General features: G+C 66.2%; 50 protein-coding genes and 1 pseudogene (1 of these 51 cut by a window edge). 44 read left to right on the forward strand and 7 right to left on the reverse strand.

All coding sequences use genetic code 11. The features are described from left to right. Together VV867_RS21785 and VV867_RS21790 are read left to right on the forward strand one after the other, a co-directional pair. On the forward strand, positions 1-141 hold a 141-nt coding region (locus VV867_RS21785), incomplete at its 5' end, for a carbohydrate porin (RefSeq protein WP_328567565.1). A 389-nt stretch (positions 142-530) separates the two neighbouring features. Continuing rightward, positions 531-1376 carry a D-hexose-6-phosphate mutarotase gene (locus VV867_RS21790; RefSeq protein WP_089393827.1) on the forward strand — a complete coding sequence of 282 codons (846 nt, stop codon included), beginning with the start codon at positions 531-533 and terminating at the stop codon, positions 1374-1376. A gap of 231 nt (positions 1377-1607) precedes the next feature. Here VV867_RS21790 and VV867_RS21795 read toward each other — a convergent pair whose 3' ends face one another. Beyond that, positions 1608-2465, reverse strand: coding sequence for a MurR/RpiR family transcriptional regulator (locus tag VV867_RS21795; protein ID WP_328567543.1), 858 nt, complete (start codon positions 2463-2465; stop codon positions 1608-1610). A 200-nt stretch (positions 2466-2665) separates the two neighbouring features. Between VV867_RS21795 and zwf the strand changes: the two genes are divergently transcribed. Genes zwf through VV867_RS21810 form a run of 3 tightly spaced genes read left to right on the forward strand, consistent with a single transcriptional unit; the run spans position 2666 to position 5508 of the window. Continuing rightward, the gene (gene zwf / locus VV867_RS21800; protein WP_109933310.1) at positions 2666-4135 is read left to right on the forward strand and encodes a glucose-6-phosphate dehydrogenase; all 1470 of its coding nucleotides are present in this window, start codon (positions 2666-2668) and stop codon (positions 4133-4135) included. Beyond that, a complete protein-coding gene (pgl, locus tag VV867_RS21805; protein ID WP_275627290.1) occupies positions 4122-4838 on the forward strand; it encodes a 6-phosphogluconolactonase in 717 nt (238 codons plus the stop codon). Before zwf ends, pgl begins: the two co-directional genes overlap by 14 nt. 19 nt (positions 4839-4857) lie before the next feature. Next, positions 4858-5508, forward strand: coding sequence for a bifunctional 4-hydroxy-2-oxoglutarate aldolase/2-dehydro-3-deoxy-phosphogluconate aldolase (locus VV867_RS21810; protein ID WP_328567544.1), 651 nt, complete (start codon positions 4858-4860; stop codon positions 5506-5508). A 309-nt stretch (positions 5509-5817) separates the two neighbouring features. On the opposite strand, the gene VV867_RS21815 is transcribed toward VV867_RS21810, so the two are convergent. After that, on the reverse strand, positions 5818-6291 hold the full coding sequence (locus tag VV867_RS21815; RefSeq protein WP_328567566.1) for an NUDIX hydrolase: 474 nt from the start codon (positions 6289-6291) through the stop codon (positions 5818-5820). A 138-nt stretch (positions 6292-6429) separates the two neighbouring features. On the opposite strand from VV867_RS21815, the pseudogene rluB reads away from it, so the two are divergent. Further along, positions 6430-7617, forward strand: a pseudogene (gene rluB / locus VV867_RS21820) (23S rRNA pseudouridine(2605) synthase RluB); the annotation flags it as partial. 441 nt (positions 7618-8058) lie between these two features. Here rluB and VV867_RS21825 read toward each other — a convergent pair. The 5 genes from VV867_RS21825 to VV867_RS21845 form a co-directional block, all read right to left on the reverse strand. Further along, positions 8059-8988 (reverse strand): GGDEF domain-containing protein, encoded by a 930-nt coding sequence (locus tag VV867_RS21825; RefSeq protein WP_275627289.1) that lies wholly within the window; start codon positions 8986-8988, stop codon positions 8059-8061. A gap of 246 nt (positions 8989-9234) precedes the next feature. Then, a complete protein-coding gene (locus VV867_RS21830) occupies positions 9235-9978 on the reverse strand; it encodes a YciK family oxidoreductase (RefSeq protein WP_074976243.1) in 744 nt (247 codons plus the stop codon). A gap of 97 nt (positions 9979-10075) precedes the next feature. Next, the gene (mupP, locus tag VV867_RS21835) at positions 10076-10756 is read right to left on the reverse strand and encodes an N-acetylmuramic acid 6-phosphate phosphatase MupP (protein ID WP_275627288.1); all 681 of its coding nucleotides are present in this window, start codon (positions 10754-10756) and stop codon (positions 10076-10078) included. After that, a complete protein-coding gene (gene ubiG / locus VV867_RS21840) occupies positions 10753-11451 on the reverse strand; it encodes a bifunctional 2-polyprenyl-6-hydroxyphenol methylase/3-demethylubiquinol 3-O-methyltransferase UbiG (protein ID WP_275627287.1) in 699 nt (232 codons plus the stop codon). Before ubiG ends, mupP begins: the two co-directional genes overlap by 4 nt. A gap of 116 nt (positions 11452-11567) precedes the next feature. Then, on the reverse strand, positions 11568-12893 hold the full coding sequence (locus VV867_RS21845; RefSeq protein WP_328567545.1) for a TRZ/ATZ family hydrolase: 1326 nt from the start codon (positions 12891-12893) through the stop codon (positions 11568-11570). Positions 12894-13050: 157 nt separating this feature from the next. On the opposite strand from VV867_RS21845, the gene mtnA reads away from it, so the two are divergent. From mtnA to VV867_RS22035, 38 genes are all read left to right on the forward strand, one after another. Further along, positions 13051-14127, forward strand: coding sequence for an S-methyl-5-thioribose-1-phosphate isomerase (gene mtnA, locus VV867_RS21850; RefSeq protein WP_109933301.1), 1077 nt, complete (start codon positions 13051-13053; stop codon positions 14125-14127). Between the two features lie 212 nt (positions 14128-14339). Next, the gene (gene gyrA, locus VV867_RS21855; RefSeq protein WP_328567546.1) at positions 14340-17099 is read left to right on the forward strand and encodes a DNA gyrase subunit A; all 2760 of its coding nucleotides are present in this window, start codon (positions 14340-14342) and stop codon (positions 17097-17099) included. Between the two features lie 15 nt (positions 17100-17114). Further along, positions 17115-18200 (forward strand): 3-phosphoserine/phosphohydroxythreonine transaminase, encoded by a 1086-nt coding sequence (gene serC / locus VV867_RS21860; RefSeq protein ID WP_275627285.1) that lies wholly within the window; start codon positions 17115-17117, stop codon positions 18198-18200. Continuing rightward, on the forward strand, positions 18200-19297 hold the full coding sequence (gene pheA / locus VV867_RS21865; RefSeq protein ID WP_109933299.1) for a prephenate dehydratase: 1098 nt from the start codon (positions 18200-18202) through the stop codon (positions 19295-19297). The genes serC and pheA overlap by 1 nt, the downstream gene beginning before the upstream one ends. Before the next feature lie 88 nt (positions 19298-19385). Next, a complete protein-coding gene (gene hisC / locus VV867_RS21870) occupies positions 19386-20498 on the forward strand; it encodes a histidinol-phosphate transaminase (RefSeq protein ID WP_328567547.1) in 1113 nt (370 codons plus the stop codon). 4 nt (positions 20499-20502) lie between these two features. Beyond that, a complete protein-coding gene (locus VV867_RS21875; protein ID WP_275630516.1) occupies positions 20503-22716 on the forward strand; it encodes a bifunctional prephenate dehydrogenase/3-phosphoshikimate 1-carboxyvinyltransferase in 2214 nt (737 codons plus the stop codon). Beyond that, complete coding sequence (gene cmk, locus VV867_RS21880; protein ID WP_109933297.1) at positions 22716-23420, forward strand: (d)CMP kinase; 705 nt, start codon at positions 22716-22718, stop codon at positions 23418-23420. The genes VV867_RS21875 and cmk overlap by 1 nt, the downstream gene beginning before the upstream one ends. A 183-nt stretch (positions 23421-23603) precedes the next feature. Then, positions 23604-24416: an ABC transporter permease gene (locus VV867_RS21885; protein WP_328567548.1), complete on the forward strand. Its 813-nt coding sequence runs from the start codon at positions 23604-23606 to the stop codon at positions 24414-24416. Then, complete coding sequence (locus VV867_RS21890; protein ID WP_328567549.1) at positions 24406-26142, forward strand: GspE/PulE family protein; 1737 nt, start codon at positions 24406-24408, stop codon at positions 26140-26142. The genes VV867_RS21885 and VV867_RS21890 overlap by 11 nt, the downstream gene beginning before the upstream one ends. Positions 26143-26146: 4 nt before the next feature. Continuing rightward, on the forward strand, positions 26147-27337 hold the full coding sequence (locus VV867_RS21895) for a type II secretion system F family protein (RefSeq protein WP_328567550.1): 1191 nt from the start codon (positions 26147-26149) through the stop codon (positions 27335-27337). Positions 27338-27409: 72 nt separating this feature from the next. Then, entirely contained in the window at positions 27410-27847 is a 438-nt protein-coding gene (gspG, locus tag VV867_RS21900) for a type II secretion system major pseudopilin GspG (RefSeq protein WP_328567567.1), read from the forward strand. Then, a complete protein-coding gene (locus VV867_RS21905; protein WP_275627279.1) occupies positions 27816-28229 on the forward strand; it encodes a prepilin-type N-terminal cleavage/methylation domain-containing protein in 414 nt (137 codons plus the stop codon). The genes gspG and VV867_RS21905 overlap by 32 nt, the downstream gene beginning before the upstream one ends. Beyond that, positions 28205-28663, forward strand: a complete 459-nt coding sequence (locus tag VV867_RS21910) for a PulJ/GspJ family protein (RefSeq protein ID WP_275627278.1) — start codon at positions 28205-28207, stop codon at positions 28661-28663. Before VV867_RS21905 ends, VV867_RS21910 begins: the two co-directional genes overlap by 25 nt. Then, the gene (locus VV867_RS21915) at positions 28660-29262 is read left to right on the forward strand and encodes a prepilin-type N-terminal cleavage/methylation domain-containing protein (RefSeq protein ID WP_328567551.1); all 603 of its coding nucleotides are present in this window, start codon (positions 28660-28662) and stop codon (positions 29260-29262) included. Before VV867_RS21910 ends, VV867_RS21915 begins: the two co-directional genes overlap by 4 nt. Next, positions 29252-30271, forward strand: a complete 1020-nt coding sequence (locus VV867_RS21920) for a hypothetical protein (protein WP_109933289.1) — start codon at positions 29252-29254, stop codon at positions 30269-30271. The genes VV867_RS21915 and VV867_RS21920 overlap by 11 nt, the downstream gene beginning before the upstream one ends. A 19-nt stretch (positions 30272-30290) precedes the next feature. Further along, positions 30291-31289 carry a hypothetical protein gene (locus tag VV867_RS21925; RefSeq protein ID WP_177412033.1) on the forward strand — a complete coding sequence of 333 codons (999 nt, stop codon included), beginning with the start codon at positions 30291-30293 and terminating at the stop codon, positions 31287-31289. A 12-nt stretch (positions 31290-31301) separates the two neighbouring features. Then, positions 31302-31883, forward strand: coding sequence for a hypothetical protein (locus tag VV867_RS21930; RefSeq protein ID WP_328567552.1), 582 nt, complete (start codon positions 31302-31304; stop codon positions 31881-31883). A 175-nt stretch (positions 31884-32058) separates the two neighbouring features. Beyond that, entirely contained in the window at positions 32059-32544 is a 486-nt protein-coding gene (locus VV867_RS21935) for a hypothetical protein (RefSeq protein ID WP_328567553.1), read from the forward strand. Then, complete coding sequence (locus VV867_RS21940) at positions 32528-34840, forward strand: type II secretion system protein GspD (protein WP_328567554.1); 2313 nt, start codon at positions 32528-32530, stop codon at positions 34838-34840. The genes VV867_RS21935 and VV867_RS21940 overlap by 17 nt, the downstream gene beginning before the upstream one ends. 690 nt (positions 34841-35530) lie before the next feature. Next, on the forward strand, positions 35531-37339 hold the full coding sequence (locus VV867_RS21945) for a hypothetical protein (protein ID WP_109933286.1): 1809 nt from the start codon (positions 35531-35533) through the stop codon (positions 37337-37339). Positions 37340-37427: 88 nt separating this feature from the next. Next, positions 37428-38435 carry a UDP-glucose 4-epimerase GalE gene (gene galE / locus VV867_RS21950; protein WP_109933946.1) on the forward strand — a complete coding sequence of 336 codons (1008 nt, stop codon included), beginning with the start codon at positions 37428-37430 and terminating at the stop codon, positions 38433-38435. Further along, positions 38432-39589 (forward strand): glycosyltransferase family 4 protein, encoded by a 1158-nt coding sequence (locus VV867_RS21955; protein ID WP_109933285.1) that lies wholly within the window; start codon positions 38432-38434, stop codon positions 39587-39589. The genes galE and VV867_RS21955 overlap by 4 nt, the downstream gene beginning before the upstream one ends. A gap of 42 nt (positions 39590-39631) precedes the next feature. Next, positions 39632-40855 (forward strand): ABC transporter ATP-binding protein, encoded by a 1224-nt coding sequence (locus VV867_RS21960; protein ID WP_109933284.1) that lies wholly within the window; start codon positions 39632-39634, stop codon positions 40853-40855. Continuing rightward, on the forward strand, positions 40852-42570 hold the full coding sequence (locus VV867_RS21965; RefSeq protein WP_109933283.1) for a sulfotransferase family protein: 1719 nt from the start codon (positions 40852-40854) through the stop codon (positions 42568-42570). Before VV867_RS21960 ends, VV867_RS21965 begins: the two co-directional genes overlap by 4 nt. Beyond that, positions 42560-43351 (forward strand): glycosyltransferase family 2 protein, encoded by a 792-nt coding sequence (locus VV867_RS21970; protein ID WP_109933945.1) that lies wholly within the window; start codon positions 42560-42562, stop codon positions 43349-43351. Before VV867_RS21965 ends, VV867_RS21970 begins: the two co-directional genes overlap by 11 nt. 25 nt (positions 43352-43376) lie before the next feature. Next, positions 43377-44084: a glycosyltransferase family A protein gene (locus VV867_RS21975; protein WP_158546405.1), complete on the forward strand. Its 708-nt coding sequence runs from the start codon at positions 43377-43379 to the stop codon at positions 44082-44084. 9 nt (positions 44085-44093) lie between these two features. Then, complete coding sequence (locus tag VV867_RS21980) at positions 44094-45545, forward strand: glycosyltransferase family 4 protein (RefSeq protein WP_109933281.1); 1452 nt, start codon at positions 44094-44096, stop codon at positions 45543-45545. 9 nt (positions 45546-45554) lie between these two features. Then, positions 45555-46868 (forward strand): glycosyltransferase family A protein, encoded by a 1314-nt coding sequence (locus tag VV867_RS21985; protein ID WP_109933280.1) that lies wholly within the window; start codon positions 45555-45557, stop codon positions 46866-46868. After that, positions 46825-48111 (forward strand): sulfotransferase family protein, encoded by a 1287-nt coding sequence (locus tag VV867_RS21990; protein ID WP_328567556.1) that lies wholly within the window; start codon positions 46825-46827, stop codon positions 48109-48111. Before VV867_RS21985 ends, VV867_RS21990 begins: the two co-directional genes overlap by 44 nt. A gap of 229 nt (positions 48112-48340) precedes the next feature. After that, positions 48341-50023 carry a 30S ribosomal protein S1 gene (gene rpsA, locus VV867_RS21995; protein ID WP_109933278.1) on the forward strand — a complete coding sequence of 561 codons (1683 nt, stop codon included), beginning with the start codon at positions 48341-48343 and terminating at the stop codon, positions 50021-50023. A 135-nt stretch (positions 50024-50158) separates the two neighbouring features. Beyond that, positions 50159-50443, forward strand: a complete 285-nt coding sequence (gene ihfB / locus VV867_RS22000; protein WP_009621012.1) for an integration host factor subunit beta — start codon at positions 50159-50161, stop codon at positions 50441-50443. Between the two features lie 28 nt (positions 50444-50471). Further along, positions 50472-50774 carry a LapA family protein gene (locus VV867_RS22005; protein ID WP_089393788.1) on the forward strand — a complete coding sequence of 101 codons (303 nt, stop codon included), beginning with the start codon at positions 50472-50474 and terminating at the stop codon, positions 50772-50774. Positions 50775-50798: 24 nt separating this feature from the next. After that, positions 50799-51935 (forward strand): tetratricopeptide repeat protein, encoded by a 1137-nt coding sequence (locus tag VV867_RS22010; protein ID WP_328567557.1) that lies wholly within the window; start codon positions 50799-50801, stop codon positions 51933-51935. Positions 51936-51992: 57 nt separating this feature from the next. Then, positions 51993-52952, forward strand: a complete 960-nt coding sequence (locus tag VV867_RS22015; RefSeq protein WP_275627261.1) for a UDP-glucose 4-epimerase family protein — start codon at positions 51993-51995, stop codon at positions 52950-52952. After that, positions 52949-53971 (forward strand): MraY family glycosyltransferase, encoded by a 1023-nt coding sequence (locus VV867_RS22020; RefSeq protein WP_328567558.1) that lies wholly within the window; start codon positions 52949-52951, stop codon positions 53969-53971. The genes VV867_RS22015 and VV867_RS22020 overlap by 4 nt, the downstream gene beginning before the upstream one ends. A 61-nt stretch (positions 53972-54032) precedes the next feature. After that, positions 54033-56027 carry a polysaccharide biosynthesis protein gene (locus VV867_RS22025; RefSeq protein WP_328567559.1) on the forward strand — a complete coding sequence of 665 codons (1995 nt, stop codon included), beginning with the start codon at positions 54033-54035 and terminating at the stop codon, positions 56025-56027. A gap of 189 nt (positions 56028-56216) precedes the next feature. Further along, positions 56217-56540, forward strand: coding sequence for a ComEA family DNA-binding protein (locus VV867_RS22030; RefSeq protein WP_275627259.1), 324 nt, complete (start codon positions 56217-56219; stop codon positions 56538-56540). Between the two features lie 316 nt (positions 56541-56856). Continuing rightward, a protein-coding gene (locus VV867_RS22035; RefSeq protein ID WP_328567560.1) for a type II toxin-antitoxin system HigB family toxin crosses the window boundary here: on the forward strand, positions 56857-56920 show its 5' end (the start). The gene runs 245 nt beyond the window's last position; the window shows 64 of its 309 coding nt (coding positions 1-64); its start codon is at positions 56857-56859; its stop codon lies beyond the right edge, outside the window.

The following is a 56920-nucleotide window of genomic DNA, read 5'->3' on the forward strand; positions in this document are numbered from 1 at the left end:
GACGCCGAGCTGTACTACGGGGTGCACGTCACCAACTGGCTGACCGTGCGGCCGAACCTGCAGTACATCAAGCATCCTGGCGGCGTCTACGAGGTGGACAACGCCCTGGTCGCCGGGCTGAAGATCCAGTCCAGCTTCTGACGCGCGCATCGACTCGCTCCTGAGGTGCTGCCTGTACTTGGCCCGCCCGCCATCATCGGGGCGGGCTTTTTGTTCGTAGGGGGATAACCGTTCGCGGTTATCCGCCGATACGCCGGCGTCACAGCCAACGCCCAGGTCAACCTCGGAGCCACCGGGCACCGAGGCTAAACGGCGGATAACGCCTGGGGCGTTATGCGCCCTACGTGGCTGGCGCCCTCATTGCCTCTACAGGGGCTATTGCGCCCCGGGATGAAAAAATCCGGACATGTGACTGGGGTTCTATGCTTTTCAGGTAGAATCTGCGCTTTTTTCACCAACGTGTAGTAAAACTACACAGATGTCATGCCCCGGGAGCGTCCGGGAAGGGATTGATTCAGGACCTCCGGACAATGCTCGAGCATCCGCTGCAGCGCTTCTTCCATTCCATGCGTGCCAAGCGCCCCTTCGACTGGGTGCGCTTCCAGCGCCGCGACCTGCTGCTGATCGATCACCCCCTGTGCCAGGCGGTCTTCAGCCGCCAGGGCGCGCAACTGCTGCACTTCCGCCCCCAGGGCGAGCGCTCCATGCTGTGGTGCGCCAGCCAGTGGCCGGCCCTGAGCACGGCGCCCATCCGCGGCGGCATCCCGGTGTGCTGGCCGTGGTTCGGCAGCCATCCCAGCGAGCCCGACTGGCCGCCCCACGGTTGGGCCCGACAGCGCGAATGGCGCCTGCTCGACGCCCATGCCGACGAGAGCCTGGTGCAGGTGAGCTGGCAACTGGACATCGAGGACTGGCACGTGCGCCTGGACGCGCGCCTGGGCCGCGAGCTGGAGATGGAGCTGTCCAGCTACCACGAGGACGACAGCGACTGCCTGTTCAGCTTTGCCCTGCAGCCCTACTGGCGCATCGGCTCGCTGCGCCGCAGCGTGGTCCACGGCATGGAGCTGGAGGGCGGCCAGCGCCCGGCGGCGCCGCTGCCCAATACCTGGACGCCACGGGGCGCGGTCAAGCAGGTGCTGTACAACACCGGTTCGCTGGTGCTGGAGGATGCCGGCTGGCAGCGCCGCCTGCGCATCGACAAGAACGCCGCCGCCGGCAGCGTCATCTGGCACCCCGGCAGCCGCGCGGTGGAGCAGGTGGAGCCGGGCGAGGCCGACCGTTTCCTGTGCATCGGCGCCGCCGGCTACCGCCCCGGCGGGCTGATCCTGGCCCAGGGCGAGCGCATGCGCCTGCGGCTGAAGGCCGGGTTGGTCTGACGGTTTCCGCTGCACGGGGTTCGAGCAATCGCGGACGGAGTCCGCTCCTACGATCGTGCCTCCCTGGAGCTGTAGGAGCGGGCCCTGCCCGCGATTCGCGCGCAGGGCGCGCTCCTACATCGAAATGGTGCGGATGATGCGGCGTAGGAGCGGACTCCGTCCGCGATCGGCCGATCCCAGGCGCCGAAATCGCGGATAAATCCGCCTCTGCGAAACAACCACGCCCGGGCGTCAGTCTTCCTCGTCCAGCTGGTACCGCGTCGGCACCAGGCTCTCCTTGATCTTGCGCAGGTGCGGCTGGAAGTCCACGCCGCGGCGCAGGGTCACGCCGGTGGCCAGCACGTCGAGCACCGTCAGCTGGATGATCCGCGAGGTCATCGGCATGTAGATGTCGGTGTCTTCCGGCAGCGGGATGTCCAGGGTGAGGGTGCAGACCTTGGCCAGCGGCGAGTCGGCCGCGGTCAGGCCGAGCACCGAGGCGCCGTTGTCCCGCGCCAGGCGCGCCACGTCCACCAGCTCGCGGGTGCGGCCGGTGTAGGAGATCACCACGAACAGGTCGCCGGTGTGCGCCACCGAGGCGATCATCCGCTGCATCAGCACGTCGCTCTGCGCCGACACCGCCAGGTTGAAGCGGAAGAACTTGTGCTGCGCATCCAGCGCCACCGAGCTGGAGGCGCCGAGGCCGAAGAAGTGGATCTGCCGTGCCTGGATCAGCAGGTCCACGGCGCGGTCCACGGCGCGCGGGTCGATCAGCTTGTAGGCGGCGTCCAGCGAGGCGATGGTGCTGCCGAAGATCTTCCGCGTGTACGCCTCGGGGCCGTCGTCCGCGGCCACCGCCTGGGTGACGAAGGCCGCGCCGCTGGCCAGGCTCTGCGCCAGCTGGATCTTCAGCTCCGGGTAGCCGCTCATGCCGAAGGAGCGGCAGAAGCGGTTCACCGTCGGTTCGCTGACGCTCGCGGCCTGGGCCAGCGCGGCGATGCTGAAGCGGGTGGCCTGCTGCGGGTTCTGCAGGATCACCTCGGCGACCTTGCGTTCGGCCTTGTTCAAGTCTTCCAGGCGCGTCTGGATCTGCTCCAGCAGGTTCTTCATCCGTTCTCCTTGGTGGCCCCTGTGGGGCAATCGACGGCCGGGGACGTGCCCGCGGCCAGCGGCGCTATCCTAACGTCAGGTCGGCAGACGACCAACCGGACCGTGCCTTGGGAAAAATATGTTGTTTAATTACTACATTTTTGCCTTAATGGCGCGGTGTATTCGGCAAATGTTCCTCAAAATCTGTTTGGTAACAACAAATGCCTGATGTCCGCGTTCTGCCTTGCACCCTGGCGCTGTTCGGCGCGCTGGGCGACCTCGCCCTGCGCAAGCTGATCCCCGCCCTCTACCAGCTCGACCGCGAAGGCCTGCTGCACGGCGACACCCGCATCCTCGCCCTGGCCCGCGAGGACGGCGACCCCGCCGCCCACCTGGCCACCCTCGAGAAGCGCCTGCGTCTGGCCGTGCCGGCGCGCGAATGGGACGACGCCGTGTGGGTGCGCTTCCAGCAGCGCCTCAGCTACCTGAGCATGGACTTCCTCGACGCCGCTTCCTACCCGGCGTTGCGCGACGCGGTACCGGCCGGCCTGCCGCTGGTGGCCTACTTCGCCACCCCGGCGGCGGTCTACGGCGGTATCTGCGAGAACCTCGCCGCCCTCGGCCTGGCCGAACGCACCCGGGTGGTGCTGGAGAAACCCATCGGCCACGACCTGGCGTCCTCCCGCGCGGTCAACGAGGCGGTGGCGAAATTCTTCCCGGAGAACCGCATCTACCGGATCGACCACTACCTGGGCAAGGAAACCGTACAGAACCTCATCGCCCTGCGCTTCGCCAACAGCCTGTTCGAGACGCAGTGGAACCAGAACCACATCTCCCACGTGGAGATCACCGTGGCCGAGAAGGTCGGTATCGAGGGCCGCTGGGGCTACTTCGATCAGGCCGGCCAGCTGCGCGACATGGTGCAGAACCACCTGCTGCAGCTGCTCTGCCTGATCGCCATGGACCCGCCCAGCGACCTCTCCGCCGACAGCATCCGCGACGAGAAGGTCAAGGTGCTGCGCGCCCTGGAGCCGATCCCGCCGGAACAACTGGCCAGCCGCGTGGTGCGCGGCCAGTACACCGCCGGCTTCATCGACGGCAAGGCGGTGCCCGGCTACCTGGAAGAGGAACACGCCAACCGCATGAGCGGCGCCGAGACCTTCGTCGCCCTGCGCGTGGACATCCGCAACTGGCGCTGGTCCGGCGTGCCCTTCTACCTGCGCACCGGCAAGCGCATGCCGCAGAAGCTGTCGCAGATCGTCATCCACTTCAAGAACCCGCCGCACTACATCTTCGCCCCGGAGCAGCGCTCGCTGATCAGCAACCGCCTGATCATCCGCCTGCAGCCGGACGAGGGCATCTCCCTGCAGGTGATGACCAAGGACCAGGGCCTGGGCAAGGGCATGCAGCTGCGCACCGGGCCGCTGCAGCTGAGCTTCTCCGAGGCGTACCAGGCTGCGCGCGTGCCGGACGCCTACGAGCGGCTGCTGCTGGAGGTGATGCAGGGCAACCAGTACCTGTTCGTGCGCAAGGACGAGGTGGAGTTCGCCTGGAAGTGGTGTGACCACCTGATCGCCGGCTGGGAACGCCTGGGCGATGCCCCCAAACCCTATGCCGCGGGCACCTGGGGACCCCAGGCGGCCGTGGCGCTGATCGCGAGAGACGGGAAGGACTGGTATGGCGACCATTGATCCGAATCTGCCGGCCGGCGTGCGCTGGACGGCCTGGGAAAGCCCGATGGCGCAGGCCCGCGGCCTGGCCGCCAGCGTGGCCGAGCAACTGCGCGGGGCCATCGCCGAGCGCGGCCGCGCGCTGCTGGCGGTGTCCGGCGGGCGCAGCCCGGTGGCCTTTCTCGAAGCCTTGAGCTGCGAAGTCCTCGACTGGGGCAAGGTGACCGTGACCCTCGCCGACGAGCGCTGGGTGCCGGAGGTCCATCCGGACAGCAACGCCGGCCTGGTGCGCCGCCACCTGCTCAAGGGCGCGGCGGCCAGGGCGCTGTTCTGCGGCCTGTACCACTCGGCGCCGAGCCTGGAAGAGGCGGCAGCCATCGCCGACCGCCAGGTCGCCGAGCTGGCCCTACCCATCGACGTGCTGGTGCTGGGCATGGGCGACGACGGCCACACCGCCTCGTTGTTCCCGGCCAGCCCGGGCCTGGCCGAGGCCCTCGACCCTGCCGGCGCGCGCCATTGCCTGCCGGCCTGGGCGCCGAGCGTGCCGCACCAGCGCCTGACCCTCAGCCGCGCGCTGCTGGCCGCCGCGCGGGTGCAACTGCTGGCGATCCAGGGCGAGGCCAAGCTGGCCACCCTGAAGGCCGCGCTGGCCGTCGAAGACGAAGCAAGCATGCCGGTGAGCGCCTTCCTCCGCGCTCCCCTGTCGATCCACTGGTGCCCCTGAGGCACGGAGTTACCGCAACATGAGCCTTGATTCCCACATCCAGCGCATCGACGCCCTCGCCGAGCGCGCCCGCATCCTGCCGGTGATCACCATCGAGCGCGAGCAGGACATCCTGCCCATGGCCGACGCCCTGGCCGCCGGCGGCATCACGGTGCTGGAAGTGACCCTGCGCACCCCGTTGGGCCTGACCGCCATCCGCACCCTGGCCGCGCAGCGCCCGCAACTGTGCGTGGGCGCCGGCACCGTGCTGGACCCGCAAACCTTCCGCCAGGCGGAAGAGGCCGGCGCGCAGTTCATCGTCACCCCCGGCTGTACCGAGGAACTGCTGCAGCACGCGGTGAGCCGCCCGGTGCCGCTACTGCCCGGCGTAGCCACCGCCTCCGAGATCATGGCCGCCTACCGCCACGGCCTGCGCCGCTTCAAGCTGTTCCCGGCCAAGGTGTGCGGCGGTGTCGAGGCGCTCAAGGCCTTCGCCGGCCCCTTCCCGGAGGTGCGCTTCTGCCCCACCGGCGGGGTAGGGCCGGACAACCTGAACGACTACTACCGCCTGGACAACGTGATGTGCGTGGGGGGCACCTGGATGCTGCCCAAGGCCGCCGTCGCCAGCGGTGACTGGGCCACGGTCGAGCGCCTGTCGCGCGAGGCCCTGGTGCTGCTCGAATCACACTGAGCTGTCCCACGATCGGACGTGCCCGGCCTTGTGCCGGGTTTTTTTTTATGCGTGCGGGGGCTGCTCTTCGTAGGAGCGAGCTTGCTCGCGAACGGGGATCTGCCGGTGGCTTCGGTGCTTGCCCTGAAGAACGCCCTCTCCCTAACCCTCTCCCTGAAGGGAGAGGGGACCGTTCGGAGCGGTCTGGTTTTCCCGAGTCAGCCGGCAAGCGCGATGGTCTTCGGCTGAAGCCACGCCTGTTCTCGGCACGGACTAGCCCCCTCTCCCTTCAGGGAGAGGGCTGGGGAGAGGGGCTCTTGAACCCGGCACCTACGCCACCGGGAAACTCCGTTCGCGAGCAAGCTCGCTCCTACGAAAAAAACCTTCCAGATAATCCCGCAACCGCTCCTGCAGATAGGGCACAGCCTCCCCCTCATCCAATCCGAGGTACTCCTCCACCGCCATCAGCCGCCAGTACTGCCCCTCGTCGCCGAAGCGGATCGCCGCGAACTCCGCTGCCCGCAGCCGCGCCACCAGGAACCAGGCCCAGGGCGCCGGGCCGTGGGTGGCGCGGTAGCGGCGCTGCCATTCGATACGCTCCTGGCCCAGGCGGATGGAGAATTCCTCCTCCAGCTCGCGCAGCGCGCATTCGGCTGGCGTTTCCGCGCCTTCGCGGCCGCCGCCGGGAAAGTCCCAGCAGCCGGGGAAGGGGATGCCGGGCTTTTCGTCTCGGCGGTAGACCACCAGGTGGCCATCGTGGAACAGCGCCAGCTTGGCGCCGGTGAAGGCGGACTCGTCGTTCAACCCGGTTTTCCCCCTGAAAACGGCGCGAATGCCAAAAGCGGCTAGGCTTTCCCGATCACGGACGGTGCTTTGCCGCGCCCAAGCGCGTATGATGCGCGACCTTTTTCTTCGTTGCATGACACACCGGGAGGTGCCCAGATGAACGACACGCACGAAACTCCAGAAATTTCCCCCGCCGGCGAGAAGCTGCAGAAGGTCCTGGCCCGTCTGGGCGTCGGCTCGCGCCGTGATGTCGAGGCCTGGATCGAGGAAGGCCGGGTCAAGGTCAACGGCGTGGTCGCCAGCCTCGGCCAGCGTGTGGAGGGCCACGACGCCATCGCCGTCGACGAGCACCTGATCCGCCGTGAGCAGGCCGAAGAGCACGTACGCCGCGTGCTGATCTACAACAAGCCCGAGGGCGAGGTCTGCACCCGCGACGACCCGGAAGGCCGCCCGACCGTGTTCGACCGCCTGCCGCGCCTGCGCAGCGGCCGCTGGATCAACGTCGGCCGCCTGGACATCAACACCACCGGCCTGCTGCTGTTCACCACCGACGGCGAACTGGCCAACCGCCTGATGCACCCGTCCTACGAGATGGACCGCGAGTACGCCGTGCGCGTGCGTGGCGAGGTCGACGAGGACATGATCGAGCGCCTGAAAGCCGGCGTGATGCTGGAAGACGGCCCGGCCAAGTTCAGCGACATCCAGCAGGCGCCGGGCGGCGAAGGCTTCAACCACTGGTACCACGTGGTGGTGATGGAAGGCCGCAACCGCGAGGTGCGCCGCCTGTGGGAGTCCCAGGGCGTGGTGGTGAGCCGCCTGAAGCGCGTGCGCTTCGGCCCGGTGTTCCTCACCTCCGAACTGACCATGGGCCGCTACCGCGAGATGGACCAGCGCGAACTGGACATCCTCAGCGAGGAAGTCGGCCTGAAGCCGGTGAAACTGCCGGAGATGACCACCAAGGCCAAGGACAAGCTCGAACGCCAGCAGCGCAAGCTGGCCAAACCGCTGGCGCGCAGCGAGCGCCCGGATGCCGGTCGCGGCAACCGCCAGCGCAAGGCGTCCTTCGAGGGCGAGCGTCCGGCCCGTGGCCAGCGTCCGGCGGCCGACCGCCCGGCCCGTGGTCCGCGCCAGGACTCCGACCGCCCGGCCCGTGGTCCGCGCCAGGACTCCGACCGCCCGGCCCGTGGTCCGCGCCAGGACTCCGACCGCCCGGCCCGTGGTCCGCGCCAGGACTCCGACCGCCCGGCCCGTGGTCCGCGCCAGGACTCCGACCGCCCGGCCCGTGGTCCGCGCCAGGACTCCGACCGCCCGGCCCGTGGTCCGCGCCAGGACTCCGATCGTCCCGCCCGCGGTCCGCGCCAGGACTCCGACCGTCCAGCCCGTGGCCCGCGCCAGGACTCCGAGCGTCCGGCCCGTGGCCCGCGCCAGGACTCCGAGCGTCCAGCCCGTGGCCCGCGCCAGGATTCCGACCGCCCGGCCCGTGGTCCGCGCCAGGACTCCGATCGTCCGGCCCGTGGTCCGCGTCAGGACTCCGACCGTCCGGCCCGCGCGCCGCGACCGGAAGGCCGTGGCAAGGCGCCGGCCGGCGAGGCACCGCGTTCGCGTCCGGCCAAGCCGAGCGCCGAGCGTGACGAGCGCCCGTCCAAGCCGGTGGTGCGCAAGCCGCTGAACAAGCGCCGCCCGCAGCCGGCCGGCGACGGTATGCGCCCGGGCTTCAAGCGCTAAGCGCCAGGCATGAAAAAAGGGCTCCTCGGAGCCCTTTTCTTCGCCTGCGCAAATGTCCGCTCAGCCGGCGCAGGCCAGGCGGTTGCGGCCGTTGCGCTTGGCCGCGTAGAGCGCGGCGTCGGCCCGGTGCAGCAGGTCGTCGACGCGCTCGCCGGCGATCAGGGTGGCGCAGCCGAGGCTGATGGACAGCGGCACGTGCTGGCCGTCGACGGCAAAGTCCAGCTCCTGGATGGCCTGCCGCAGCCTCTCGCCGACCTGGGCGGCGCTGCTGCCCGGGGTGTTGGACAGCAGCACGAGGAACTCCTCGCCGCCGAAGCGGAAGACCATGTCGACGTTGCGCAGGCTGGCCTTGATGGCCCGGGCCACGCAGCGCAGGGCCTCGTCGCCGTGGCTGTGGCCGTGCTGGTCGTTGATGCGCTTGAAGTGGTCCAGGTCGAGCATCAGCACCGACAGCGGCTGCAGGCTGCGCCGCGCCAGCTCGACCTCGCGGCCCAGGGCCTGGTCCATGGCGATGCGGTTGCCGGTGCCGGTCAGCGCGTCGCGCAGGGCAGCCTGGATGGCCGCGCGGTAGAGCAGGGCGTTGCGCAGCGGGTAGAGCAGGCTGGCGATCAGGCTTTCCAGCTGGCCCAGCTCGGCCTCGTCGAAGGGGTGGCGGCGGCGGAAGGCCAGCTCGCCCAGGTATTCCCCGGCATGGTTGAGGTGGTAGGTGGCGCCGTGGCTGGCCACTTCGCCGAACTCCAGGCGCAGGTCGGCGCTGCCGTTCTGGTAGCTCAGGTAATCCAGCGGCAGCAGCGCCTGGATCTCCTGGAAGAACAGGCCCAGGACGCGTTCGGTCTCAAGGCTGGTCTGCAGCTGCACGGCGAGTTGCCGGCGCACATCCGCCAGGCTGGCCGGGCGCCGGCCGCGCGGGCGGCTGTTCTCGCCAAGGCCCAGGCGCTGGAGCTTGGCGGTGTCGAAATCGATGGTGTTGGACTGCTTGTGCGGGGCCATGACGCGTGGCGACCTCTGGCGCAAAAACGGCGACAGTGAGGGCTGAGCTATTTTCGTGCCAACCCGCGGAAAGTTCTGTTCTGACGGCTCAAGGGACCGTCTGGCGCGGGCTTTGGTTCCGCGGGCGGGGGGATGTCGTGGAGAGGGATGTCAAAATGATGGCGACTTTGCCGGGGTGGTCGCTGGTCCTTCCCTCGGGTGGAGCCGGAAAACCGGCGGGGCGGCCGTTGCGCCGCCCCGTGCCGGTCAGGCCTGGGCGTCGAAGGCCTGGCCGTTGACGCCGATGCTGTCCGGGCCCATCAGGTACAGGTAGACTGGCATGATCTCGTCGGGCGCCGGGTTGTTCGCCGGGTTCTCGCCCGGGTAGGCCATGGCGCGCATGCTGGTGCGGGTGGCGCCGGGGTTGACGCTGTTGGCGCGGACCGCGTTGGTGCCGTCGCACTCGTCGGCCATCACCTGCATCAGGCCCTCGGTGGCGAACTTGGACACCGCGTAGGCGCCCCAGTAGGCGCGGCCCTTACGCCCGACGCCGCTGGAGGTGAAGATCACCGAGGCGTCGCTGGCCAGCTTGAGCAACGGCAGCATGGCGTGGGTCAACATGAACACCGCGTTGACGTTGACCTGCATGACGCGCATGAAGTTTTCCCCGGAAATCTGCTCGATGGGCGAGCGCAGGCCGAGGATGGAGGCGTTGTGCAGCAGGCCGTCGAGCTTGCCGCATTCCTTCTCGATGGTCGCCGCCAGCTCGTCGTACTGGTGCGGCTGGGCGGTTTCCAGGTTGAAGGGGATGACCACCGGCTGCGGGTGGCCGGCGGCCTCGATCTGGTCGTAGGTCTGGTTGAGGTTTTCCTCGCTCTTGCCCAGCAGCAGCACGGTGGCGCCGTGGGCGGCGTAGGCCCGCGCGGCGGCGGCGCCGATGCCGCGGCCAGCGCCGGTGACCAGGATCACCCGGTCCTTGAGCAGGTCGGGGCGGGCGGAATATTGGAACATGGAATCTCCTTCGGCGAGCTTCAAGCCGCAAGCTACGAGCTGCAAGGGCCTGCGCTTTGAGCTTGAGGCCTGCAGCTTGAAGCTTGTAGCTGCTTTATCAGCAGGAACAGAGCGCGCGGTCGAGCACCGCCAGCAGGTCGCGGGGGTGGTCGACGATGACGTCGGCGCCCCAGTGCGCGGGGTTGTCCTCGGGGTGGATGTAGCCGTAGCGCACCGCCGCGGTCTTGGTGCCGGCGGCGCGGCCGGACTCGATGTCGCGCAGGTCGTCGCCGATGAACAGTACCTGGGCCGGGTCGATGCCCAACTGGCTGCAGGCCAGCAGCAGCGGCTCCGGGTCGGGCTTGCTGTTGCTCACGTGGTCCGGGCAGACCAGCACCGCCGAGCGCTCGGCCAGGCCCAGCTGCCGCATGATCGGTTCGGCGAAGCGCACCGGCTTGTTGGTCACCACGCCCCAGATCAGGTTGGCCCGCTCGATGCTTTCCAGCAGCTCCGGCATGCCGTCGTACAGGCGGCTGTAGACCGCGCAGTGGTCCTGGTAGCGGTCGAGGAATTCCTGGCGCAGCGTCTCGAAGCCGGGGGCCTCGGGGTCCATGTCGAAGGTCGCGGCGACCATGGCCCGGGCGCCGCCGGAGACCACGTCGGCGATGCGCTGCTCGTCGATCGGGGCGCGGCCGTGGGCGGCGAGCATGGCCTGGCACACGGCGATGAAGTCCGGCGCGGTGTCCAGCAGGGTGCCGTCCATGTCGAAGAGAACCGCTCTGAGCTGCATCGGCGTCATTCCTCGCGCAGGGTCTGGATCATGTAGTTGACGTCGACGTCGTCGGCCAGCTTGTAGTGCTTGGTCAGCGGGTTGTAGGTCAGGCCGATGATGTCCTTGACCGCAAGACCCGCATCGCGCGACCAGGCGCCCAGCTCGGAGGGGCGGATGAACTTCTTGAAGTCGTGGGTGCCGCGCGGCAGCAGGCGCATGACGTACTCGGCGCCGACGATGGCGAACAGGTAGGCCTTGGGGTTGCGGTTGATGGTGGAGAAGAACACCTGGCCGCCGGGCTTGACCATCCTGTGGCAGGCGCGGATCACCGAAGCCGGGTCGGGCACGTGCTCGAGCATCTCCAGGCAGGTGACCACGTCGAACTGCCCGGGCATCTCCTCGGCCAGCTGCTCGGCGGTGGTGCGCCGGTATTCCACCGGCACGCCGGATTCCAGCTGGTGCAGCTGGGCCACCGCCAGCGGCGCCTCGCCCATGTCGATGCCCATCACGGTGGCGCCGCGCTGGGCCATGGCCTCGCTGAGGATGCCGCCGCCGCAGCCGACGTCCAGCACCTTCTTGCCGGCCAGGCTGGCGCGCTCGTCGATCCAGTTGATGCGCAGCGGGTTGATGTCGTGCAGCGGCTTGAACTCGCTCTCGCGGTCCCACCAGCGATGGGCCAGTGCCTCGAATTTGGCGATCTCGGCGTGGTCGACGTTGCTCATGGCGTACCTTCGTTGCAAATCATGGGAAATCGTGGCGCGCAGGCCGACTATGATGCCAGCTTCGCGCGGCGGATGGGCGCGGCATGACAGATTGTCGCAGCCGCGCCCGGCGGTGTTCAGGCGCCGGCGATGCGCCGGCCCCAGGCGCCGACCTCGGCGGCCAGGCGGCCCTCGTCCAGGCGCGTCAGGCGGCCGACGTCCAGCAACTGCTTGCCGCTGACCCAGAGGTGGCGCACGCAGTCGCGGCCGCTGGCGTAGATCAGTTGCGAAACCGGCTCGTAGACCGGCTGCTGGGCCAGCCCGGAGAGGTCGAAGGCCACCAGGTCGGCGGACTTGCCCAGCTCCAGCGAGCCGATCTCCTGCTCCAGGCCCAGGGCGCGGGCGCCGTTCAGGGTGGCCATGCGCAGCGCGCGGTGAGCGTCCAGGGCGGTGGCCTGGCCGGCCACGGCCTTGGCCAGCAGGGCGGCGGTGCGGGTTTCGCCGAGCAGGTCGAGGTCGTTGTTGCTGGCCGCGCCGTCGGTGCCGATGGCCACGTTGACCCCGGCCTGCCAGAGGCGTTCCACCGGGCAGAAGCCGCTGGCCAGCTTGAGGTTGGACTCGGGGCAGTGGATAACCGAGCTGTTGGTCTCCACCAGCAGCTCCAGGTCCTCGTCGCTCACCTGGGTCATGTGCACGGCCTGGAAGCGCGGCCCCAGCAGGCCCAGGCGGTGCAGCCGGGCCAACGGGCGCTCGGCGTGCTTCTCCAGGGCCTGCTGGACCTCGAAGGCGGTCTCGTGGACGTGCATCTGGATGCCGGCGTCGAGTTCCTCGGCCAGCATCAGCACGTTCTCCAGCTTGTCGTCGCCGACCGTGTAGGGCGCGTGCGGGCCGAAGGCCACGCGGATGCGCGGGTGGTGCTTGAGGTCGTCGTGCAGGGCCACGCCCTGGCGGATCGCCTCCTCGGCGTCGCGGGCGCCGGGCATGGGGAAGTCCAGCACCGGCACGCACACCTGGGCGCGGATGCCGCTGTCGTGGACTGCCTCGCAGGTCACCCGCGGGTGGAAGTACATGTCCGAGAAGCAACTGATGCCGCCCCTGATCTGCTCGGCGATGGCCAGCTCGCTGCCGGTGCGCACGAAGTCCTCGTCCACCCATTTCGCCTCGGCCGGCCAGATGTGCTCCTGCAGCCAGGTCATCAGCGGCAGGTCGTCGGCCAGGCCGCGGAACAGGCTCATGGCGGCGTGGCCGTGGGCGTTGACCAGGCCCGGGGCGAGCAGTATGCCCGGCAGCTCGCGGGTTTCCGCCGCCGGATGGCGCAGGGCCTCGGCGCGCGGGGCGAGCAGGGCGATGCGGCCGTCGCGGACGCCCAGCGCATGGTCGCGCAGGACCACGCCGGCGGGTTCCACCGGGACGATCCAGGTCGGCAGCAGAAGCAGGTCGAGAGGGGCTTTGGCGTCGGGCATGGGGCGCTTCCTGCGGCGCGGGAACGGGTGTTCGGCAGTATACCCGAGCGCCTTGGCCTGCGGCTCGTTATACTCGCGGGTTTTCCCGGCCCTGGCCGGGCTCGATATCGGCGTGCCGCCCGGCGCGCCCGGACCTGATAGAAGAAAGAGGTGTTCCATGCGTGAGCGACTGTTGGCGGCCGAGCGGGTCACGGCCATTGATTGGCGCAAGGGCACCCTCCGTCTGCTCGACCAGCGCCTGCTGCCGCTGGAGGAAACCTGGCTGAGCTACGACAGCGCCGCCGGCGTCGCCGAGGCCATCCGCCAGATGGTGGTGCGCGGCGCCCCGGCCATCGGCATCGCCGCGGCCTATGGCCTGGTACTGGGCCTGCAGGCCCGCCTGAACAACGGCGGTGCCTGGCGCGAGGCCCTGGAGGACGACTTCCGCGTGCTGGCCGAGTCGCGGCCCACCGCGGTCAACCTGTTCTGGGCGCTGAACCGCATGCGCGAGCGCCTCGACCGCCTGAAGCCGGGCGACGACCCGCTGCAGGTGCTGGAGGCCGAGGCCATCGCCATCCACGAGAGCGACCGCGAGGCCAACCTGACCATGGCCCAGCTCGGCGTCGAGCTGATCCGCAAGCAGCACGCCGGCCCGCAGAAGATCCTCACCCACTGCAACACCGGCGCCCTGGCCACTGGTGGCTTCGGCACCGCCCTGGGGGTGATCCGCGCGGCGCACCTGGAGGGCCTGGTCGAGCGCATCTACGCCGACGAGACGCGCCCCTGGCTGCAGGGCGCGCGCCTGACCGCCTGGGAGCTGGCCAACGAGGGCGTGCCGGTGACGCTCAACGTCGATGCCGCGGCGGCGCACCTGATGAAGACCGAGAGCATCACCTGGGTCATCGTCGGCGCCGACCGCATCACCGCCAACGGCGACGTGGCGAACAAGATCGGCACCTACCAGCTGGCGGTCAACGCCATGCACCACGGCGTGCGCTTCATGGTGGTGGCGCCCAGCTCGACCATCGACATGAACCTGGAGAGCGGCGAGGACATCCCGATCGAGGAGCGCGACGGCCGTGAACTCCTGGAGATCGGCGGCAAACGGGTGGCGGCCGAGGTGGATGCCTACAATCCGGTGTTCGACGTGACCCCGGCGGACCTGATCGATGCCATCGTGACCGAGCGCGGCGTCGTCGAGCGCCCCGATGCCGAGCGCATGGCCCAGTTGATGAGCCGCAAGCGCCTGCATTGAGGGCGCCGGGCGGGGATAGGTGTTCCCCCTGGCTTGTGGTAAGCTCCGACGGTTCTCAGTGGGGCCTTTTTGGGGCCCCGTCGATTGCGCGGATCATTGACCTAAGTCGTTGATTTGTTGTGAGTCGATGGCGTTCTGATGGCGCCGTCGCACTCCGCCGGGCTCGGGATGGGCGAGGCGGAGTTCCATCTGCAAAAGGAACCAGGCTTCTCATGGGCGAACTGGCCAAAGAAATCCTCCCGGTCAACATCGAAGACGAACTCCGACAGTCCTACCTCGATTACGCCATGAGCGTGATCGTCGGTCGTGCCCTGCCCGATGCACGCGATGGCCTCAAGCCCGTGCACCGCCGCGTCCTGTACGCCATGAGCGAACTGGGCAACGACTGGAACAAGCCCTACAAGAAATCCGCCCGTGTGGTCGGCGACGTGATCGGTAAATACCACCCGCACGGCGACACCGCGGTGTACGACACCATCGTGCGCATGGCGCAGCCGTTCTCGCTGCGCTACATGCTGGTGGACGGCCAGGGCAACTTCGGTTCGGTGGACGGCGACAACGCCGCGGCCATGCGATACACCGAAGTGCGCATGGCCAAGCTGGCCCACGAGCTGCTGGCCGACCTGGACAAGGAAACCGTTGACTGGGTGCCCAACTACGATGGCACCGAGCAGATCCCGGCAGTCATGCCGACCAAGATCCCCAACCTGCTGGTCAACGGTTCCAGCGGCATCGCCGTGGGCATGGCGACCAACATCCCGCCGCATAACCTCGGCGAGGTGATCGACGGCTGCCTGGCGCTGATGGACAACCCCGAGCTGACCGTCGACGAACTGATGCAGTACATCCCCGGTCCGGACTTCCCGACCGCCGGCATCATCAACGGTCGCGCCGGCATCATCGAGGCCTACCGTACCGGCCGCGGGCGCATCTACATCCGTGCCCGCGCCGACATCGAGGACATGGAGAAGGGCGGCAACCGCCAGCAGATCATCATCACCGAGCTGCCCTACCAGTTGAACAAGGCGCGGCTGATCGAGAAGATCGCCGAGCTGGTGAAAGAGAAGAAAATCGAAGGCATCACCGAGCTGCGCGACGAGTCCGACAAGGACGGCATGCGCGTGGTCATCGAGCTGCGCCGCGGCGAAGTCGGCGAGGTGGTGCTGAACAACCTCTACGCCCAGACCCAGCTGCAGAGCGTGTTCGGCATCAACGTGGTGGCCCTGGTCGACGGCCAGCCGCGCACGCTGAACCTCAAGGACATGCTCGAAGTGTTCGTCCGCCACCGCCGAGAAGTGGTGACCCGACGGACCGTGTACGAGCTGCGCAAGGCCCGCGAGCGCGGGCACATCCTCGAAGGCCAGGCGGTCGCCCTGTCGAACATCGACCCGGTGATCGAGCTGATCAAGAACTCGCCGACCCCGGCCGAGGCCAAGGAACGCCTGATCGCCACGCCCTGGGAATCCAGCGCCGTGGAAGTCATGGTCGAGCGCGCCGGCGCCGACGCCTGCCGCCCGGAAGACCTCGACCCGCAATACGGCCTGCGCGACGGCAAGTACTTCCTGTCGCCGGAACAGGCCCAGGCCATCCTCGAGCTGCGCCTGCACCGCCTGACCGGCCTGGAGCACGAGAAGCTCCTGTCCGAATATCAGGAAATCCTCGCCCTGATCGGCGAGCTGATCCGTATCCTGACCAACCCGCAGCGCCTGATGGAAGTCATCCGCGAGGAGTTGGAGAAGGTCAAGGCCGAGTTCGGCGACGCCCGCCGCACCGAGATCGTCGCGTCCCAGGTGGACCTGACCATCGCCGACCTCATCACCGAGGAAGAGCGCGTGGTGACCATCTCCCACGGCGGCTACGCCAAGTCGCAGCCGCTGGCCGCCTACGAGGCCCAGCGCCGTGGCGGCAAGGGCAAGTCGGCGAGCGGGGTGAAGGACGAGGACTACATCGAGCACCTGCTGGTGGCCAACAGCCACGCGACTCTGCTGCTGTTCTCCAGCAAGGGCAAGGTCTACTGGCTGCGCACCTTCGAGATTCCTGAAGCCTCGCGTACCGCGCGCGGCCGTCCGCTGGTCAACCTGCTGCCGCTGGACGAGGGTGAGCGCATCACCGCCATGCTGCAGATCGACCTGGAAGCCGTGCGCGCCCAGTTCGCCGGTGACGAGGGCGATGACGACGACGTGGTCGCCGAGCAGGTTGCCGAGGTGGTGGAAGCCGAAGAGGCCGAAGAGGGCGACGACGCCGACTTCAGCCAGGACGAGCCGACCGGCGCGTACATCTTCATGGCCACCATGAAAGGCACCGTGAAGAAGACCCCGCTGATCCAGTTCACCAAGCCGCGCTCCAACGGCCTGATCGCACTGAAGCTGGAGGAGGGCGACTCGCTGATCGCCGCCGCCATCACCGACGGTTCGAAGGACGTGATGATGTTCTCCGACGCCGGCAAGGTGATCCGCTTCAAGGAAAGCAAGGTGCGCATCATGGGCCGCAACGCCCGTGGCGTGCGCGGCATGCGCCTGGCCGAAGAGCAGCGCATCATCTCCATGCTGATCCCGGAATGCCGCGAGGCGCAGATCCTCACCGCTTCCGAGCGCGGTTACGGCAAGCGGACTCCGCTGGCCGACTACCCGCGCCGCGGCCGTGGCGGCCAGGGCGTGATCGCCATGGTCATCAACGAGCGCAACGGCAAGCTGGTGGGCGCCGTGCAGGTGCTGGACGGCGAGGAGATCATGCTGATTTCCGACCAGGGCACCCTGGTCCGTACCCGCGTCGACGAAGTCCGCGGCGCAGGCCGGAATACCCAGGGCGTGATCCTCATCAAGCTGGCCGCCGACGAGACCCTGGTGGGCCTGGAGCGGGTGCAGGAGCCGACCGTCGTCGAGGGCGAAGTCGTGGACGACGAGCAGTTCGACGAGAACCCGGAAGCAGACGAAGCCGCGGCCGAGGAAGCGCCGCAGGCCAGCGAAGACTGACTAGCGAGAGTTGATGTGAGCAAGCGAGCCTATAACTTCTGCGCAGGTCCCGCTGCGCTTCCCACCGAGGTGCTGGAGCGCGCCCGCGAAGAGCTGCTCGACTGGCAGGGCAAGGGCCTGTCGGTCATGGAGATGAGCCACCGCAGCGACGACTACGTGGCCATCGCCGAGAAGGCCGAGCAGGACCTGCGCGACCTGATGGGCGTGCCGTCGAACTACAAGGTGCTGTTCCTGCAGGGCGGCGCCAGCCAGCAGTTCGCCGAGATTCCGCTGAACCTGCTGCCCGAGGACGGCGTGGCCGACTACGTGGAAACCGGCATCTGGTCGAAGAAGGCCATCGAGGAAGCGCGCCGCTTCGGCAACGTCAACGTGGTCGCCAGCGCCTCGAAGTACGACTACTTCGCCATTCCCGGGCAGAACGAGTGGAACCTGAGCCCGGGCGCCGCCTACCTGCACTACGCGTCCAACGAGACCATCGGCGGCCTGGAGTTCGACTGGGTGCCGGAAGTGGGCGACGTGCCGCTGGTGGTGGACATGTCCTCGGACATCCTCTCGCGCCCCGCCGACGTGTCGAAGTTCGGCCTGATCTACGCCGGCGCGCAGAAGAACATCGGCCCGTCGGGCCTGGTGGTGGTCATCGTCCGCGAAGACCTGCTGGGCCGCGCCCGCAGCATCTGCCCGACCATGCTCAACTACAAGGTCGCGGCCGACAACGGCTCCATGTACAACACCCCGGCCACCTACTCCTGGTACCTCTCCGGCCTGGTCTTCCAGTGGCTGAAGGAACAGGGCGGCGTCGAGGCCATGGAGAAGCGCAACCGCGCGAAGAAGGACCTGCTGTACTCCTTCATCGATGCCAGCGATTTCTACACCAACCCGATCCAGCCCAGCGCCCGTTCCTGGATGAACGTGCCCTTCCGCCTGGCCGACGAGAAGCTCGACAAGGCCTTCCTCGCCGGCGCCGATGCCCGTGGCCTGCTCAACCTCAAGGGCCACCGCTCGGTGGGCGGCATGCGCGCCTCCATCTACAACGCCCTGGGCCTGGATGCCATCGAGGCCCTGGTGGCCTACATGGCCGAGTTCGAGAAGGAGCACGGCTGATGAGCGACGCCGACCAGCTCAAGGCTTTGCGCGTACGCATCGACAGCCTCGACGAGAAGATCCTCGAGCTGATCAGCGAACGCGCCCGCTGCGCCACCGACGTGGCGCGGGTGAAGATGCAGTCCCTGCCCGCGGGCGAGAAGCCGGTGTTCTACCGGCCCGAGCGCGAGGCCTGGGTGCTCAAGCACATCATGGAACTGAACAAGGGCCCGCTGGACAACGAGGAAGTGGCGCGGCTGTTCCGCGAGATCATGTCCTCCTGCCTGGCCCTGGAGCAGCCGCTCAAGGTCGCCTACCTCGGCCCCGAGGGCACCTTCACCCAGGCCGCCGCGCTCAAGCACTTCGGCCACGCGGTGATCAGCACGCCGATGACGGCGATCGACGAGGTGTTCCGCGAGGTCGCCGCCGGTGCGGTGAACTTCGGCGTGGTGCCGGTGGAAAACTCCACCGAGGGCGCGGTCAACCACACCCTGGACAGCTTCCTCGAGCACGACATGGTGATCTGCGGCGAGGTCGAGCTGCGCATCCACCACCACCTGCTGGTGGGCGAGAACACCAAGACCGACAGCATCACCCGCATCTATTCCCACGCCCAGTCCCTGGCCCAGTGCCGCAAGTGGCTGGACGCGCACTACCCGAATGTCGAGCGCGTGGCCGTGCCGAGCAACGCCGACGCCGCCAAGCGGGTGAAGAGCGAGTGGAACAGCGCGGCCATCGCCGGCGACATGGCGGCCAGCCTGTACGGCCTGGACAAGCTGTTCGAGAAGATCGAGGACCGCCCGGACAACTCCACGCGTTTCCTCATCATCGGCAACCAGGAAGTGCCGCCGACCGGCGACGACAAGACCTCGATCATCGTCTCCATGCGCAACAAGCCCGGCGCGCTGCACGAGCTGCTGGTGCCGTTCCACACCAACGGCATCGACCTGACCCGCATCGAGACCCGCCCCTCGCGCAGCGGCAAGTGGACCTACGTGTTCTTCATCGACTTCGTCGGCCACCACCAGGACCCGCTGATCAAGGACGTGCTGGAGAAGATCAACAGCGAAGCCGTGGCGCTGAAGGTGCTGGGCTCCTATCCCAAAGCGGTACTTTAACTGCGGCGGCAGGCGGCAGGCGGCAGGCTACAGGCGGTGAAGAGCGTCTATGCCTGGGGCCTGGGGCCTGCAGCCTGAGGCCTCAGATATGTCTTGCGACTTCCTCGCCCTGGCCCAGCCGGGCGTACAGAAACTCTCGCCCTACGTGCCGGGCAAGCCGGTCGACGAACTGGCCCGCGAGCTGAACCTGGACCCGGCGAAGATCATCAAGCTGGCCAGCAACGAGAACCCGCTGGGCCCCAGCGCCAAGGTGCTGGAAGCGATCCGCGGCGAACTGGCGGAAATGACCCGCTATCCCGACGGCAACGGCTTCGAACTGAAGAGCAAGCTGGCGCAGCGCTGCGCAGTGACCACCGCCCAGGTGACCCTGGGCAACGGTTCCAACGACATCCTCGACCTGGTCGCCCGCGCCTACCTGGCGCCGGGCCTGAACGCGGTGTTCAGCCAGTACGCCTTCGCCGTCTACCCGATCTCCACCCAGGCCGTCGGCGCCGAGGGCAGGGCGGTGCCGGCCAGGGACTGGGGCCATGACCTGGAAGCCATGCTGGCGGCCATCGACGCCGATACCCGCGTGGTGTTCATCGCCAACCCGAACAACCCCACCGGCACCTGGTTCGGCCCGGACGCCCTGGAGCGCTTCCTCGCCCGCGTACCGGAAAACGTCCTGGTGGTGCTGGACGAGGCCTACATCGAATACGCCGAGGGCGACGAACTGCCCGACGGCCTGGCCTGCCTGGCCCGCTATCCGAACCTGCTGGTCTCGCGCACCTTCTCCAAGGCCTACGGCCTGGCCTCGCTGCGCGTCGGCTACGCCATCTCCTCGGCGCAGATCGCCGACGTGCTGAACCGTGTGCGCCAGCCATTCAACGTCAACAGCCTGGCCCTGGCCGCCGCCTGCGCCGCGCTGGACGACGCCGAGTACCTGGCCGAAGGCAAGCGCATCAACGACGCCGGCATGCAGCAGCTGCAGGACGGCCTGCGCGCCCTGAACCTCACCTGGATTCCGTCGAAGGGCAACTTCCTCGCCGTCGACCTGCAGCGCGACGCCGGCCCGGTCTACCAGGCCTTGCTGGCGGAAGGTGTGATCGTCCGTCCGGTGGGCGGCTACGGCATGCCGCAGCACCTGCGCATCTCCATCGGCCTGCCGGAAGAGAACGCGCGCTTCCTCGAAGCCCTGGCCAAGGTGCTCGCCCGTGCCTGAGGTGATGCCGCACAAGCTCCGCCGCCTGGTGGTGGTGGGGCTGGGCCTGATCGGCGGCTCCTTCGCCAAGGGGCTGCGCGAGAAGGGCCTGTTCGAGGAAGTGGTCGGCGTCGACCGCGACCCGCAGACCCGCCGCCTGGCGGTGCAGCTGGGCGTGGTCGACCGTTGCGAGGAAAGCCTGCGCGAAGGCTGCCGCGACGCCGACGTGATCCAGCTCGCCGTGCCCATCCTGGCCATGGAGAAGGTGCTGGCGGAACTCGCCACCTTCGACCTCGGCCATGCGGTGCTCACCGACGTCGGCAGCGCCAAGGGCAACGTGGTTCGCGCGGCGAAGGCCGCCTTCGGCGAGATGCCGGCGCGCTTCGTTCCCGGCCATCCCATCGCCGGTTCCGAGCAGAGCGGGGTGGAAGCGGCCAACGGCAAACTGTTCCGCCGTCATAAAGTCATCCTCACGCCGCTGGATAATGCCGATGCGGACGCGGTCCAGTGCGTCGAGGCGCTGTGGCGCGAGCTGGGCGCGGACGTCGAGCTGATGGAAGTCGAGCACCACGACGAAGTGCTCGCCGCCACCAGCCACCTGCCGCACCTGCTGGCCTTCACGCTGGTCGACTCGCTGGCCAAGCGCAGCGAAAATCTGGAAATCTTCCGTTATGCCGCCGGCGGCTTCCGTGATTTCACGCGGATCGCCGGCAGCGACCCGACGATGTGGCACGACATCTTCCTTGCCAACCGCAAGGCGGTGCTGCGCATCCTCGACGTTTTCCGCGACGACCTCGACGCCCTGCGCGAGGCCGTCGATGCAGGGGACGGGCAGCAACTGATGGGCGTCTTCACCCGCGCCCGCGTCGCCCGTGAACATTTCAGCAAAATCCTGGCCCGCCGGGCCTATGTGGACGCCATGCACAACAACGACCTGATTTACCTGGCCCAGCCGGGTGGCCGCCTGTCCGGGCGCGTACGCGTTCCGGGCGACAAGTCCATCTCCCACCGCTCGATCATGCTCGGCTCCCTGGCCAAAGGCACCACCGAGGTGGCCGGCTTCCTCGAGGGCGAAGACGCCCTGGCCACCATTCAGGCGTTCCGCGACATGGGCGTGGTCATCGAAGGCCCGCACCATGGCCGCGTCACCGTGCACGGCGTCGGCCTGCATGGCCTGAAGCAGGCGCCGGGGCCCATCTACCTGGGCAACTCCGGCACCTCCATGCGCCTGCTCAGCGGCCTGCTGGCGGCGCAGCCGTTCGACAGCGTGCTGACCGGCGATGCGTCGCTGTCCAAGCGCCCGATGAACCGCGTGGCCAAGCCGCTGCGGGAGATGGGCGCGGTGATCGAGACCGCTCCTGAAGGGCGTCCGCCGCTGACCATCAGGGGCGGCCAGAAGCTGACCGGCATGCACTACGACATGCCCATGGCCAGCGCCCAGGTGAAGTCCTGCCTGCTGCTCGCCGGCCTCTACGCCGCCGGCGAAACCTCGGTGACCGAGCCGGCGCCGACCCGCGACCACACCGAGCGCATGCTGCGCGGCTTCGGCTACCCGGTGGACGTCGAAGGCAGCACCGCCAAGGTCGAAAGCGGTCACAAGCTCAGCGCCACCAGCATCGAGGTGCCGGCGGACATCTCCTCCGCGGCCTTCTTCCTGGTTGCGGCGAGCATCGCCGAAGGCTCGGAGATCGTCCTCGAACACGTCGGCATCAACCCGACCCGCACCGGCGTCATCGACATCCTCAAGCTGATGGGCGCCGACATCACCCTGGAGAACCAGCGCGAAGTCGGCGGCGAGCCGGTGGCCGACCTGCGCGTGCGCTCGGCCAAGCTGAAGGGCATCGACATCCCGGAAGACCTGGTGCCGCTGGCCATCGACGAATTCCCGGTGCTGTTCGTCGCTGCCGCCAATGCCGAAGGCCGCACCGTGCTGCGCGGCGCCGAAGAGCTGCGGGTGAAGGAATCCGACCGCATCCAGGTCATGGCCGACGGCCTGCTGGCCCTGGGCGTGAAGTGCGAGCCGACCCCGGACGGCATCATCATCGACGGCGGCCCCTACGGCGGCGGCGAAGTCTGGAGCCACGGCGACCACCGCATCGCCATGTCCTTCAGCGTCGCCTCGCTGCGCGCCTCGGCGCCGATCCGCATCCACGACTGCGCCAACGTCGCCACCTCCTTCCCGAACTTCCTCGGCCTGGCCGCGGGCGCCGGCATCCGCGTGGCGGAGGAGGGCAACTGATGGCCGCCTCCGACTTCGCCGCGGCCTGGCCGGTGGTCGCCATCGACGGCCCCAGCGGCTCCGGCAAGGGCACCGTGGCCGGCATCCTGGCCAAGCGCCTGGGCTGGAACCTGCTGGACTCCGGCGCGCTCTACCGCCTGCTGGCGTTCGCCGCCGGCAACCACGGCATCGACCTGACCAACGAGGAAGCCCTCAAGGTCCTGGCCGCGCACCTGGACGTGCAGTTCACCCACGCCAAGGGCGGCGAGGGCCAGCACATCATCCTCGAAGGCGAAGACGTCACCGACACCATCCGCACCGAGCAGGTCGGCGCCGGCGCCTCCCAGGTCGCCGCGCTGCCGGCGGTGCGCGACGCCCTGCTGCAGCGCCAGCGCGCCTTCCTCGAAGCCCCGGGCCTGGTGGCCGACGGCCGCGACATGGGCACCGTGGTGTTCCCCGGCGCGCCGCTGAAGATCTTCCTCACCGCCTCGGCCGAGGAGCGCGCCCGCCGCCGCTACCTGCAGCTCAAGGGCAAGGGGGTGGACTGCGACATGGCCGCGCTCACCGAGGAAATCCGCGCCCGCGACGAACGCGACAGCCAGCGCAGCGTAGCCCCGCTGAAGCCGGCCGAAGGCGCCATCGTGGTCGACTCCACCAGCATGAGCATCGAGGCGGTGGTGGACAGCATCCTGGCCGAAGTCGAGAGGCTCGGTCTGACCGACTGAACCCTGGGAATCCTTCAGCCACGGCCGTTTTCGGCACGACGTGGTTGAAGAGATTTCTGAGGATGTTTCCTCCTGATGCTGAGGACGTTTCTTCTAGAGACGTCTTGCCCGGGCTGCCAAAATTCCGCGCTGTCCAATAGCGCCCGCTCCCCCTGAGCGGGCCGGGAACAGCGTGGAGGCCCCTTGTCCGACCGTCCCGTCCCCGCCGCACTGCACGCTTCGCAGGGCGCGTGGGTCCAGTTGTTGCTCGCACTGACCCGGCGGGAAATCCTGGCGCGCTACCAGGGCGCCCTGTTCGGGCGGCTGTGGCTGCTGCTGTCGCCGTTCCTGCTGCTGGCGGTCTACACCTTCGTATTCGGCCATGTGCTCAAGTCGCGCTGGGGGACTGGGCAGAGCACGGGCTCCTTCGCCTTGACGCTCTTCGCCGGGCTGCTGCTCCATAGCATGCTGGCGGACAGCCTGTCGCGCGCGGTCACGGTGATGCACAACCACCGCAACCAGGTGAAGAAGCTGGTCTTCCCGCTGGACATCCTGCCGCTGTCGCTGGCCCTTTCCGCCCTGTCGAACGCGGTCATCGGCTTTCTCGTGCTGATCCTGCTGATGCCCTGGCTCGGGCAACCGCTGGGTTGGAACATCCTCTACCTGCCGCTGGCGCTGTTGCCCTTCCTGCTGTGCGTGTGCGGCCTCAGCTGGATCATCGCCGTGTTCGGCACCTATTTCCGCGATACCAGCCAGTTCATCCAGTTCCTGCTGGTGCTGCTGCTGTTCCTCAGCCCGGTGTTCTATCCCGTGAGCGCCTTGCCGGAAGCCCTGCGTCCCTACCTGCTGCTCAATCCCCTGAGCGTCCCGGTGGAGGCGGTGAGGGCCAGCCTGTTCGGCATGCCCATGCCGCCGGCGGGCGTCCAGCTGGGGTATGCCGGCATCGCCTGCCTGTTGGCGGGGCTGGGGTGGCTGTGGTTCCGGCGCATGAAGGATGGCTTCGCCGATGTCCTCTGAACGGCTCGCCGATACCGCGCCGGCGGTGGTCGCCGAGGCCCGCCCGCTGGGGCAGATGCTCGTCGGGCGCGGCCTGTGCAGCGCCCAGGAACTGGAGCGGGCGCTGGAACTGCAGGCCCGGATCGGTGGGCGCCTGGGGGCGATACTGCTGCGCTCGGGCGGCGTTTCGGAGGCGGCGCTGCTGGAGGTGCTCGCCGAACAGCTGCGCATGCCCCTGGTGGGAACGGACCTGGAGGCCCCGGGCAACGCCGAGCTTCTGGCCTTTCTCGAGGCGACCTCCCTCGGCGTGGAATGGTTCGTCGCCGAGCAGGTGGTCGTCTGGGGCGATGCCCGGGGGACGCTGCTGATCGCTTCCCGCGACCCGCTGGCGCCCTTCGTCCTGGAGGTCCTGCGCTATTTCCATCCCGGCCAGCCGTCGTGCACGGTGCTGTGCCGCTCCCAGGACCTCGACGCCTGGCTGGAGCTGCTCAAGGAGCGCCTGCAGCAGGAAAGCCGCGAGGAACTGCGCTTCGCCTCCGATGACATCCGACAACTGCGGGAGATGGCGGAGGAAGCGCCCATCGTCGAGCTGGTCAACAACGTCATGAGCCAGGCGGTGGAAAAACGCGCCTCGGACATCCACATCGAGCCGCGCGAGTTCAATTTCCACATCCGCTTCCGCATCGATGGCGTCCTGCAATCGCAACTGAGCCTGCCGCGGGAGCGCTTCGCCGCGGTGGTGTCGCGGATCAAGCTGATTTCCGCCATCGACATCGCCGAACGGCGCCTGCCCCAGGATGGGCGGATGAGCACGAGGGTCGGCGGGCAGGACATGGATATCCGGGTTTCCACCCTGCCCGGGGTGCACGGCGAGTCGCTGGTGATGCGCCTGTTGCCCAAGGCCCGCGAGGGCCTGCGCCTGGACCGCCTGGGGATGCTGGCGGACCACCTGGAGCTGATGCGCGCCTGGATCGGCGAGCCGCACGGCATCGTGCTGGTCACCGGGCCGACCGGCTCCGGCAAGTCGACGACCCTCTACGGCACGCTCGAAGCCATCAACGATGGCATTCGCAAGATCATCACGGTGGAGGACCCGGTCGAGTACCAGGTACCGAACATCACCCAGGTCCAGGCCCATGCCGATATCGGCCTGACCTTCGCCGCCGCCCTGCGCTCGATCCTGCGCCAGGACCCGGACGTGATCATGATCGGCGAGATCCGCGACCTGGAAACGGCGGAGATCGCCGTGCAGTCCTCCCTGACCGGGCACCTGGTCTTCTCGACGCTGCACACCAACGATTCGCTCAGCGCCTTCACCCGCCTCATCGACATGGGCATCGAGCCTTTCCTGGTGGCCTCCCCGGTGCGCGGCGTCCAGGCCCAGCGCCTGGTGCGAACCCTGTGCCGGCATTGCGCGGAGCCCCATGAGCCGAGCCTGGCGGCCGAAGACCAGGCCGCGCTCGACGCGGCGATCCTGCGCCTCTACCCGGGGCAGGCCCCGAACTGGCATCGCGCCAAGGGTTGCGAGCTGTGCCAGGGCACGGGCTACCACGGGCGCCTGGGGATCTACGAAATGGTGGATGTCAGCCCCGAATTGCAGACGCTCATCCTGCAGCAGGCGCCCCTCGAGCAGATGCGCCGGCTGGCGGCCGGCCAGGGGTTCCGCAGCATGCGCGAGGACGGCTTCATCAAGGCCTGGCTGGGCCTGACCTCGCTGGACGAGGTACATCGGGTCACCAGCGGTTAACGCCATGCGCTTCGAATACCAGGCAGTGGACCGGCAGGGCCGGCGTTGCAGCGGCGACCTCGATGCCGGCTCCCGCGGTGACGCGCTTCGCCAGCTGGAGGCACAGGGCATGACCCCCCTGAGCCTGGAGTCGGGCCGGCGGGCGCCGCAACCCGGGCGCCGGCGGCTGCGCGCGGAAGAGCTGAATATGGCGCTGCACGAGCTGGCGACCCTGCTGGCGGCGGGTGTGGCCCTGGCCGACGCGGTTTCTGCCCAGGAGCGTTCGAGCAGCCATCCGCGCATTGCCGCGGCGCTGCGGAGCATGAGCGAAGGCCTGCGCCAGGGCCGTTCCTTCCCCCAGGTGCTGGAGAGTGCCGGCCTGCCGCTGCCGCGTTACGCCTACCAATTGGTGGCGGCAGGGGAGTTGACCGGCAACCTGGCGGCGGCGCTACGGGATTGCGTGACGCAGATGGAGTACGAGCGGCGCACCCGCGAGGAAGTGCGCAATGCCCTGATCTACCCGAGCGTGCTGGTGCTCAGCGGCGTCGGGGCGGTCATGGTGATGTTCGTCTTCGTCGTGCCCAAGTTCGCCAACCTGCTGGAGCACGCCGACAAGTTGCCGTGGCTGGCCTGGGCGGTGCTCAGCACCGGCGTCTGGAGCAAGGCCAATGCCTTGCCGCTGCTGCTCGCCGGCCTGCTGCTGGGGGCCCTGGGGCTGCCCCTGGCCAGGAGCGAGAAGGTTCGCGGCCGGGCCCTGAACGCCCTGCTGCGCCTGCCGTTGCTCGGCGACTGGCTGCTGCAGGCGGAGATCGCCCAGTGGGCCAAGGTCCTCGGCACCCTGCTGGGCAATCGCGTGGCGCTGGTCGAGGCCCTGCGCCTGGCCAGCGCGGGCGTGCGCATCGGCCACCAGCGCGACCTGCTGGAAAGGGTGACCCAGGACGTGAGGGGAGGAACCGCCCTGTCCGAGGCGCTGGAGCTGCGCAGGGCGATCACGGCCACGGGCGGCAACCTGGTGCGGGTCGGGGAGCGGTCCGGCCGCCTGGCCGAGATGCTCGACAGCCTCGCCGGGCTCTACGAGGAACTGGGGCGCTCGCGCATGCGCAAGGTCCTGGCGCTGATCGAGCCGCTGGCGATCCTGCTGATCGGTGCGCTGTTCGGCGTGATCATCACCGGCGTGGTGCTGGCCATCACCAGCGCCAACGACATCGTGTTCTGAACGAAGGGGAAGAGAATGGACAACGGGCAGAAGGGCGGGCGGCCCCGGCAAGGGAGGCACAAGCTGCCGGCCATGGGTGGTGGCCGCGGCGAACGCGGCTTCACCCTGCTGGAAATGATCGTGGTGCTGGTGATCATCGGGTTGCTCATGGGGCTGGTCGGGCCACGCCTGTTCAGCCAGGCCGACAAGGCCAAGGTGCAGACCGCCGATACCCAGGTGAAGATGCTCAAGGGCGCGCTGATGACCATGCGCCTGGACATCGGCCGCCTGCCCAGCGAGCAGGAGGGGCTGGCGCTGCTCAACGCGGCGCCGGCGGATGAGCGGATCAAGGCCTTCTGGAAAGGTCCCTACCTGGACGGCGGGGTGCCGCTCGATCCCTGGAACCGCGCATACGTGTACAGCAACGCGCCCAGCGCCGAACAGCCGTTCTCGCTGTACAGCCTGGGCGCCGACGGGCAGCCCGGCGGGGAAGGGGAGAATGCGGACATCGGCTACCTGCCCAGGCAGTGAGCGCAGCGGCGGTTTCACCCTGCTCGAACTGCTGGTGGTGCTGGCCCTGGTCGCCGCGCTGGGCGCCATCGTCATGCCCAGCCTGTTGAACATGCAGGAGGCCTGGCGCCGTCGTGTCGAACTGCAGGACATCACCAACCAGTTGCAGACACTGGGCTATCGGGCCCGGCTGGAGGCCCAGCAGACCCTCATCGGCCCCGCCGGCGTCGAGCCGCCGCGGATGCTCAGGCTGCCGGATGGCTGGGTGTTGAGCGCAGGCGTGCCGGTCATCTACCTGGCCAATGGCGCCTGCCTGGGTGGGCTGCTGCAACTGCGAAGGGAAGAGGCCATCCGGGAGCTACGCCTGGAGCCGCCGCAATGCCTGCCGGAGTTCGACGGGTGAAGCGGGGGCGGCAAGCCGGTTTCACGCTGCTCGAGGCGGTGGTCGCCCTGACGCTCCTGGCGGTGGTGGGAAGCGCCCTGCTGGCGTGGCTGGGGACGGGCTTCAGAACCCTGGAGCGCATGAACGACGTCCAGCGCCGCCTCGATGCGACCCGCACCGGCCTGGCCTACCTGGAGGGCCTCAACCCGATGCTCCAGCCCAGCGGCAGCGTCACGCTGGGAAGCTACCGGCTGGACTGGGAAAGCCATCTGCTTGCCGCCCCGCGGCCTGTCGTCAGCCGCTACAACGGCCATCCCGGTCCTTTCGACAGTGCCTTGTACCGGGTCCAGGCGCGCGTGCTCGGCGAAGACCTGCCACCGCTGCCCGTCAGCCTGGAGCTGGCGGGGTACCGGTTGGCCCGCCCGGCCGATGGTGCCCAGGGGAGCGAGCCATGAACCGGCGCTTTGCGGGGCAGCGACAGCAGGGCTTCACGCTGCTGGAGCTCATCGTGGTCCTGTTGCTGACGACGATGGTCACCACCCTGCTGATGCAAGGGATGGATTATGTCTCGCGGGCCAACGACAGCTTCCTGCGCCAGGGCGAGTCGCGCCAGTTGCGCGTCCTGGCGTTCGGCTGGTTCGGCGATTCGGTGTCGCAATTGGCGGCGCCGGCCAAGGGCGAGGCGGCGGCCCGTTTCAGGGGCGATGCGCTCAGTTTCGAAGGCGTCACCCTGGCCAGCGCCGAGCGTATCGAGGGTGTCCCGGTGCCCTTCGCCTTTCGCCTGGAAAGGCTAGGCGAACAAGGCCGGGAGCGGACCGGGCTGATCTACGTGCGCCGGCTGCAGGCCAGCCGCTGGCCACTGCTGGAACTGCAGGGTGGGGCGCACTTCCTCTATCGCGACGAATCGGGGGGGTGGCACGACAACTGGCCGCCCCTGCCGGCACTGGCCGACAGCCTTCCCGCGGCGGTGGCGTTGAACGCGCCGGCCGAGCGCCTGTTCCGCCTGGCCAGGGTAGCGACGCCGCTTCGCCAGGTGAGCGTGGATGCGTACTGAGCGCGGTGGCCGGCGTGGCGCCGGAAACCAGCGCGGCTTCGTGCTGGTCGGCGTCATCTGGTTTCTCGCCGTCATGACCCTGGTGGTGGCCTCGGCCGTGACCTGGATCGAACGCTCGCTGGATGGCATCGAGCAGGAACGCCAGGGGCTGCTGCGCGACATGGCGGAACGCTCCCTGCTCAGCCGGCTGACGTGGCTGGCATCGACCCAGCGCCTGACCCTGGCCGGCCTGACCACGCCCGACAGCCCGGCGCCAAGCCTCGCCGACATGGACCTGTCGACCCTCCCGGTGGGGGCCGAGCTGGCCCTTGATGGCCGCGAATACTGCCTGGCCAATGGCTGGTGCTTTGCGCTCATCGATCGCGCCTCGCGCCTCGGCCTGGAGCAGGCGCCACCGGTGACGCTGGCCTTGGTACTGGAAGGGCTGGGGGTGGCGCCGGAAAGGATAGCGCCCATGCTGGCGGAACTCGCCGGCTACCTGCGCAGCCAGCCGGGGCGCGCGGTGGTGCGCAGCCTGTACGCCCCGCAGGAAGTGTTCGTCCTCGATAGCTGGCAGCCCTGGGAGGCCAGGCTGCGGGCCGCGGGCTGGGATGACCTGGTGACCGTCGGCGAACCGGCCCTGAACGTGAATACCGCCAGCGGGCAGCTCCTGCGCCTGGCCTGGAGGCTGCCGGAAGACAACCTGGCGCTGTTGCTCGCCGCGCGCCGCGAACGGCCGCTGCAGGGCATGGGCGACCTCGCGGGGGTGCTGGGCATCTACCTGCAGCAATTGCCTGCGGAGAACTGGTCGCGCCTGGCAAGCGCCACCCTCTTCATCCGCCTGCGTCCCGTGGATGCCGCGGCGCGCTACGAATACCAACTGCGACTCGAGAGCGACGACCTGCAAGGGTCGCCCTGGCAATTCCTGCAACGGAGGTCCCTGCCGCGCAATGTCCCCGATACCGACACCGCGTCAATCCATCATGAGGCGCCTGGACTGCTTGCCGCCCCGCTTGTGGCAAGGCCGTGACGAGGAGGGCTCGCCATGCGTGGAATGGCGCCGCCAGCCCCGTGGCCTGGGGCGGATGCTCCGCCCGCAATGGGTCATCGAGCGTTCGCAATGCCTGTACCGCTGCCTGGACCTGTCCCATGTGCCGTCCAGCGGGAGGGCCCAGGCCCTGGCCCTGAAGCTCGCCGGCCTGTCGCCGTTCCGCTTGCCGGGGCACTACGCGGTCTGGCGTGACGGCTGGGTACAGCTGTGGCTCTGGGACGAACAGCAGCGCCAGGGGCTTGCCGCTTCGCAGGAGGCCATGTCCGGCTGCTTCTGTTTGCCGGAAACGCTGCTGCAGGTGCCGCCGGCAACGACTCCGGAATCCGTCGTTCGCCTGGTGTGCGTCCAGGGGGGCGTGGACCTGCAGGTCTGGCGGGCCGGCGTGCTGCGGGCGAGCGTCTTCCAGGATGGCCTGCCGCTGTCCATTGGCGCCTGGCAGGCGCTGCGAGGGGTTCCCGGCGTGCATGTGCCCGAGCGACTGGAGGCAGAAGTGGTACCCAGCCTGGAACGTCCCTGGGCTTCCGGCGCCAGCCTGGCGGGGCGGGACTGGGAGCGCTGGCTGCCCTACGGCATGGCGGCCACCCTGCTGGCGGGCAGCGCTTTCAACCTGACGCAGGGGGCGCAGTGGTGGTGGGCCGAGCGTGGTGTGGCGGGGCAGCAGGCCGCACTGGCCCAGCAGGTCGAGCCGGTGCTGGCGGCGCGCACCCGCGCCACGCAGGCCGAAAGCGAAATCCAGGCCCTGCTGCGCTTGCAGGATGCGCCGTCGCAGGTCGAGCTGCTGCGCACGGTGGCGGGGTTGCTGCCGGAGGATAGCCGCTTGCTGAGCTGGCGTTATCGGGAAAACACCCTGGAGCTGCTCATCGATACCCGCCGGGCCGACCCGCGGTTCTTCGTCCAGCGTCTCCAGGAGGGCGGCAGGTTCCAGGACGTCAGGGTGGAGCCGTCGCCCAGGGCCGACGGCTTGCAGTTGGCCATGAGCATTCGCCAGGGGGAATAGATGGACGTTCGCTTGAAAGACGCATTGCCCCACTGGACCCGGCTGCGCGAGCAGTGGCGGGAGCAGCCCCGCCTGCGCCTGGCGGGCTGGCTGGTCCTGGCGCTGCTGGCCGCCCACCTGCTGTTGCTGGGCAGCGACTGGCGCGATGCCCGCCGCCAGGCGTTCGAGGAATCGGCCAGGCGCCTGGCTCAGATGCGTGCGCTGGCCAGCCAGGGGGATTGGCCGGACCGCGCCGTCCAGGCCGAAGACGTGCGCAGCGCCTTGCGAAAGCGCCTGTGGCAGGCACGGAACCCCTCGTTGGCCCGGGCCGACGTACAGGCCTGGCTGGATGCCCAGGCCAGGCAGAGCGGCCTGCAGGATGCGCGCATCTCGGTATTGCCGCCCCTGGACTTCGACAAGGAGGATGTCGGCGCGCGGGTTCAGGCGCAGTTGCGCGGACGCTTCGAGCCGAAGAGTTTCGGCCGCTTGCTGCATGCGCTGGAAAGCGCGGAGCACTGGGTGAGTATCGACGCCCTCGAGTTGAATGACCGCGGTTCGCCGTCGGTGAACCTGCAGCTCACTTTCCATTTTCGTCCGGACGGAACGCCCCCTTGATCGGATTAGGGCGAGTGCTCAGGCCATGCAGGTACTGCCAATCGCTTGCCTTCCCTGGTTGGGAAACTTCCTTCATGGAAAACGGCAAAGGCAGCATTTCCGTAGTGACAGAATTCCGCGCTCAACATGCTTCGAATGCACCCTTTCCTTCGCGGTATCGACTCATCGGTTTCCTATGACTTCCTCCCACTTCCGATTGGCCGGGGCAGCGCTTGCCAGCGGCATCCTGCTGGCGCTGCTCTGGCAGCCACCGGCAGAGGTACCGGAGGCCCCGGTCGAGGCTGCGCAGTGGCGGCTACCGGAGGTCCGAGCCGTCTCCCGCAACGCCGGCATTCCCGCGCAGATCGCCGGCATGCCCTGGTGGGGCAGCGCCGGGAAGGCGGCCGAACAACCGCGCTCGGCGCGCATCAGCGTGGACGAGAAGGGCTTGGCCCGGGTCAAGGTCCAGTGGCTGTTCCGTGGGGTGGTCGCCGAGGGCGAGCAACGCTTCGCCCTGATCGCCAAGGACGCCGCTGCACCTCTGTTGCGCTATGCGCCCGGCGACCTGCTGCCGGGAGACGAGCGCCTCGAGCGGATCGAAGGGCAGGGCATTCGTTTCTCGCTGTCCGAGGATGGCGCCACCCAGGACTTTGAAAGGAAACTCTATGCCCCCCTCGAATGACGCCCTCGCGGGTTTTCCCCGGCGCCCCCTGCTGCTCGCGATCTGCCTGGGGTTGCTGGGCGGCTGCAGCACGGCACCGCTCCAGCTGCCCGCGCCCTTGCTGGAGCAAAGCCAGGCGCGGGAGGAGAACCTGCCGCAGGATGCGGCCGAAGGGCTTTCGCAGCGTCCGCGGCAATCCACGGGGCCGCTGGTAGGCCCGACACCGGCGCCGCCGGCCGGGCCCGTTGGCGGGCTGGTGGACAAGGCCGATCGCCTGGTGCTGGACGACAAGAATGCTGACCTGCAGGTGAGCGTCGAGGACACTGCCCTGCCGAGCTTCATCAACGAAGTCTTCGGCAACCTGCTGGGGCTGTCGTTCGAGATCGACGACAGCCTGAAGAAGCGCAACGACAGGGTCACCCTGCGCCTGGAGCAGGCGCAGACCCGGCAGACGGTCTACGACATCGCCTCGCAGGTCATGGCCAATTACGGCATCGAGATCGTCAAGCAGGGCGACATCCTGCGCTTCCAGATCAAGCAGATCGGCCTGAGCCCCGAGGAGCCGCCGATCCTCGTCAGCGGCGAAGCGCTTCCGGACGTGCCCAATGCCTACCGGCCCGTGTTCCAGTTCATCCCCCTGCACAACGTCGATCCCAAGGACGTGATTCCCTGGCTGAACAATGCATACGACAAGTCCGGGCTGTCGGCCACCGCGGACAACCCGCGCGGCGGCCTGATGCTCAAGGGCATGGCCTCCCTGGTCAAACAGGCGGCGCAGGCCGTGCGGCTGCTCGACCAGCCGTTCATGCGGGGGCAGCACAGCCTGCGCATCGACCCGGCATTCATCACCTCGGCGGAGATGGCCAAGCAACTGAAGACCCTGCTCCAGGCCCAGGGTTACAGCGTCGGCATCGGCGAGGCTTCCGGAAGCGTCGTGCTGGTACCGCTGGAAAGCTCCAATGGCCTGATCGTGTTCTCCAACCAGCGTCCCTTGCTGGACCTGGCCCGCGACTGGGCCGGACAGGTGGACCGGGTGCCGCTGGCCAGCGCGGTGGATTCCGCAGGGGCGGGGGCGGAAAGCGAAGGATTGTTCTTCTACGAAGTGCGTAACACCCGCGCCACCGAAGTGGCCCGCTCGCTGCGGGCATTGGTCTCCGGCCTGGGGGGCAGCGGCGCCTACGGGCTGACGCCGGGCCTGGGCAGCAGTGCCTCGAGCCGCGCTGCGGCCGCCTCTGGCAGCAATGCCGCACCGACAAGCCCGGTGCCCGGTCGCGGTGCTGGCGACATGGGCGGTGGCCAGCCCGGCGTCGCGCCGCTCGTCCGCCTCGCTGGCGCCCAGGCCCTGTTGTCTGGCGGTAGTAGTAGCCTGATGGATAGCCTGGCGTCTGGCATATCGGGCGGCGGCACCATCGTCGAAGACCAGAACCGCAACGCCATCCTGTTCCGTGGCCCGGCCAGGGTCTGGCAGCAGATGCAGCCGCTGCTGCGGCAACTGGACAAGCCGGCGCGCCAGGTGCTGATCGAGGTGACGATCGCCAGCGTGACCCTGGGTGCTAACCAGAACGCAGGCCTGGAATGGTCCTTCCTTGGAGGCGCGGCAAATACCGATTCCAGGTTCAGCCGTGAAATATCAGGAGGAGCCGGGGGCTTCAAATACCTGATCAATACCGCCGGTGGCGCCAAGGCGGAACTGACGGCGCAGGCCAACGACTCCCGTACACGGATCCTGGCTACGCCACGCATCCTCGTGAAAAGCGGCGAGCAGGCCAACATCAACGTCGGTACCGATATTCCCATCGTGACCGGTCGGCAGACCGATGGCAGCAACACCGGCGGAAACTCCAACCTGCTGCAATCGATCTCCTATCGTTCCACTGGCGTCATCCTCAATGTTTCCCCGGTCGTCTACTCGAACAACCGGGTGGACCTGACGGTCAGCCAGGAGGTCAGCGATGGCGGCGCCGCAGGGTCCAGCGGGGGCGAGGGCGGCGACATTTCCTCTCCGCCGATCAAGCGGACGTCGCTGGAAACTTCGCTGACCCTGCAGAGCGGCGGCTCCATCTTCATGGGCGGCTTGATCAACGAAAACCATGTGGACAGCAACGCAGGCGTACCGTGGTTCAAGGACCTGCCGGTCCTGGGCTACCTGTTCGGCAAGCAGTCCCGGACGACGTCCAAGGACGAGGTGGTGATGCTGATCCAGCCCTATGTCATCGATGGGACGGAAGACGCCAGGGAGATCACCGAGAAGCTGCGGCGGATGATCGAACCTGCGATCGGCTGCGACAGGCCGCTGGCGGAATGTCGTAGCTTGTGAATGGTCGCCCCGAGTGCAGCGGGGCATTGCCCGTATGGCGGCTTCATGCGCGCAGGGGATGCTGTCCGTGAAGTCGCCCGTCTTGCCCACCTTTCCGCTCTGATCCGCTTTCGGCGGGCTCCGCCGCAGAGACGTCGATGCCTGGGTGGGCTGCTGCATCCTTTCCTTCTATCACACGAAGTTCCGCTACATGGGCGAGTACATGGCTCGCGGCGGGCTGGAGGTGCTTTTCGTTCAGAAATACTTCATTTGGCTCTGAGAGTCGTTGAACTTTCCGAGACTTTTCTTCGGCTTTTCTTAGGACTTTGATTCCTTGCTATGTAGGTATTTTCCATATTTTTGGTATTTGGGTGTTTGCAAGGCTTTGTCCGTTGTTTTGAGGAAAACCCGAATATATAAAGCTGCCTGAAGCTAGTGCTGTCTTGGTGTTGGCTTGCGCTGTTCCCACATTCAGTCAGGCATGGCTGTAAGTTGTGGAAGGGCGCGAAATAAATCATATGGCCGTATTGCGTTTTCCTTGTTCTGCCCGGTCGGAATTGGCTGGGTGGTATTCGGCGAGCCTTGCCCGGCGCGGAGCTCAGGGTGTCATTTCCGCTTCAGGTACGAAAATAAGGTCCGTATGTAATTTGTCGTCGGCGACCCAGTCGACCGGCTGAATGGAAATTCCAGAAAAGTTAGGAGCTTGAAATAATGTTGAAAAGAACACTGCTGAGCGCGGCTATCGTCTCTGCCATGTTCGCCGGTGCGGCCAATGCCGGCGTCGTCAGCATCGTCGTTGGTCAGAGTTCCAACGGGACCATTCTCCAGAACTCTCCGGGGGCCGATGATCAATATGCTCCGGGCCAAGCCAACTACAAGGAGGGCGTGAGTATCGAGACCGGTGCGAACTACGTCAGCCGCGCCGCAAACATCACCATCGCGCAGGAAGTCTTCGGCAACCTTTCCGAAACCACCCAATTCGACTTGCCCGATCTCAAATACGCCATCGACCTGGCCAAGGCGGACAAGGTCGCCGTCGGCCATACCGTCAAGCTGACCCTGGATCGTACCGTGGCGCAGTTCGCCAACACGATCACCCCCAACCAGATCCAGATCGGTACGCTGCCGGCCGGCGAAGGCTTCGCCATCACCAGCGGCACCGGGGTCAACACCCTCAGCCTCACGCTGGACAGCGCCGGCGCCGCGGAAATCGCGAAAGCGGTGGCCGAGAGTTCCATCGTTCACTTCAACTTCCGCACCAACAACACCTCCAACGAGCAGCCTGCGCGGGTCGATCGCCTGCGTGCCGCCCTGCAGGGAGACGCGACCTTCCTGAGCCAGTCCAACGTCGACATGCTGGACGATCCGCTGAACGAGCGCCGCTTCAACGTCACCGTTTCCGCCCAGCTGGACACCACCACCGGCCCGAACGGCGGCGACGCGAAGAACAACGACTCCGCTCCGCCGCTGATGGTATTCACCTCCCTGCCGGCGGTCTATTGGGATGTCCTTAATGTCAACGCATGGGGGCAGTACCAGGTTCTCCACTCGCTGGACCTGGCCAACCAGGACAAGAGCTTCGACACCAGCGTTTCCGCCCAGCCGGAACTGACCGATCCCACCAACTACGGCGTCAATTACGCTCGTCTGGGCAGTGTGCGCCTGGGTGTCAACCAGGACGTGCTGAACGAAGACGGCCGCAACGTGTTCGGCTTCAACGGCAGTGACAAGCTGTCCAGCTACGTCAGCGGCAACTTCAGCGGCATCGACTCGGTGGGGCTGACTGCCGGCACCTGCCAGGGGTTTGCCGATGGTAGCGCCGCTGCCGCTCACTCCTGGAGCGCTGCCGATATCCTGGCGAACACGGGGGCCAATGGCGTAGCCAGGCTGCCGCTGAGCCTGGTGAATGGCGACGTCAATCAGACCTACAACGTCTGCGTGAAGTCCAATGGCGTCGACGCGATGGTTGCCCAGCAGAGCTTCGCCGTAGGTCCGCTGAGCATCGACTTCGGTAACGTCCGCTACGTCGACCGGGTGATCAACGGTGGTGAAATCGACCACTTCTGGAAGAGCAGCTGCGTCGCCAGCCTGTTCAACCTGCCGGCCGCCAACAACGCCGATGCGTTCTTCATCCGTCTGACCAACACCAGCGACAGCGGTCGTTCCGGCAAGGTCCGCGGCGTACTGTTCGACCAGAACGGCAAGCGCTACCCGGAAGTCGGCAGTGCCTACATCGTCGACCAGAGCGGCAAGGAAGTCCTCCAGGCCCACGAAACCGGCGTTTACAGCGTGGAGCAGGTCGCTTCCGCCTTCGGTGTCAATGGTAACGACTGGAATGGCGTAGGTGGCCGTGCCCGCCTGGTGATCGAAGGCGAGTTCCCCACCTGCGAGGCGCTCGGTCTGATCCGTACGCCGAATGGCACCCTGGTGAACATGACTTCCACCACCCAGGGCAACTTCAACGGCGATTCCGGTCCGTCCACCACTGTCAACCATCGCGGTGGCAACAACCGCAACTGATCTCCGGCTTATGCCATGAGGTCGTGGAGAGGCGATGCGAATCGCCTCTCCACTTTTTTCGATGCGCGATGTTTTCACTGGTGTAGCGATGAATGTGTTGGTGACAGGCGGAGCGGGCTTCATTGGCTCCCACGTGGTCGTGCACTTGCTGGAATGGGGGGCCGATGTCGTTGTTCTGGATAGCCTGGCCAACAGTTCCCAGGCCACCCTCGACACAATAGAGGCCCTGACCGGCAGGTCCCTGCGTTTCGTGAAGGGGGACGTTCGAGATATCTCACTGCTTCGGGAGCTTTTCTCCGAACACACCATCGATGCCGTCATCCATCTGGCGGGGCTGAAGTCCGTGGAGGAAAGCGTAAGGCTGCCACTGGACTACTACTCCACCAACGTCGGCGGCATCCTGACGTTGCTGGAAGCGATGGAGGAGGCGGGAACCCGTCGCCTTGTCTTCAGTTCGTCCGCCACCGTCTATGGCGATCCCGAAAGCGTCCCCGTTGCTGAAACGCATGCGGCAGGGCGGGCGGTCAATCCCTATGGCCGAAGCAAGTTCTTCGCCGAGGAAGTGATCAGGGACTTCGCTGCGACCGACCCAGGCTGGGCGGTAGCGATACTGCGCTATTTCAATCCCGCGGGTGCCCACGCCAGCGGCCTGATTGGCGAAGACCCCAAAGGCCAGCCGAACAACCTGTTGCCCATCGTTGGCCGTGTCGCCGTAGGCCAGCAGCCGACCGTGGGGGTATATGGAAACGATTACCCCACGGCCGACGGTACGGGGGTACGCGACTACGTGCACGTCTGCGACCTGGCCCAGGGGCACGTGCAGGCCCTGGACTTTCTTTTCCGGCACGCCGGCGCGCATGTCTGGAACATGGGCGTGGGCCGGGGATACTCGGTTCTGGAGGTCCTCAAGGCATTCGAATCGGCATGCGGCAAACCGATACCTTATGAGGTTCGCGACCGTCGCTCGGGGGACATTGCGGAAAGCTGGGCGGATGTCGCCAAGGTGGAGAGGGAACTGGGTTGGAAATCCCGCAAGGACATCGGGCAGATAGTGGCCGATGTCTGGCGCTGGCAGACGTCGGGCCTGGACGCATGACGCTTTCAGGCCGGCCCGACGCGGGCGACCTCGGCTTCCGACGGTTGGCGCTGGTTTCGAACCAGGCCTTCTCGATCGTCAACTTTCGCGGCGAGCTGATTCGCGACATGGTTGCCAGGGGCGTGGAGGTATACGCCTTTGCGCCCGATCACGACGATCACACCAGAAGGCAGCTTCGCCAACTGGGGGCGACGCCGGTGCGGGGTTGCATCGGGCGCAGCGGCATGAATCCGCTCACGGCGCTGTGGGCAGTCGTGAAAACCGCATGGCAGCTACGTTCCTGCCGGGTGGATGCCGTGTTCAGCTACTTCCCCATGCCGGTGATCCTCGGCGGCCTGGCCGCCAGGTTGGCCGGGGTTCGTATCGTCTATTCGATGATCGAGGGGGCTGGCTACGTCTTCTCGGAAGTCGACGCATCGAGCCCGGCCAGAGGATTGTTGCGCAGACTCGTGCGCCAGCTCTATCGCATCACCCTGAAATCATCCCGGCGCGTTTTTCTGCTGAATGCCGATGACTACGCGCTTTTCGTGCATGGCGGCCTGGTAGCGGCGGAAAAGGTCGTGCTGTTGCCAGGCATCGGCCTCGACCTGACGCATTTCCTTCCATCGCGTCCGCCGGTGAGCCCGGTCGTCTTCATCTTCGTCGGCCGCCTTCTGCAGCAAAAGGGTATCCAGGACTTCGTCGAGGCTGCCCGCGCCCTGAAGGCGGAGCACCCCGAGATCGAATGCATCGTCCTTGGCGACACGGACGTGAATCCGGACTCCATCCGGCGGGAGGAAATTCTCCGCTGGAACGAGGAAGGCTCCGTGCGTTGGGTCGGCTGGGTGAGGGATGTGCGGGGCTGGCTGAACGAGTCCAGCGTCCTGGTGCTGCCCTCCTATTACCGCGAGGGCATTCCGCGGTGCATCCAGGAGGCAATGGCACTGGGGCGGCCCGTGATCACCACGGACTGGGTGGGCTGCCGGGAAAGCATCGTCGACGGCGTCAACGGCTTTCTGGTGCCGATCCGCAGCCCTGCGGCCCTGAAGCAGGTGATGGCTCGTTTCATCCATGACCCCGGACTCATTCTGCGGATGGGAAAGGAGAGCCGGCGGATTGCCGAAGCGCGTTACGACGTTCGTGAAATCAACAGGAAAGTGCTGGCGAGCATGTAGTCGCCGGCCAATGGTAACGAGATGAGTGTTGAGCGATACCCCATGATCCAGGTCGCCGGGCTTGGGAAGTGTTTCCATCTGTTCGACAGCCCCGGCAAGCGTTTCCTGCAGGCGCTGTTCGGCAAGCGTTTCAGCTTTCACCGCGAGTTCTGGGCCTTGCGTGACGTTTCGCTCCAGGTGTCGGCAGGTGAGGTGGTGGGCATCATCGGCCGGAATGGCTCAGGAAAGTCGACCCTGCTGCAGATCATCGCGGGGACCTTGCGCGCGTCCCGGGGCAAGGCGCAGGTCCATGGTCGGGTAGCCGCGCTGCTGGAACTGGGGATGGGGTTCGACCCCGAGCATAGCGGGCGGGACAACGTGATCTTCAACGCCATGCTGCTCGGCATGAGCCGTGAGGAAATCGCCGGAAAACTGGAAGAGATCATCGCGTTCGCCGACATAGGCCCCTTTATCGACCAACCGGTCAAAACCTACTCGAGCGGGATGTACGTCCGCCTGGCTTTCGCCCTGAATGCCCATGTCGACGCCGACCTGCTGATCGTCGACGAGGCCCTTGCGGTTGGCGACGCCGCCTTCCAGTTCAAATGCCTGAGCAGGCTGGACGAGTTGTTGGCCAGGGGCGTGACCATCTTGCTGGTCTCCCATGATGCGCAGTTGATCAAAGGCTATTGCAGCCGGGCTATCTACCTTAGGGATGGTCAGGTTGCATTCGACGGCGATTGCGAGACGGCTTGCGAACTCTACCAGCGCGATAGCCAGGCGGGTGCTGCTGTAGACCGTGTGGGTGAACGCGGTACCGACCTTGCGCTTGGTAATGGAGGTTTGGCGTTTGGCAACGCCAAGGGGCGGATTCAGCAATTGCGTCTGGGAACCGCCGGAGAGTGGCGTGAATCTTTCGATAGCGGTGAACGGATAGTGGTCGAGGTGGTGGCCAGGCTATTCCAGCCTGTATCGAGGCCGAGGATCACCTTGGTTCTTCGTGATCTGCGGGGATACAACCTTTACGCATTCAACAATTCGCATCAGGGCATCGAGTTGCCGACGGGGGACGATGGACTTCTGCATGTACGCATCAGCTTCGCTGGCGATCTGCAGGCAGGCGACTATGCCCTGACGGTACGCCTGGATGACGCGTTGACGGATGAACTCTGCGAACTGCTGGACAAGCAGGTGAACGCAGCGACTTTCCGAATCAACAATCCCATCAAGCGTTTCGATGCCGTGGTCAACCTGCATGGCTCCTTCGAGTTGCTGCACGCACCATGACCCATTCACTTCCTGATCGAGTCGCTCCTGGCTTCTGCGTGGTATTCGTTACCCATGGCGGTGCGCTCGAGTACAAGGCAGCGTTGCTGGCGACCTCTCTCAGAGCAAGGCTTGGAGAAAAGGTCCCCATCCTGGCCGCCCTGGCCACTCCCGCGTCGTCCTGGGGCGCGCTCAGCGAAGCTTCGCACAACCTGTACGACCGCCTCGCCATTCCTATTCGGGAGATCGAGAACCCCTTCGGTACGGCGTACCCCATCGGCAATAAGTTCGCCGCTCTGGCCCTGGGGGAGGGGTATGAGCACACCTTGTTTCTCGATACGGACATGTACTGCCTGCACGCGCCGGATTTCGATGCGCTTCGTCAGGCCGAAGCGGCGCTGAAGCCTGCGGATATGGCTCTGGTACCCACCGACGCCAACTACTGGGGGCGTCTGTACGGGGTGCTGGGGCTCGATCTTCCGCAGATGCGAGTACTGGCCAGCCATGATCAGGAGGTCATGCCCGGGTATTTCAACGCCGGCTTCATCTGGGTGCGCGATGCCGGGCAATTCGCCGCATCCTGGTTAAGGGTGGCCAAGCGCCTCGTCGAAGAGCCGGGGCTTGAGCACAAATGGCCCTGGCTGGACCAGTTGGCACTGCCGCTTGCCCTGGTGCAATTGCAGAAGCGGATACGCTCACTGGATGAGCGCTACAACTTTCCATTGCACCTGAAACCATTGGGCAAGTCGGGGAGGGGGCCTTTCTTCTGCCACTATCACGACCTTCCGGTGCTGGCGCGTGAACCTGAGTTGCTGGGCGACATGCAAGGGCTCCAGCAACGTTTCCCCGAACTGGCCGAGGTGCTCCGGCAATCCGTGGATGTGCGGGCCTATTCACCCGCCTGGTTCGCCGGTTCTGGTGTCAGCCCGTGCCTGGAGGATGCTGGGCGTGATCTGCTGATTACCGGCCTGCCACGTAGCGGTACCAGCCATCTGTGTCGGCTGCTGTCGGAACGTCGGGACACCGTGATCATCAATGAGCCCGCCGAGGTGTTTCCGGCACTGGCGAGCGGTGCCACTCCGTGGGGAATTCCGCGGCTGTATGGCGAACTGCGTCGTGACCTGCTGGCGGGGTTGCCTGTGCCGAACAAGCACGTGGAGGGGCGTCTGGTGGACGATACCGCCCGCGAGTTCGACCACCGACTGCCTTATCGGGCGCAACTCCAGAGCAGGTCTTTCACCCTGGGGACCAAGAACACCTTGGCGTACCTGTCGCGTCTCCCGGAGTTGCATCGGGTTATGCCCGACGCCACCTGCATCGCGCTTGTTCGCCACCCCTACGACAGTCTGTCTTCCTGGAAGCGGACCTTCGAACACCTGCGTACGGCGGCGGTGCAGGCACAGCCAGTCGGCCATCCGGACGATCCCGGCCTGAGCGGCTGGCAGCGCAAGATGCTGCGGGAAGTCGTGGCATGCGATTGCCTGCCTGTGCGCCGGGCGCTCTGGTGGCGCTACCTCGCCTGCCAATTGCTGGAAATGGAGCAGCATCTGCGCTGGATGCGATACGAGGATCTGGTCAGCGAGCCTTCCGGCATGCTCGATCGCTTGCTGGGGAGCGCTTCTCTGCCGGATCAGGCTCCACTGTCCTGCCTTGGTAACGAGATGGACGAGCATGAGCGTGAGCTGGTCGCCGCCGTGGTGAGTGACGTTGCCGGGAGTCTGGGATATGTACTTTGACGGTCGTACCGATATGGGGGAAATAAAAGGGCACGAGATGGACGCCATGCCGCCGGTGATCAGCCTTGTGGGCGTATTCGGCAGCGAAGGCATACGGGCCCAATGGAGTCTATGGGCCTGTCAGCGCATGCGTCGATGGACTGCTTTCCATGGCCTGTCGGTCCAGTTGGTGGTGGTACTCGACCGTCCTGACTACGATACCCGGCGGATCGTCAATGAGCATCCGGCTCTGCAGCCGACGGACCGACTGCTGGAGGTCGAGCACGGTGACCTGTCCCTGGCCCGCAATGCCGGCATAGGCCTGGCGGAGGGCGAGTGTCTCGGTATCTTCGATGGCGACAGCTACTGCAGCGCCAATTGGCTGGTAGAGGCGCAGAGAGTCGTACGGCGTTGTGGAGGTCGGGTGGTGGTGCACCCCGAGTATCTCCTGCATCACGACCAGGCCTTCTCCTATGCCCGTTGCATCGATCAATTGGTGGATGCTTACAGCTCGGCGAGCTGCTTCAAGAGTTATCCATGGGGCGCCATGGTTTTTGCCCGTCGCGAGGTATTCGAGGCCGTGCCCTATCAGCCTGTGTTCACCGAGCAGACGGGCTTCGCTTTTCCTGACTGGCACTGGGGGCTGGAGGTCATCGCTTCCGGTCGCGCCCACACCCTGGCTAGCGGTACTGCCGCCTTTTGTCGCGGAGCACCCGAGGCGCTCCCTGTCCAGCGCAAAGGGACAGCCGGCGTACCCAGGCCGGGTGTCTTCTTTTCTCGTCACTTGTCGGAGGTCGGTTGAGACCATGTCCAGGTCCTGCGTGGTTATGACCTTCCATCGCGAGCGCACACTGGGACAGTGGTCGCTGTTCGGCTTCGAACGCATGCGTAGCCATGCCGAGCTGTTCGGGCACGAAGTACAACTGTTGGCAGTACTGGACCATGCCGATCCGTTCACGCTGCGAATGGTCCGCGAGCATCCGGTATTGCGTCCGACGGATCGAGTCATAGAGGCATCCCTGGGGGATCCTGGCCTGGCGCGCAACCTGGGAGTCAGTGAGGCGGACGGCGAACTGATCGGCATTCTCGATGGCGACGACTATTGTTCGGCGAACTGGATTACCGAGGCATCGAGCGCCCTGGCTGCGCAGTCTGGCGAGGTAGTCGTGCATACCGATTATCTGCTGACTTTCGGCGAGTCCTGGGAGTTTTCCCGGCAGAGCGATCAGTTAACCGGGAAGGGGAGCCCTGAGACCTGTTTCAAACACCATCTGTGGGCCTCGACGGTGTTCGCGTCTCGGGAACTGTTCCTGCGTTGCCCCTATCGGGAGGCGAACATGGCCAGGACCGGCTTCGGCTACGAGGACTGGGACTGGAGCCTCGCTACCCTGGCCGCCGGAGCGCGCCATACCACAGCGCCGCAGACGGCGTTGTTCTATCGGCGCAAGCCTGCCGGTTCCCGGCAGAGCGCCGGCTTGCGACAGCAGGTCGTCGTGCGCCCGGGGCCATTCTTCGCCGATGGATTCTGGAAGTAAGAGGTTTTGATGTCCGTACGTCTGAAGAAACTCCTCGCATGGCTTGCCTGGCACGCCTACAGATGGATGTTCGCGCTTCTGCGATGCTGCCTGAATGAGCGACAGCTGCAGCAGTTCGTGGTGTCCTGCCGCCGTCTCAAGTATCGCTACTTTCCGGAGGCTGCGCCGATTCAGGGCGCTGCAGCGGCAGCGCTGCCGCATTGGATAGTCGAGGAATTACGCGAACTGTCGCATATCGAGCCGGCGCTATATCCCAGCGATGAGCTGCTCGGCCGCTTCCGTTCCTGGCAGCCAGGCGAGGATCCTCATGCAGCGGCGCTCTACCGGGAATTGCTGGCTGATTTCGTCGACAGCCGGCCTCAAGTGATTTTCCTCATTCCCCACATGATGCGAGGTGGGGCCGATCTGGGCACTTTGCACCATGTTCACCTTTGTGTGGAGCAGGGGTTGCGGGTGACGGTGGTGATCACCCGGGATGTCCTCTCACCTTGGATCAATCGCCTGCCGGCAGCGGCCAGGGTGGTCGAGTTCGGACGCCTGACGCGACATGCCGGCGACGAGGATCGTGAACTGGTGTTGCTGCGGCTGCTGCTGCAGAGTCCGGCCAGTACGCTGCACCTGATCAATTCGTTGCTGGGTTGGCAATTGTTCGAGCGATTCGGCAAACCGCTGGTTAGCAGTGGCAAGCGCCTGTTTGCCAGCGTCTACTGCGACGATGTCGACCGCAACGGGGTGCGTTGTGGCTATGCCACAGAGTTCCTGCCGAAGGCATGGATGCACCTGGCTGGTGTTTTCACTGACAACCAGCACTTTCTCGAGCTCATCCAGCGGCGTGACGGCCTTCCGCGGGAGCGTCTGCATGCTTTGTATTTCCCCTTCATCGGCGAGATCGTCAGCGCGCCTGGAGTGGGTAGGAAGGTGCTGTGGGCGGGACGGTTGGCCGCTCAGAAGCGCCCCGAGCTGCTTTATGAAATCGCCCGGGCCATGCCGGAGGTGGGCTTCGATGTCCATGGTGAAGCCGACCCCGCCTACGACTCAAATGTGCTGCAGCGCCTGAAGGCATTGCCGAACGTTTCCCTGGTTGGCCGCTTCGACAGTTTCGCGGCAATCGCCCAGGCGGGTGATTATGGCGTTTTCCTTTATACCTCCGCCTACGACGGTTTGCCGAACGTCCTGCTCGAGGCTACTGCCGCAGGCCTTCCCATAGTCGCGCCGACGGTGGGCGGTATAGCGGAGCTGGTCGAGGAGGACAGCGGCTATCCCCTCGATGCTGCGGCAGGGCCGCTTGCCTTTGTCGAGATGATCAGGCGAGTGCTGGAGGATCCTCAGCGGGCCGAAAGGAAAGTGACCAATGCCCAGGCCCGAATGCGCGGGCGGCATGTCTGGGCCACTTTTACGCGAGAGGTTGCCGCCGTGCCGGGATACTTGCCGACATGTGCCGCACCGCAGCTGGTCGAGTGAGTGCCATTTATGTCGATGGCAGAGGCGATTCGTTCGGGAGCAGAGCGGTTCTGGTTCCTGTGCCGGCCCGCATTACGGCGTATGACGGGGAATCCGGGCCGAGCTGCGCTCCATTGGATGCTGGGCTCGCGCCCATGCGGAAGTCTGCCTGGCGAACCTGCTACGGCTGAACCCTGGGCCTCTGAATTGCCTTTGGTCAGTGTGGTCATTCCCTGCTTCAACTATGGCCGTTATCTGTTGCAGGCGCTGCGCAGTTTGCGCGAGCAGACATTGCAGGACTTCGAGGTCATCCTGGTAGACGATGGTTCCGATGATCCCGCCACTCGTCGTCTGCTCGTGTTGCTCGAGCGGCTCACCTCATTGACCGTTCTCCGGCAAGCCAATGTCGGCCCCGGGGCTGCACGCAATGCGGGCATCGCTAAGGCTCGAGGGCGGTATGTCTGTTGCCTGGACGCCGATGACCTTCTGGCTCCGTCTTACCTGGAGAAGTGTGTGGTCATGCTGGAGGCGGATGCAGGCCTGGGGCTGGCCCATAGCTGGCTGCAACTGTTCGGAAGGGAGCGGCGGTTGGTCAAGACCCGAGACCTCGATCCGGTGTTGCTGGCCCACGTCAATCACCTTGGGGTCTCGGCTGTGTTCTCGCGTTCTGCCTGGGCGGCTGTGGGCGGTTTTTCCGAGGTCCGGAGTGCCTTGTACGAGGACTGGGATTTCTGGATCCGCCTGGCGAGCTTGGGAGTACGGGGCAGGGTGATAGGCGAGGCGCTGATGTTCTATCGGAGGCACCCCAGGTCGCGACTGGGGCATGCCAACCGTCGCCCGCGCCAGGCCTGCCGAGAGTTGCGCCTGGCGCATCGGGAGTTTTGCGCCAACTCGGCTTGGCGAAAATCGCTGGCCGATGGATATCGCCGCCGGCTGGTGGATGAACCGCTGCTCAATTTGTCACGGCCGGGCCAGTATCGGCGTCCGCCGGTACGGATTTTTGTGGTTTGCCTGCAACGAGGCTGCGATATCAAGCAATGCTCTCGACCGGAACTGGAGGTTCTCATCGGAAAGGCGACGCTGCACTTGCTCATCGAGGATTGCGCTGAGCCACCCGGCTGGTTGGTCGAGCGCGCCGCCACCGTCTATCGGTTGTCCGGACTCCTGGATGAGAGTCAATGCGCTGCGTTCGTGAGCAACTACTTCGCGACCCGGGATTGGCTTGGCGCTCTGGTCGTGCCCCAGGCGCCCGGCGCTGCCCGGTTTCTCCATCCGCAAGACGTCGTAGTCGAACGTGGAGATGGACCGGCTCGATGGGATCGTTGTCAGTCAGGTAGGAAATGAATTGAAAACGGTAGTCATGACACTTGGCATGCATCGTTCCGGTACCAGCCTGTTGTCCGCGGCGCTGGAGTGCCTGGGGGTGGACTTCGGGGAGCACCTCATCGCGCCGAGGCCGGACAATCCCAGGGGGTTTTGGGAGGACAGCGCGATTGTCGAACTGAACGAACAGGTATTCGCGGCGCAAGGCTCTTCGTCTTCCTGTGTTGGTGTCGATGGCGCCGGCCTGCTGGGTAGCGAGGCTGGCAAGGTTCTGCAGCGGCGAATGGGTCTGTTGCTGGATCAACGCCTGGCTTGCCATGACCTGTTTGGCATCAAGGATCCGCGCCTGCCGCGTCTTATGGATTTCTGGATGCCGCTGCTGGATGCCAGAAGGGTGGATGTTGCACTGGTGGTCCCCGTCCGCCATCCGTTGAGCGTGGCCGCCTCGTTACAGGCGCGCGACGGCTTTTCCACGGCGAAGAGCCTGATGCTGTGGTACGAGCACATGTACAGAGCCTTGCGATTTGCGGTTACCAGGCGCATGGTCGTAGTCGACTACGACCTGTTCATGGCGCAGCCGCGTGAATCCCTGCTGCGGATTGCCGATCGTCTGGGCCTGCCATTCTCGGAGGCGTCGTTCCAGTGTTTCTCCGTGGGCATCCTGGACCGTTCCCTGCGGCATACGTGCTTCGACGCATCGCTTCTGCGAGAGCATGCAGATGCCTTTCCGGCCCTGGTTGAACTCCATGACCTGCTGTGCGGGCTGGCCAGGGATGAAGAACAGGTCTGCGTTCGTCGGATCGAGGCCATGGAACGCCAATTTGCCGACGTATGGCCATTGCTGCGACATTTCGGACAAATGGACCAGGAGTCCTGGAGGACCGCCCAGTGGTACCTCAGCGACCATAAGCGTTTGGTTGCCCGAGAGGCAGAACTGGTCGGTTGGATATCTCGCCTGGAATCCACCGTCCAGGCGGGTGAGACTGCACATCGGCAGGCGGCGGCCTGGTTCGAGGCACAGGAGCAAGCGTATCTGGCCCGGCTCCAGGCAGTGGAGCGGGAGCGCGATGCTCTTCTGGTGTCGATGGAGGGCCTGCGTGGAGCGCTTGCCTCCTCGGAGGCCACGCAGTCTGACTTGCGCGCAGAGCTTTCTGCAACTCTTGGGCGCCTCGAGTCGATCCTGTCCAGCAGGTCCTGGCGAGCGACGGAGCCCCTGCGGCGTTGCGCCGAATGGGTGGGGAGAATAGGCACCAAGCCTATTTGACGCTATCGACAGTGATTGCTACCATTCCAGACCTTGTATTGGGAGGCTTTCGTCCCTATCTGGCGGAGCAACCCGTAAAAACTGAATATGGAGTGCCCGGCTTCGGCCGGGCGCGGCCAGGGGCCGGCAGGATACCAGTCTTGATCCTGCTGGCTTCTTTTTCATCACTTGACCGCGTTCGCTGGTGGCGCGGAGCCGGGCCTACAGGCCTTTGACTACAGGTATAAACATGAGCGAAAGCTTCGCAGAACTCTTTGAAGAAAGTCTGAAATCCCTCGACATGCAGCCGGGTGCCATCATCACCGGCATCGTGGTCGACATCGACGGTGACTGGGTCACCGTGCATGCCGGCCTGAAGTCCGAGGGCGTCATCCCGGTCGAGCAGTTCTACAACGAACAGGGCGAGCTGACCATCAAGGTGGGTGACGAAGTCCACGTTGCGCTGGACGCGGTTGAAGATGGCTTCGGTGAAACCAAGCTGTCCCGCGAGAAAGCCAAGCGTGCCGAATCCTGGCTGGTTCTGGAAGCTGCCTTCAACGCTGATGAAGTGGTCAAGGGCGTTATCAACGGCAAGGTCAAGGGTGGCTTCACCGTCGACGTCAGCGGCATCCGCGCGTTCCTGCCGGGTTCCCTGGTCGATGTCCGTCCGGTGCGTGATACCACCCACCTGGAAGGCAAAGAGCTCGAGTTCAAGGTCATCAAGCTGGACCAGAAGCGCAACAACGTTGTCGTTTCCCGTCGTAGCGTCCTGGAAGCCGAGAACAGCGCCGAGCGCGAAGCCCTGCTGGAATCCCTGCAGGAAGGCCAGCAAGTCAAGGGTATCGTCAAGAACCTCACCGACTACGGCGCATTCGTGGACCTGGGCGGCGTAGACGGCCTGCTGCACATCACCGACATGGCTTGGAAGCGCATCAAGCACCCGTCGGAAATCGTCAACGTCGGCGACGAGATCGATGTCAAGGTTCTGAAGTTCGACCGCGAGCGCAACCGTGTATCCCTGGGCCTGAAGCAACTGGGCGAAGACCCGTGGGTTGCCATCAAGGCTCGTTACCCGGAAGGCACCCGCGTCATGGCCCGCGTCACCAACCTCACCGACTACGGCTGCTTCGCCGAGCTGGAAGAGGGCGTGGAAGGCCTGGTACACGTCTCCGAAATGGACTGGACCAACAAGAACATCCACCCGTCGAAAGTCGTTCAGGTTGGCGACGAAGTGGAAGTTCAGGTTCTGGACATCGACGAAGAGCGTCGTCGTATCTCCCTGGGCATCAAGCAGTGCAAGTCCAACCCGTGGGAAGACTTCTCTAGCCGCTTCAACAAGGGCGACAAGATCTCCGGCACCATCAAGTCGATCACCGATTTCGGTATCTTCATCGGCCTGGAAGGCGGCATCGACGGTCTGGTTCACCTGTCCGACATCTCCTGGAACGAAGCCGGTGAAGAGGCCGTGCGTCGCTTCAAGAAGGGCGACGAGCTGGAAACCGTCATCCTCTCCGTCGATCCGGAGCGCGAGCGCATCTCCCTGGGCATCAAGCAACTGGAAGACGATCCGTTCTCCAGCTACGCCGGCCAGCATGAGAAGGGCAGCATCGTCCGCGGTATCGTCAAGGAAGTTGACGCCAAGGGCGCTGTCATCAGCCTGGGCGACGACATCGAAGGCATCCTGAAAGCCTCCGAAATCAGCCGCGACCGCGTCGAAGACGCCCGCAACGTGCTGAAGGAAGGCGAAGAAGTCGAAGCCAAGATCATCAGCATCGACCGCAAGAGCCGCGTCATCAGCCTCTCCATCAAGTCCAAGGACGTCGATGATGAGAAGGATGCGATGAAAGAGCTGCGTAGCAAGCAGGAAGTAGAAAGCACCGGTCCGACCACCATTGGTGATCTGATTCGTGCGCAAATGGAGAACCAGGGCTAAGTCCTGATTCTTCCAAGAAAAAGGGCGACTTCGGTCGCCCTTTTTCGTTTTCCCTCCTTTAGGCTGTTCAAAGCTTGAGCTGCGTGCTAAAAGAACCTAGAGCTGATCTAGCCGCTTGAAAAAGAAGGGAAAACCATGACCAAGTCGGAGTTGATCGAGAGAATCGTCACCCATCAGGGGCAGCTTTCCGCAAAGGACGTGGAGCTGGCGATCAAGACCATGCTTGAGCAGATGTCCCAGGCTCTGGCGACCGGCGATCGCATCGAGATCCGTGGGTTCGGCAGTTTCTCTCTGCATTACCGTGCACCGCGCGTCGGCCGGAATCCGAAGACCGGCGAATCGGTGCGCCTGGATGGTAAATTCGTTCCGCACTTCAAGCCGGGCAAGGAATTGCGTGATCGGGTGAACGAGCCCGTGTAGCCGGCTAGAGAACGATCGAGGATTTTTCATGCTTCGGCTCAAACGCTTTCTGGCCTTCCTGGCTGCCATCCTGCTATGCGCAGTGATCGTCGTCTTCGTCCTGGAGAACCTGCAGAAGGTCCAGCTGGCCTTCCTCGGCTGGCAGACGCCGGAGTGGCCGCTGGTGGTCTTCATCACCCTGTCCTTCGTCCTGGGTGGCGTCATCGGCCTGCTGCTGAGCATTCCGTTCCGGGCGCGCACGCGCCTGCATCTCTCGGGGCTGCGTTCCGAGGTATCGCGCTTCCGCAAGGAAAACCAGGCCCTGCGCGACCAGTCGCTGAAGACCCAGTGATCCGGGATGTCCAGCGTTGTAGCGATGCTGCTGTTCGTCCTGGCCCTGGCCGTCGGTTGGTGGCTGGGGCGCCGCTCGTTGCGCCCGGGGTCTCGGCCGGCTTCTGCTGACGAGGCGTTGCGCGAGCGGGTGCGCAACATGCACAACCTGCTCGACCGGCATTCCGACGACGCACTGGAGCGCCTTTCCCAGGGCCTTTCGCTGAACGAAGAGACGCTCGAAAGCCACGTTCATGTCGGCAACCTGTTCCGCCGCCGTGGGGATATCGAGAAGGCCATCCAGATCCACCAGGAATTGCTGGGCAAGGCGTCCGCCAACACCGAGCTGTCCGCGCAGATCAGCCTCGAACTCGCCCGTGACTACATCGCCGGCGGGTTGCTTGGCAGCGCCGAGCAGTTGCTGGACGAGCTGATGCGGCGTGACGGCCAGGCCACCTCGCTGGAGGCGCTGGACGAACTGCGTCGCATCGCCGAGCGCGAGAAGGACTGGGCGCGTGCAGTGGAGCTTGCAGCGCGCCTGGTGGGGCGGCGGCCCCAGTTGAAGACGGTGCTGGCCAACTATTATTGCGAGCAGGCCCAGGAGCGCATCCGTGGGGGGGACCGCGACAGCGCCTGCGAGCTTCTCAAGGAGGCCCGGCGGGTCGACCCCCAGTGCGTACGCGCCTTGCTGATGCGCCTGGATTGCGAGCTGTGGCAGCGCAACTTCCAGGCTGCCGATGCTTCCATCACCGAACTCTGCGCGGCTGATGCCGGTTTTCTCGGTGAGTTGCTGCCCATGCTGCGGCGCCGCGAGTGTTGCGCCGAGCCGGAGATCCTCGCCTGCCTGCGCCGTCTTGCCGAGGCGCCGGATGCGTCGCCGGCGCTGCTGGCGATCCTGGCCCAGCTCGACGCGGACGGGCAGGGCTGGCGCGGCCGGTTGCTGGCCAAGGTCCAGCAACAACCTTCCTGGCGAGGGTTGCTGGACATGCTCGGTACGCTGGGCGGTGGAAGGGCGGACCAGGAGCTGTTCACCCACATGCAGCCGATCATCCTCGGCCTGTATCGATCGATGCCGCACTATCGCTGCGGCAATTGCGGTTTCGCCGGGCGCGAGCTGCACTGGCAATGCCCGGGCTGCCACGCGTGGAATACGCTCAGGCCGATCGCTGCTCCCCAGCAGTGATGCCGGTGCCCGAAATCATGGACGGTGCCCCGGCGCCTTGAATCTCTAGGAGTGGTGTTGAAAGTACTTCTGACCGGTGCCACCGGTTTTGTCGGGCGTGGGGTTCTCGAAGCCTTTGCCGCGATACCGGAGTTGCGCCTGGCGGTGGCGGTACGTTCCCGTCTGCCTGGCGAGTTCCCCGGCGTGGAGGTCCACTCCATCGATGGCCTGAGCGCCACCCAGGACTGGAGCGGTGCACTGGCCGGCGTGGACGTCGTGGTCCATGCCGCGGCCCGGGTGCATGTCATGTGCGAAACCGCGGACGATCCCCTGGCCGAGTTCCGCGCGGTCAATGTCGAGGGCACCCTCAACCTGGCACGCCAGGCCGCCGCGGCAGGGGTGCGGCGCTTCATCTTCATCAGCTCGGTCAAGGTCAATGGCGAATCGACGCCGCCCGGCCGGCCGTTCCGTGCCGAGGACGTGCCGGCGCCGGCCGACCCCTACGGCCAGTCGAAGCTGGAAGCGGAGCAGGCGCTGTCGCGCCTGGCCGAAGACTGTGCAATGGAATGGGTGGTCATCCGCCCGCCGCTGATCTATGGCCCGGGTGTGGGGGCCAACTTCGCCAGCCTGATGCGTGCGGTGCAGCGGCAATTGCCCTTGCCGTTCGCGCGGGTGCGCAACCGGCGGAGCCTGGTGGCCAGGGACAACCTGGTCGACCTGCTGCGGGTCTGCCTGGGGCACGAGCGTGCCGCCAACCAGGTCTTCCTGGTCAGCGACGACCAGGACCTTTCCAGCGCCGAGCTGTGCCGCCGCCTGGCCGCGGCACTGGGCGTACGTTCGCGGCTGCTGCCGGTGCCGGTCGCCTTGCTGCAGGGGCTGGCCGTGTTGTTCGGGCGGGGAGCCCAGGCGCAGCGCGTGCTGGGCTCGTTGCAGGTGGATATCGGCAAGACCCGCGAGCTGCTGGGCTGGCGCCCGCCGGTGGGCGTCGACCAGGCGCTGGCGGCGACGGCTCGCTGGTACCGGGAGGCCCGGCGATGATCTTCCTGTTGCCGTTTCTCGCCCTGCTGCTGGCCTGGGCCGGCACCGCCGGGGTTCGCCATTACGCCCTCGCGCGCAGTGTGATGGACGTGCCCAACGAGCGCAGCTCCCACAGTGTCCCGACGCCCAGGGGCGGTGGGGTGGCGATAGTCCTGAGCTTCCTTCTGGTGCTGCTGCTGTCCTGGGGGATGGGCCTGACCGATACGCGCGGCATGCTTGCCCTGCTGCTGTCGGGCGGCTGGATCGCCCTGGTGGGCTTCGTCGACGACCATCGCCACGTCCCGGCCCGCTGGCGCCTGCTCGGCCACTTCCTGGGGGCGGGGTTCCTGCTCTACATGCTGGGTGGCGTGCCGGCCCTGCCGTTCGCCGGCAGCCATTGGGACCTGGGCCTGTTCGGTTCGCTGCTGGCGCTGTTCTACCTGGTGTGGCTGCTGAACCTCTACAACTTCATGGACGGCATCGATGGCATCGCCAGCCTGGAGGCGATCACCGTCTGCGTCGGTGCGGCGCTCTGTTGCTGGCTGGCCGGGGTGGGCTCGGCCGCCTGGCTGCCGCTGCTGCTCGCCGCGGCCACCGCGGGGTTCCTGGCCTGGAACTACCCGCCGGCGCGAATCTTCATGGGCGATGCCGGCAGCGGTTTCCTCGGCATCGTCCTGGGAGGGTTGTCCTTGCAGGCGGCCTGGCAGGCTCCGCAGTTGTTCTGGTCGTGGCTGATCCTGTTGGGCGCCTTCGTGGTCGACGCCACCTGGACCCTGGCGCGCCGCTTGCTGCGTGGCGAGCGGGTGCATGAGGCGCACCGCAGCCATGCCTACCAGCGGGCTTCGCGGCGTCTGGGCCAGCATCGCGCCATCAGTCTGTCGGTGGCTGCGATCAATCTGATATGGCTGTCGCCGATCGCCGTTTTCGTGGCGCTGGGCTGGATTGACGGCGTGGCCGGACTGATTCTTGCCTATGCTCCATTGGTGCTGGTCGTGGCAGTGCTGGGTGCCGGTGGGCCTGAAAACGGCCAACCGAAGTGAACTCCATGGGAAATGGTGGTCAATGTAACGGGAGACTGCGCTCCCGGACTGGGAAGGACGAATGGATATGCTGCGAGAGCGCCTGCTGAGGTTGCCCCGACGTTACAAGCGAATGCTGCAGGTGGTCACGGACGTGTTCCTGGTGTGGCTGGCCCTGTGGCTTTCTTTCGTGGTGCGCCTGGGTACGGACGACCTGACCTACCCCTTCCGCGTGCATGCCTGGCTGTTCATCGCCGCGCCCCTGATCGCGATACCGCTGTTCATCCGCTTCGGCATGTACCGGGCGGTCATGCGCTACCTGGGCAACGATGCGCTGATCGCCATCTGGAAGGCGGTGACCATCTCGGCCCTGGTGCTTTCGCTGGTGGTCTACTGGAACCGCTCGGTCGTCGAGGCGGTGCCGCGTTCCCTGGTGCTCAATTATTGGTGGCTGAGCCTGCTGATGGTCGGCGGCTTGCGCCTGGCCATGCGCCAGTACTTCATGGGCGACTGGTACAGCGCAGTCCAGGTCGTGCCCTTCTTCAAGCAGGACGATGGCCTGACCAAGGTCGCGGTCTACGGCGCGGGTACCGCGGGCAACCAGCTGGTGGCCGCCCTGCGCCTGGGGCGGGCGATGCGCCCGGTGGCCTTCATCGACGACGACGACGAGATCGCCAACCGGGTGATCGCCGGCCTGCGGGTATTCAAGCCCAAGCATATCCAGCAGATGATCGAGGAGACCGGCGCCCAGGAGGTCCTCCTGGCGATTCCCTCGGCCTCGCGGGCGCGCCGCCGCGAGATCCTCGGGCTGCTGGAACCCTATCCGCTGCACGTGCGCAGCGTGCCCGGCATCATCGACCTGGCCAACGGCCGGGTGAGGGTGGACGACATCCAGGAAGTGGACATCGCCGACCTGCTGGGGCGCGACCCGGTGGCGCCGCGCAGGGAGCTGCTGGAACACTGCATCCGCGGCCAGGCGGTGATGGTCACAGGGGCGGGCGGCTCCATCGGTTCGGAGCTGTGCCGGCAAATCCTGACCTGCGGCCCGACGGTGATGGTGCTGTTCGAGCACTGCGAGTTCAACCTCTACCGCATCCACCAGGAACTGGAGCAGCGCATCCGCCGCGAGTCCCTGCCGGTGCAGCTGGTGCCCATCCTGGGCTCGGTGCGCAGCGCCGAGCGCTTGCTGGAAGTGCTGGGCAGCTGGAAGATCAACACCGTCTACCATGCGGCCGCCTACAAGCACGTGCCGATCGTCGAGCACAACATTTCCGAGGGCGTGCTCAACAACGTGCTGGGCACGCTGCAGGCGGCCCAGGCTTCGATCCAGGCCGGAGTGCAGAACTTCGTGCTGATCTCCACCGACAAGGCGGTGCGCCCGACCAATGTCATGGGCGGCACCAAGCGCCTGGCCGAGATGATCCTGCAGGCGCTCAGCCAGGAGCCGGCGCCGGTGCTCTTCGGCGACAAGGCCGGCGTGCACCATGTGAACAAGACCCGTTTCACCATGGTGCGCTTCGGCAACGTCCTGGGTTCATCCGGCTCGGTCATTCCGCTGTTCCGCGAGCAGATCAAGCGCGGCGGCCCGGTGACCGTCACCCATCCGGCGATCACCCGCTACTTCATGACCATACCCGAGGCCGCGCAACTGGTGATCCAGGCGGGCTCCATGGGGCGCGGCGGCGATGTCTTCGTGCTGGACATGGGGCAGCCGGTGAAGATCCTCGAGCTGGCCCAGCGCATGATCCACCTGTCGGGGCTCAGCGTGCGCTCGGAGAGCACGCCCCATGGCGACATCGCCATCGAGTTCAGTGGCCTGCGCCCGGGTGAGAAGCTCTACGAGGAGCTGCTGATCGGTGACGACGTGGGTACCACCGAGCACCCGATGATCATGAAGGCAAACGAGGAAATGCTGCCCTGGGATGCGTTCAAGGCGGTGCTGGGCTCGCTGCTGAAGGCGGTGGAGCGGGGTGACTACGCCCAGGTGCGCATGCTGCTGCGCGATTCGGTCAACGGCTACTGCCCGGATGGCGACATCGTCGACCTGGTCCACCAGCAGCGCCGTATGGAACCCTGACAGATCAAGGCCGGCACTCGGTCGGACGCTGCCTTGTTGCAGGAGGGGCTCTTCGTCCAATCGGCGAGGAAGCCCCTGATTCATTCAAAGTGTGATTTTCCCTTCTTCCCCTTGCCCCACTCCTGTCGCTAAAGGTGAATGGCGAGCCCGTTCTGGCTCGCCATACCCAGTGATTAAAAGGAGTTATTCATGCATAAGGCATTCGCGCTACTGCTGGTCGTGCTTTCTTCCCTTTCCCTCTCGGGCATGGCTGCCGCCGCCTCTGCGCCGGAGAAGCTGACGCCGGCGACGGTCACCATGCACGACGAGAAGGAAGGGCTAGTCAGCCTCAACACCGCCGACGCAGAGATGCTGCAAAAGCGGCTCAAGGGAATCGGCAAGGCCAAGGCCGAAGCCATCGTGGCCTACCGGCAGGCCAATGGCCCCTTCACCAGCCTGGATCAGTTGCTGGAAGTGAAGGGCATCGGCAAGGCGATCCTGGAGAGCAACCGGGAGGCGATCAGCCTCGACTGAGGCGCTCCGCGATGGAAAGGCCGGTCCGGGCGACCGGCCTTTTTCATTGTTGCGTTGGTGGGGTGATGCTTGACCATGGCCAGCAGCGAGCATGGGGCGATTACCTTGGAAGGACAGGCCGAGATGGTGACCGAGGAGATGGAGCAGGCGTTGGGTCGCCTGAGCGACGAACCTGCGCCGTTCTCAAGGCAAAGTGGAGGGCCTGCACCGGCAGGCTCAGGATTGATGTCTGGCGGGAGAGGGATGGGAGGAGGCCGCCCTTGGCAGGCGACCGACTCTCGATCTAGAATCTCCCGTAATGGGAGATTCGGGACGGATGCGAGTCATTGCAAAGAGCACGTTGGTGAAGTTCTGGGGGATTCCTGGCCAGGAAGACGCCA

The sequence above is a fragment of the Pseudomonas sp. JH-2 genome, from assembly GCF_036231725.1.
In the GTDB taxonomy this organism is placed as follows: domain Bacteria; phylum Pseudomonadota; class Gammaproteobacteria; order Pseudomonadales; family Pseudomonadaceae; genus Pseudomonas; species Pseudomonas delhiensis.

Bases quoted from the DNA above. Each gene is read 5' to 3' on its own strand.
- VV867_RS21790 (WP_089393827.1), top strand. From the start codon at position 531: ATGCTCGAGCATCCGCTGCAGCGCTTCTTCCATTCCATGCGTGCCAAG.
- VV867_RS21795 (WP_328567543.1), bottom strand. From the start codon at position 2,465: ATGAAGAACCTGCTGGAGCAGATCCAGACGCGCCTGGAAGACTTGAAC.
- zwf (WP_109933310.1), top strand. From the start codon at position 2,666: ATGCCTGATGTCCGCGTTCTGCCTTGCACCCTGGCGCTGTTCGGCGCG.
- pgl (WP_275627290.1), top strand. From the start codon at position 4,122: ATGGCGACCATTGATCCGAATCTGCCGGCCGGCGTGCGCTGGACGGCC.
- VV867_RS21810 (WP_328567544.1), top strand. From the start codon at position 4,858: ATGAGCCTTGATTCCCACATCCAGCGCATCGACGCCCTCGCCGAGCGC.
- VV867_RS21825 (WP_275627289.1), bottom strand. From the start codon at position 8,988: ATGGCCCCGCACAAGCAGTCCAACACCATCGATTTCGACACCGCCAAG.
- VV867_RS21830 (WP_074976243.1), bottom strand. From the start codon at position 9,978: ATGTTCCAATATTCCGCCCGCCCCGACCTGCTCAAGGACCGGGTGATC.
- mupP (WP_275627288.1), bottom strand. From the start codon at position 10,756: ATGACGCCGATGCAGCTCAGAGCGGTTCTCTTCGACATGGACGGCACC.
- ubiG (WP_275627287.1), bottom strand. From the start codon at position 11,451: ATGAGCAACGTCGACCACGCCGAGATCGCCAAATTCGAGGCACTGGCC.
- VV867_RS21845 (WP_328567545.1), bottom strand. From the start codon at position 12,893: ATGCCCGACGCCAAAGCCCCTCTCGACCTGCTTCTGCTGCCGACCTGG.
- mtnA (WP_109933301.1), top strand. From the start codon at position 13,051: ATGCGTGAGCGACTGTTGGCGGCCGAGCGGGTCACGGCCATTGATTGG.
- gyrA (WP_328567546.1), top strand. From the start codon at position 14,340: ATGGGCGAACTGGCCAAAGAAATCCTCCCGGTCAACATCGAAGACGAA.
- pheA (WP_109933299.1), top strand. From the start codon at position 18,200: ATGAGCGACGCCGACCAGCTCAAGGCTTTGCGCGTACGCATCGACAGC.
- hisC (WP_328567547.1), top strand. From the start codon at position 19,386: ATGTCTTGCGACTTCCTCGCCCTGGCCCAGCCGGGCGTACAGAAACTC.
- VV867_RS21875 (WP_275630516.1), top strand. From the start codon at position 20,503: ATGCCGCACAAGCTCCGCCGCCTGGTGGTGGTGGGGCTGGGCCTGATC.
- cmk (WP_109933297.1), top strand. From the start codon at position 22,716: ATGGCCGCCTCCGACTTCGCCGCGGCCTGGCCGGTGGTCGCCATCGAC.
- VV867_RS21890 (WP_328567549.1), top strand. From the start codon at position 24,406: ATGTCCTCTGAACGGCTCGCCGATACCGCGCCGGCGGTGGTCGCCGAG.
- VV867_RS21895 (WP_328567550.1), top strand. From the start codon at position 26,147: ATGCGCTTCGAATACCAGGCAGTGGACCGGCAGGGCCGGCGTTGCAGC.
- gspG (WP_328567567.1), top strand. From the start codon at position 27,410: ATGGGTGGTGGCCGCGGCGAACGCGGCTTCACCCTGCTGGAAATGATC.
- VV867_RS21905 (WP_275627279.1), top strand. From the start codon at position 27,816: ATGCGGACATCGGCTACCTGCCCAGGCAGTGAGCGCAGCGGCGGTTTC.
- VV867_RS21910 (WP_275627278.1), top strand. From the start codon at position 28,205: ATGCCTGCCGGAGTTCGACGGGTGAAGCGGGGGCGGCAAGCCGGTTTC.
- VV867_RS21915 (WP_328567551.1), top strand. From the start codon at position 28,660: ATGAACCGGCGCTTTGCGGGGCAGCGACAGCAGGGCTTCACGCTGCTG.
- VV867_RS21920 (WP_109933289.1), top strand. From the start codon at position 29,252: ATGCGTACTGAGCGCGGTGGCCGGCGTGGCGCCGGAAACCAGCGCGGC.
- VV867_RS21935 (WP_328567553.1), top strand. From the start codon at position 32,059: ATGACTTCCTCCCACTTCCGATTGGCCGGGGCAGCGCTTGCCAGCGGC.
- VV867_RS21940 (WP_328567554.1), top strand. From the start codon at position 32,528: ATGCCCCCCTCGAATGACGCCCTCGCGGGTTTTCCCCGGCGCCCCCTG.
- VV867_RS21945 (WP_109933286.1), top strand. From the start codon at position 35,531: ATGTTGAAAAGAACACTGCTGAGCGCGGCTATCGTCTCTGCCATGTTC.
- galE (WP_109933946.1), top strand. From the start codon at position 37,428: ATGAATGTGTTGGTGACAGGCGGAGCGGGCTTCATTGGCTCCCACGTG.
- VV867_RS21955 (WP_109933285.1), top strand. From the start codon at position 38,432: ATGACGCTTTCAGGCCGGCCCGACGCGGGCGACCTCGGCTTCCGACGG.
- VV867_RS21960 (WP_109933284.1), top strand. From the start codon at position 39,632: ATGATCCAGGTCGCCGGGCTTGGGAAGTGTTTCCATCTGTTCGACAGC.
- VV867_RS21965 (WP_109933283.1), top strand. From the start codon at position 40,852: ATGACCCATTCACTTCCTGATCGAGTCGCTCCTGGCTTCTGCGTGGTA.
- VV867_RS21970 (WP_109933945.1), top strand. From the start codon at position 42,560: ATGTACTTTGACGGTCGTACCGATATGGGGGAAATAAAAGGGCACGAG.
- VV867_RS21975 (WP_158546405.1), top strand. From the start codon at position 43,377: ATGACCTTCCATCGCGAGCGCACACTGGGACAGTGGTCGCTGTTCGGC.
- VV867_RS21980 (WP_109933281.1), top strand. From the start codon at position 44,094: ATGTCCGTACGTCTGAAGAAACTCCTCGCATGGCTTGCCTGGCACGCC.
- VV867_RS21985 (WP_109933280.1), top strand. From the start codon at position 45,555: ATGTCGATGGCAGAGGCGATTCGTTCGGGAGCAGAGCGGTTCTGGTTC.
- VV867_RS21990 (WP_328567556.1), top strand. From the start codon at position 46,825: ATGGACCGGCTCGATGGGATCGTTGTCAGTCAGGTAGGAAATGAATTG.
- rpsA (WP_109933278.1), top strand. From the start codon at position 48,341: ATGAGCGAAAGCTTCGCAGAACTCTTTGAAGAAAGTCTGAAATCCCTC.
- ihfB (WP_009621012.1), top strand. From the start codon at position 50,159: ATGACCAAGTCGGAGTTGATCGAGAGAATCGTCACCCATCAGGGGCAG.
- VV867_RS22005 (WP_089393788.1), top strand. From the start codon at position 50,472: ATGCTTCGGCTCAAACGCTTTCTGGCCTTCCTGGCTGCCATCCTGCTA.
- VV867_RS22010 (WP_328567557.1), top strand. From the start codon at position 50,799: ATGCTGCTGTTCGTCCTGGCCCTGGCCGTCGGTTGGTGGCTGGGGCGC.
- VV867_RS22020 (WP_328567558.1), top strand. From the start codon at position 52,949: ATGATCTTCCTGTTGCCGTTTCTCGCCCTGCTGCTGGCCTGGGCCGGC.
- VV867_RS22025 (WP_328567559.1), top strand. From the start codon at position 54,033: ATGGATATGCTGCGAGAGCGCCTGCTGAGGTTGCCCCGACGTTACAAG.
- VV867_RS22030 (WP_275627259.1), top strand. From the start codon at position 56,217: ATGCATAAGGCATTCGCGCTACTGCTGGTCGTGCTTTCTTCCCTTTCC.